Source organism: Tumebacillus sp. BK434 (assembly GCF_004340785.1).
Lineage (GTDB): Bacteria > Bacillota > Bacilli > Tumebacillales > Tumebacillaceae > Tumebacillus_A.
On sequence record NZ_SLXS01000005.1, the window covers coordinates 56,557 to 114,227 of the forward strand.

Here is a 57,671-nt window from a genome sequence, read left to right on the forward strand (position 1 = left end):
TTATTCTTTAAACACCAATTGCCAAAGGATAAAATAATATGATAAATTGGGCTTGTTTCTACCGTTGTAGAACAGCCCAATTTTCATTTACGGATCCTGAGAGGAGTCACTCTAATGTCGCGATTCTTTCACGTGACGGCAGCCCTGCTGCTCGCGGCAGGCACCGTGCCGCTGCAAGCCCTGCCCGCTGCCGCCGCCGCCGAGCAGCCCGGCGCGCTCTCCGAAGCGGCAGCCGTCGCCAAAGCGCGGGCGCTGCTCAACCTGCCCGCTGCCGAGTATGAGCTGGACACGGCCGAACGGATGCCCTACGCCTATTACGCCGGACTCCCCGAACGAAGCGCGTGGTGGCTGACTTTTATTCATGATGAGCAAGAGACCGCCGTTTCGATCGATGCCGAGACCGGCAGACTGATGCACTTTTTACAGGAGGTCGAGGAGCCGTCCGACGCGGACGAATTTATCTCGCCGCAAGAGGCGCGTGCGATCGGTCTCGCTTTTTTGCAGAAGGTCGCCCCTGAAGAGCTGAAACAATCGACGCTGTCCAAAGAACCGGCCGGATGGGGCTATTCTTACGATCTCGTGTACACCCGTTCGGTGAACGGCATACCCGTCGATGATCAGAGCCTGATCGTCACCGTCGCCTGGGACGGTTCGATCAGCATGTTCGCCAATATATGGGACGAGCGCCTGACGTTCCCCGCCGCCGACAAGATCATCACGCAAGACCAGGCGCGAAGCATCCTGGCAGATCAGATCACGATGCAGCTCGGATACGTGACAAGCTATGAAGGCGCGCCGGAACTGATGTACCGCCCATACTTCACCGCCGGTTATACGGTCAATGCGACCAGCGGCAAGATCGACCCGGCCGTCGACTTCTACTACGAGCCGCAACAGCCCGCTTCCACCACCCCGCTCGTGCAAAACGGCCCGCTGGCACCGCCTGTGCTCGCGAAAGAACTGACCAAAGCAGAAGCCCGAAAAGCGGCGGAGTCGCTCGGCTTGCTGCCGGCCGATGCGGTCTATCAGGATACTTCCGAGCAGGAATACGAAGACGGCGAATGGTACCTGCAGTACGAAGCGCCCGGTGCCACCGATCAGCCGACCGACGACGTCACCTATGTGATCCGCATCAACGCTGCCAACGGTGAACTGGTCGAGTTTTACGGCTATCTGGCCCATCTTGAATTTGATGAAGAGTTCACCCCTGAAGACGAGTTGTGGACAGACGAAGAGCCGGCAGATCTGCTGGCAGCTGACGAACTGCTCAGCCGCGCGAATGAACACGTCAAAACGCTCTTCCCGCACCGCACCGGGGCGCTCACACAAGCAACGACGTCTCCGGACGGCTACTTCTGGTTCCATCAGCTCGTCAACGGACTGCCAAGCGACACCTATGTGGAACTGTCGCTCAATCCGTCGACGGGCAGCGTCCTCGAAGTGAGCCAGAATCTGATCGAAGCGGACTACTTCCCGCAGGCGACACCAGCGGTCTCCGCAGCCAGTGCGAAGCAGATCTTCACCAGCCTGCCGCTCGAACTGTATTACGGCTTTGCAAACACGGAAGACATGTCGGCCGCACTCCCGCCGTTCTTGGGTTACCGGTTTGAACAGCGCCTCCCGCAATATGCGATGATTGATGCACAGAGCGGCCAGTTGACCGGGCTGATCAGCAAAAACGGCACCTTCCTGCCCCGGGACATCTACGGGCATTGGGCGGAAAAAGCGTTGACCGCGTTTGCCGATGCCGACCTGCTGCGCTTCGACATGATGAACGTGTCTCCCGACGAACCGATCACCCGCGGCTATCTGATCGAGCTGATGATCGGACACTTGAACCGCAATGCGCCAAGCGAGCAGACCGTCTTTTACAAAGACGTCACCGCAGACCACCCGTCCTACTACGCGATCAACGCAGCCGCCAACCTCGGCTGGATCGCGAAAGACAAAAACTTCCGACCGGATGACCCCATCACCCGCGAAGAGATGGCGATCCTGATGGCCAAGGCGGCCGGGTTCGACCCGCAGAAGCATCAAGCGGACGCGCTGCCCTACGCCGATGTCAATCAGATCTCCTGGTGGTCGTACGGCGCGGTGGCGATCAACTACAAGCAGGGCTGGATGCAAGGCGCCGACGACAACAAGTTCCACCCGCAAGGCGATCTGACCCTCGCCGAAGCGGTCAGCATGCTCTTCCGCTTTAAAGAATAGTGCAGATGACAACGTGCCGCCCCGGATCGGGACGGCACGTTGTTTTACTCTTGCAGTTGATGCAGCGCTTTGTTCGACAGCTCCTTATACCGCCGCCCGTAGCGCACCACCTCTTGCACAAACGTCGCATGCGACCAGGTCAAGGGAGCGACCGACAGCGGAGTGCCGTGATAAGGGTGCAACTGCTCCGGCAACACGCCGCTGTCCATGCGGTGGCGAAGCACCCAGTCGAACAGCTCTTTCGCCTGCTGCAGATCTTCCACCGACTCCGCCCGCTCGATCTCCCACGCCGCCTGCCACAGCGTGCAGATGATCCACGGGTTGCCCGGCACTCTTTCGATCTCGTCAGACTTTTTAAAATAGTAGTCATCCGTATAGCGTGCGATCCCGCCGATCTCCGTCTTTACGCGTAGCCCTTCCCAGACCCGCTCCATCGTCGCCTGCAGACGCGGGTCGTCCGGCGAGAGGATGTCGAACTGAAACAGGCCGTACAGACTGGACTCCAGCGTCTTGTCTTTGGCGATCTCCCCGTTCTCGCCGAGATACACCCCGCGCAGGAAACGGCCGACCGATGGGTCGTACAGGTATTTGTCCATGCCTTCGAGCAGTTTCTCCGCGCTGCTCTGCATCTTTTGCGCCCGCTTGGCATCCCCGAACACCTGCGCAAAATTGCGCACCGCCCGCAGCCCCGCGATCACCGTCGCCACGGTGAACGTAAAGATCCCGCGCCGCTCCTCCCACAAATCGTAGCTTTCGATCGGCAACCCCAAATGCTCATACACATATTCTGCCATGAATTCGCCGGCCGGCGCGATCAGCGTCGTGTAAAGCGACTGGGCGAACTCCACGTCGCCATAGCGCTGGTAATGCTCCCACAAGGCCCAGATCACCAGCCCCGTCTCGTCTTCCTGGATCGGCAGCGACGGGTCTTTACCCTGCAGATAGGGATGCCACGACGAGCCGACCGAGCCGTCCGGATTGTATTTGTGCAGCAAAAAGCCACCCGCTGTCAGCGAGTCTTCACAGAAACGAAAGAAACGGTTGGCGATGCGCTCATACCCCGCCTCGCTCATCGCATGAGCGATCAGCGCCCCGTCGCGCGGCCACATGTACGAATAGTGGTCGCGGTTGTACTGCAGAATGTCAGTATCGTTGGCGGCGATGATCGCGCCGTTCGCATCGGTCAGCGTCTGCACGAGCATCAAAGACAGCAAGTACTCGTCGATCACCTCCTGCCCCAGATCGCCAAACTCCTGCTCCGACTGCCGCAGCCATTCCCGCCAATAGGCATCGATCTCCGCAAACAGCTGCTCCGGCGTCCGCGCCAAGACCCAGCGGTTCATCTCTTTGACCTCAGGGAAGGTGCGCCCGACACAGACCCAATAGTACAGCGTCTCCTCCTCGCCGCCCGGCACAAACATTTTGAACGACACTGTGCTGTCGACCGACCCTTGCGCGATCGGGTTTCCTTCCAGCGTTCCGTCCTCGGCATCTTTCCACGTTCCTTGCAGCGAGTGGAAACGCTTGATGCCGGTCGAGTACTCGAACAGGCCGCCGAGGTGCGTGAAGCCGTTGATCAGCAGGTAGCGGCTGCGCTTGTAGTGATAGACCATGTTTTGCACCGGATCATACACCGCCGTGTCGCCGATCTCCGTCTCATCGATACAGAAGTCATGCGTGAAAAACAAACGAATCTCGCGCTCCAAAGCCCTGGTGTTGCGCACGCTGACTTTTTTCAGATAGGCGTTCTCCCGAAAATGCACCGCATCTTCGATCTGCAGCTCCAGTCCGAGCCGCTCGTTGCGGGCCAGAACGGAGGTCACCAGCGTCCCTGTGCGGTAGGAATTCTCGACGACCCAGTCCGACTCGTCACACCACGAGAACTCGCCATCCACATAGACGCCCAGCGAATTGCGGTTGCCTCCGATGTGGTTGAGCTGCCCGACGTATGGGTAATACAAGTCCCGCATGTTGGTCTTAGCATCGAAGCCGATACAGAGATGCCCGTTGCCGATCACCAGCGAGCGCGGCATGATCCCTACCCCCTTACGCTTGTCTTTTGGTAGTCGCGAATCTTCTGGGCGTACATCCCGGCCAGCTCTTCCGCGAGCTGTTCGGTCACGCCTTGGGCAAACACTTGGAACATCGGCTCATCCGAATCGGGCAGGATCAGCGTCCAGCCCCCGTCCTTGAACACTTTGATCCCGTCGACCAGCTCCACCGTCTCATCCCTCAGCTCCTCGATCAACAGCCGCATCACCCGCCCTTTGTCTTCCCACGGGCAGGGTACATCGCGGCGCAGCAGGTGGAAATGCGGAATCGACTCGACCAGCTCAGACAGAGCCAGCCTGCTCAGCGCCAGCGTGTCGAGCACTTTGACCAGCATGTACATCGCGTCGTACAGCATCGGGAAGGGCTGGTGCCGGAGCGGCTCCATCAACGAACGCGGATTGGCTTTGGTCCGGACGGCCAGCGCCCCGAACTTGGCGGCCAATGTCTCGATGATGCTCGGCGCCGTGACCGGCACCGCCACTTTGTCGCTGCCGGAGATGAGCTGGATCAGGGTCTGCAAAGCCAGCAGGCGGTCCCGTTCGATCATCTGGCTGCGGTCGGTGATCAACGCGATCTCTTCGCCGTTGTCATCGAAGCGCACGCCGAGGTGGAAGATGCCGGTCGAGACGAGATTCTGCAGCTCTCCTTGCGACGCTTCCCTGGCGTCGAGCACCGACACTTTGCAGCCGAGCCGCTCCATCAGCTCCGGAACGAAGCGGCCCCACAGCATCGGGTCGTATTGCATCGCCACGCGGAACCGCTCGCGTTTGACGGCGTCCACGCTGACCTGTTGGAGCAGTTCGGCGGCATACGACTCCTGCAGCCCGGTGAACACCCGATTGCGCCCGATCTGCGCGAGGTTGGCCCGGCGAAAGTCTTCCTGCCAGTAGGCGTTTTCGATCTTGCGCTCCAGCGCTTTGTCGATGTTGATCCCGCTCTGATCGAGGCATTCGATCAGCACGCGGTCATCGCCCGCCGGGCCGAGTCTCCTGACTTGAATGCCCGCTTCCGCTTCCACGCATCGCACGGCATAGCGCAGCATCGGCGTCGTCGCCGCCCCGCAGTCGATCGTGTTCACGCCGGCCGAATGGAGCCCAGCCGCCAGCGCCCGCTTGATCAGGCTGGAGAACGGATCATGGTCGCAGGCGACAGCGACGCTCGCGCCAAAAGGAAGTGCCGCACCAAACGCCGCAGCCAGTCGCCCCGCAAAGTCGGGCGTCATGTCAACATTGCCGATGCCTTGCACGCCGTACAGCCCAAACAGACTTTTCTCCAGCTTCTCGCCCCAGATCAGCGACGAGTGCGCGACTGTGCCTTCCTGCACGCGCTTGCCCGGCCACAATTTGACCTGCGGCTTGACGACCGACTTGGCGCCAAGCGAACAGGCGTCGCCGATCACCGAACCTTCGAAACAGGCGACGTGCGACTGCAGGTTGAGCTGCGAGCAGAGCGTGGCGCCGCGCAGCTCCACCCCGTCGCCCAGGTAGCTGCGGTTCCAGACGACAGTGCGCTTGAGCGATGCGCCCGCCTTGATCACATTGCCCACGCCAAGCACCGTGTACGGCCCGATGTGTGCCCCCGCTTCGATCACCGTGTCCCGCCCGATGTAGCAGGGCGGCTCCAAGGTCACGCCTTCTGCGACCTGTGCCCCTTGCCCCATCCAGATCTTCGGCGCGACGCGGAAGCCTTGGATCGCACAGTTCACCTTCCCCTCCAGCATGTCAAACTGGGTCTGGCGATACTGCGCCAGATTCCCGATGTCCGACCAGTACCCTTCCGCCACATAGCCATACAGGTCATGCCCGTTCTGCATGAGCTTCGGGAACAGATCTTTGGAGAAATCAAACTCCTGATCTTCCGGAATGAATTCCAGAACTTCTTTTTCAAAAATATAGATGCCGGTGTTCACCGTGTCGGAAAACACCTCGCCCCACGACGGCTTCTCCAGAAAGCGGGTGATCCGCCCGTCCGCCTCTGTGATCGCCACGCCGAACTCCAGCGGCGTCTCGACGCGGGTCAAGATGATCGTAGCCAAGGCGCCTTTTTCCCGGTGGGCGCGCACGGCGGCGAGCAGGTTGAAATCGGTCAGCGCATCGCCGGAGATGACGATAAACGTCTCATCGAGAAACTCCTGCGCGTTTTTCACCGATCCGGCCGTGCCAAGCGGCGTCGTCTCTTCGAAATAGGCGATCTGCACACCGTGCTCCGACCCGTCGCCAAAATAGCCGCGGATCACATCCGGCATGTATTGCAGCGTCACCGCGATGTCCCCTGCGCCGCTTCTCTGCAAGAGGTCGATCGTGTAGGCCATGCAAGGCTGACCGAGCAGCGGCACCATCGGTTTCGGCTTGTTGCAGGTCAATGGCCGCAGCCTGCTGCCTTTACCGCCGGCAAGAATCACAGCTTTCATCTCTGTTCACCCGCTTCCTGCACCTTCTTTTGCAGCGCCTGCTCATAGACGAGGAGCGTGCCTCGCGCGATGGCAGGCCAGCTGTACGCGTCGATCGCTTTTTGCCTGCCCCGCTCGGCCGTCGCTCTCGTGCCGTCCGGATCGGCGAACAGCTGCAGGAGCGTGTCGCACAGATTCCCCGGATCGCCCGGCTCGACCAGCCAGCCGTCCCGACCGTGGTCGAGGATCTCCGCCAAGCCGCCCGTACGCGCCGCGACGGTCGGTGTGCCTGCGCCCATCGCTTCCAACGCCACGATGCCAAACGGCTCATACAGGCTGGGAAACACGGCAGCATCGGCCGCCAACATCAGGCGGTTGCGCTCCTCATCCGACACAAAGCCGAGAAAGTCCACCTGTTCGGCGATGCCTAAAAACGCGGCCTGCTCCTTCAGCTGAGCCAGCATCGGCCCTTTGCCGGCGATGACAAACCGCGTGTCGGGGTGGTGCTGCAGCAGGGCTGGCGCGCTCGCCAACAGCACCTGCACCCCTTTTTCCGGGACGAGCCGGCCGACGTAAAACACCGTTTTGGCTGTGCTGTTTTTCACTTGCCCGGACGACCGGAGCCCGCGCGACAGTTCGGTCAGGTCAACGCCGTTGGGCAGCACATGCAGGCGGTCGCGAGCGATGCCGTAGATCTCGCCAAGCTCCTGTTGCATGTACTTCGAGCAGACGATCACTTCGGCCGACTCCCGGGCCAGTTGTTGCTCGATCGCAAAGATCCGGTGTTGCAAGTCGTTGTGAACCCCATGGTTGCGCCCATGCTCCGTCGCGTGAATCGTCGTCACCAGCGGCAGGCCGGACATTTCCGATAGCAGCAGGGCACATTCGGCGGCCAGCCAGTCGTGCGCGTGTATCAGGTCGAACGGCCCGCAGGCGGCTAGCACTCGGCTGCCCATCGCGCCGAGCCGAATGTTCAGCAAGGCCGCCCACTGCACAAAATCGTCATGCTCATAGTCGGGCGCCTGCACCCGGTGCACATGCACGCCATCGACCACCTCGTACTCCGGCGTGCCTTCACCATGGCAGGTGACGACATGCACTTCAATCCCCGCTTCTGCCATCGCCCGCGACAGGTCATAGACATGACGAGCCAGCCCGCCGATGGTGCGCGGCGGGAATTCCCAGGACAGCATCAGGACGCGCCGCTCCGGACTCTGTGTCAGTTCCGCCGGCTCCTCCTCGAGGAAATGGCCAAGGTGCAGCTCCGGGAAAATCGGGGTCGCCGCTTCCCATTCGGCCAGCAAGTCTTCCCTGATGCCGTTTGCTTCGATCTGAGCGGCGAGCCGTTCAGCGCGCGCCAAATGCTCGGTCGTGCGCCGCACGCCATAGTCGACCGTCGTGCCCATCGTGATCATAAACGGCCAGTCGCTCGCTTCGGCGAGCAACGTTTCCCGGGCCAGTTGCCGCAGCGCCCGCCCGGTCAGCGGATCGGCGATGCTCCCGCTGCGCTGCGCCCTTCGCACCAAGTCGACCAGCCGCTCTTCGAGGCGGTGCAGGTGCGGGTAGATCCAGTCGTTCGTCTCGTTCAGCCAGACGTCCGCATACCCGCCGCGCCCCCAAGAGGACAGAACGAGCTCCGCCCGCGTTGCTTCAGGGAACTGCTGCAGATATGCGCCGGGGGTGGTCATCCCAAGCTCGGTGCCGGCCAGTTTCAGCGCGACTTGCTCCAGCCACTGCGGACCTTCATACCACCAGTGGCCAAACAGCTCCGCGTCATACGGGGCGGTGATCAGCGGCGGGCGTCCGTCCGATATCGTCCAATCGAGGGAGTGAAGCCGCTGCAGCCGGGACGTCACAAAATGCTCCGCATGCTCGCTGCACGTGGCGGCCGCTCGGACCGGGTTGTACAGTTCCTTCTCGTTGCCCCGTCCCGTGACGCGGTGGTATTTGATCCCCGTGTTCACGCGGATGCCTTCCGGATGGATGTGGTCGCGAATGTACGAAAGCTCCAGGTCGAAACCGATGTCGCGGTAATATTCGCGATAATTGGGGTGGCCCGGATAACCGCTGAAGGAGCTCCACACTTGCCCCGCCGATTCCGGGTCGCGGCCCAGCGCGTACACGTCCGCTTCGGCCGTCATGAGCGGCCGATAGACGCTGTTTTCGCCAAAAGCGTGCGAATCGACCAGAAAATAGGCGAGCCCCTCGTCGGCCAGCACCCGTTCGATGCCGGGCAGGTAGCCGCACTCCGGCAGCCAGATCCCGCGCGGTCGGCGTCCGATGATGCGCTCATGCGTTTCACAGGCGAGCGCGACCTGCGCCCGGCGCAACTCCTCCCGCCCGATCACCGGCAGAAAGCCATGCGTAGCGCCGCAGGTCATCAGCTCCAGATGCCCGCTCGCTTCCAGATCGGCCAGCCTGGCCGTCACGTCGCGCCCGCAGCCTTCGAACTGGTCGAGCAGCCCGCGATAGCGGGCGTAATACATCCGCGCCAAGTTCTGCAACTCCGATTCATGCACGGTGCGCACGAGCTCCTTTTCGGTCAGCTCGATCGTTTTCTTCATATGTTTGACATACCGCGCGCCCATCGCCTCATCGGTGAGCAGCGTCAGCAATGTCGGCGACACCGTCAGCGCATAGGCGAATGGAACGCACGTTTCGCGCAGCCGCTCAAAAACGGCAAGCAGCGGCAGATAGGTTTCGGACAACGCTTCAAACAGCCATCGTTCCTCCAGCGCATGCGCCCCCTCCGCATGGCGCACGTATGGCAGATGGGCATGCAAGATCATCGCCAAATAGCCTTTTTTCATCCCCATCCTCCTCACGTCACACGATAGATCGAATAGGAGCTGATGCTGTCAGGGCGCTCCCGCCTTCGGGAGACAGCAGCATGGGGCCCCGGCATTCTCACACTCGTTTCATAAAGAGGCCAAAACTCGCCCTTCATCTCCAAGCCATACTCCACTCGAACTTCTGCACTTGATCGCAGCCCATCTACAAAAGCAGCGCCGTATTCTGCCGGGCAGGGCAACAAGCGCACAGTTCCCGTCCCGCTCTCGATCCGAAGCAGCCGCGGCGCCCGCTCCCACCCGTCCGGAAACTGGCGGTCCGCGATCTTTTGCAGGGCCGTTCCTTCCGCCCAATGCACCCAGATGCGCTTCTTGTCGAGCGCCAGCGCGTACAGCCGATCATCCCGGTAACGCGACGGCAGGTGATCCCAACCCTGCTGCAAACAACATTCACCCCTTTGACTTGGTGATGGGACAATGAATCTCTATTTTTTTATGAAAAGGCCTCTCGAAAAAGAACGGCATATTGCCGCGAACGGCTCATAAGGTGAAGTAAGCGCAACAACGATTGCGCAATTCATCTCGCAAGGAGGACGATCAAGAATGGCGAAGGTGTATGCTCGTGCAGCCGGTTGGATTTTCCTGCTCATCGGGATCCTCGGGTTCTTCATTACTGACCTCCTCGGACTCATCCAGTTTGATACGACCCACAACATTGTCCACTTAGTCCTCGGGGTGCTCGGGATCGCGGCCGGTCAAAATGCCAACTGGTCGCGGCTGTATGCGCAAGTGTTCGGTGTGATCTACCTGCTGCTGGGGATCGTCGGCTTCTTCCTCTCCGACTTCCTTGGGATGCATCTGGAAGTGACCGAAAACCTGATTCACATCATCCTCGGTGCCTGGGGTCTGTACGCGGTGCTCGGCGAGAAGGAAACGGCCGGCGAATAGCGGCAGGCAGGCAACGCATACTAAGACTGTCGGGTGTTCCCGGCAGTCTTTTTGCGTTGCCACACCCGTTTTTCCACACCACGTACCAAGGAGGCGGTTGCATGAAGGTCCGTGATCTCATGACCCAAGAAGTGATCACCCTGAAGGCGAAGCACACGCTGCAAGATGCGGCGAAGCTGATGCTTGACCTCAATGTCGGCGTGATTCCGGTCGCCGAAGAAGGGGACAAACTGCGCGGCATCATCACCGACCGCGACATTGTCGTGCGCGCCGTCAGCAAAGGTGCGAATATCCGAACTGCGAAGATCAACGACTACATGAGCCCGAAACTCGTTTCGATCAATCCGTCCGAATCGGCCGAAGAAGCGGCCAAGCTGATGGCGGAACATCAGATTCGCCGTCTGCCGGTCGTCGAAGAAGGTCACATGGTCGGCATCATCTCCCTCGGCGACTTGTCGGTGGTCAACATCCACGAAAACGAAGCCGCTTTTGCCCTGCACGAGATCTCCAATCCGGCTCGTCCGCAGCTGTAACCGCATAGCCCCTGCGCTTTTTGGCATACTAAGCTTGGTTGCACTACCATTCCACTCATGAGGAGGGCGATTCCATGCAAATCCGTGAACTCATGACTTCTGACGTTGAATCCTGCTCATCGCAGGACTCCCTGCAGCAAGTGGCACAGATCATGGCCGACCTCGATGTCGGCATCGTGCCGATCGTACGTGACGGCGGCTATCTCGAAGGCTGCATCACCGACCGCGACATCGTCATCCGCGCGGTGGCCAAGGGCATGGATGTCAACGCGACCCGCGTTGACGAGTGCATGACCGAAAACATCGTTTCCTGTACCCCGGATCAATCGGCACAAGAAGCGGCACAGCTGATGGCCGACAACCAGGTCCGCCGTCTGCCGGTGGTCGAAGACGGCCGTCTGGTCGGGATCGTGGCGATCGGCGACCTCGCTGTGGAACGCAAAGCGGACGAATCGGCCGGCTACGCGCTGAGCGAAATCTCCGAACCGGCTCATCCGGAACTGCACTAATCTCTCGTCTCTTTTTCAGCCAAATGGACAAGACCCTGCGCGGGTCTTGTCCATTTGCTGTTCCAAAGGTACACTGTACGAAAAGGAGGGACGGCCTGATGATCGCAGAACGCAGACGATTTGGGATCTGGCTCTTGCTCAGCCTCGCCTGGATGCTGCTCATCTTTTACAAATCGGGACAGTCCTACGGCGAACAGGACCTGCGCCCCCTGCTCCGGCAATGGATCGAAGAGCCGACGCTTCTGCTCGTGCTGCCGAACATCGAATTTTTGTATGACGGCGGGCTGGTCTCCTACCAAGATCCCTATTCGATGCTCGAGTTTTTCATCCGCAAAGCGGCGCATGTGACCGAATATTTCATTCTCGCCTTCCTGCTCTGGCGCACCTTTGCGGCCACGACGGTGCGGCAGGTCAGCGCGCTCATCTTGACGGCGCTGCTGTCCATTTTGTATGCGGCGTCCGACGAGTGGCACCAGTCGTTTGTACCCGGTCGCACTGGGCATGCGATCGACGTGTATGTGGACAGCATCGGCGTGTTTCTGGTCGTGTTGCTTGCGCTTTTCTTCCGGTCCGGACGATCCAAGCGTCAAAAAACTCTCTCAAGATGATCTGAGAGAGTTTTTCTGTTTAGCGCTTTAGCGCTCCTCGCCGGTGATCAGTCGAGCCGGCTCTGGCGCGCTGCCGGGCGCAGCAGACATCAGCGAAGCGCTCGCCGGCGCTGCAGCGCCGCGGCGATCCTCAAGCCACGCCGATTCGATCACCGCGCGCATGTCTTTCATCGGCACGTCTTGCATGCCGCATGTCCCGCATTTGTCCATCAGGTATTTGATCGCTTCGTTCATCTTGGCCGGACCGTCTTCCATCGTATATACAGTCTCCGCATAGGAGAAAGCTTCCCGCCCGAGTTGTGCCAACAGTTGTCGATTCTGCAAGGTGGTCTGGGCATCATAGTAGTTCTGCATGCGTTGTTTGAGATTTCGAAGCAGGAGCAGACCGGCAAGGACAGCAAGTTGCAGCACGATCGACACGCCGTCTTGCAACATCCCGAGGATCTGTTCCGTCATGGTGGCCACCTACCTCCCGCTTCGGATAAAGTTGTAAAAGCGCACGAGCACAGATGCCATCTCCGCTCGTGTCACCGCTTGTTCAGGACGCCACGTCCCGTCCTCGTAACCGGTCATCACGCCCCACTCGATCACTTGGCGGATCGATTCTTCCGCCCAGGCCGGCAGAACTTCCGGCTGCTTCGGCGGGGTGACGGGTGTCGGTGTGGACGGCGTTCCCGGCTGCGGGGTCGGGCGGGCCGGTGCGTTATATGGCAGATCAAAAATCGCGCACACCCCCCTTGCCGCACCTTCTGCGGCAGCAATTTGATAGTCACGGGTCGCCATGCGGCGCGCTTCGGCCGCATTGGTGATAAAACCCGCTTCGACCAGCACCGCATCCATCACCGTGTCGCGCAGGACCTGAAAATCCCCAAAATACACACCCCGGTTGGTCTGACCTGTCGACGAAGCGATCGCAGCGGCGATCCGCTCCGCCCATTGGTTGGTACGGCCGCCGCGGGTGGACGGATGAATCCAGACCGCAGAGCCGTTTACGGCAGCCGAACTCGCCGCATCGGTGTGCCAGGAGATATACAGGTCGGCCTTGGCGTTGTTGGCGATGCTGGCGCGGTAGGCCAGATCCTGCCCGATCGTCCCATCAGGGTCAGGCAGCGTGTCGGTCGTTCGCGTCATGATGACACGAAAGCCGCAGCGCTGCAGCGCATCGCGAAGCAAGAGCGAAGTCTGCAACACGAGGTTCTTCTCCTGATATCCGTTCCCTGCCGCTCCCGGATCTCTGCCTCCATGCCCCGGATCAATCACAACTAACGGCACTGCCCTCACTCCTTTCAGGACATTTCGTGATCAGCATATGAATCCTTCCGGCCAAACGTGAAAAAAGCGTCCACATCCCGTTCGGATGTGGACGCTGAAAAGCTTGCATCCCCTATCGAGTTACATGGAACACGCGCACGCCGACTTGGCGCAGGTCTTCTGTGATCGCATCGACATCGGCATCAGGCGCGACCTTGAAAGATACGCGGCGATACCCAAAGTCTGCATCGTCATCGAGCACGAGCAGCCCGAAGATGTTCGAGTACTTGCGCACAACATCGGCAAACTTGAGCAGGGAACCTTGCATCTCCGGCATGGAGACGGTCATGCGGATGCCCGGCTTGTGCATGCCCAGCGCATCGCGCAGCATTTCGAAGTTGGCGCTGTGCGTCACGATGCCCGTGAACGTGCCTTCCTCGGACAGCACCGCAATAAACGGCACGCGGTCGATCGCTAACAGAATGTCTTCGATGCTGCCTTCCTCGTGAATCGTTGCATTCTTGTTGACCGTGATCGCATCGACCTTCGTCTCAGTCAGGAACTGCTCTTTATCGGCAGAACCGCTTTCAAAATAAGCCTTGTGAACATCCGCATAGCCGACCATACCGAAAAACGCTCCGTCCGCTACGACCGGAATATGTTGGAACCCGCAGGAATCGAGCGCCGTGAGCAGCTCGTTCAGATTCGCTGTAGGTTCGATTGTTACGACCTTATGAGCTTCTACTTTCAGCTGTTGTACAATCACCCATGACATCCCCTTTCTTCTCTCTTCTTTATCTATTCGGCGGTCCTGCAAACTTTCCTCTTACAGTTGAAAAATAATTAAAGCCCCTGCCAGCACCGCCAGCGCTGCCAAATAGATCAGCAGTCCGCGCACGTATTCTTTGCCTTGCATCCCGTAGAAAATGCGCGAGATGATCGCCATCAGCACCATTGCGATAAAGGACACGGAGAACAGAGTCATGCCGAGCGCTTCGCCCGCGCTGCGCACCGCGTACTCCCCGTTTTGATCAACCATCATCAAGCCGATCATCAGGTTGGACAGATACGCCTGTCCGATCAGAAAGACGGGAACGGCAAACATCCAGCGCTGCATCGAGACTTTCTTGCGGAAGAACAGGACGATCAGGATCTGTGCCAACAGGGGCAACAGCGTATAGTAGCCGAGAAAAAACAATGCAAAGTCAGGATCGGTCTGCAATTTCTCAAAAATGTTGGTCATGGTGAATTCTGCCTTTCTGCTTGGGAATGGAGTCATAAAAAAGGCTCCCCGCATCGCGAGGAGCCTGATCGGCGGCCGTTTATTTACGCTCTTCGATCGGAACGAACGATTGATCCACCGGACCTACGTAGTCGGCAACCGGACGGATGATGCGGTTGTTCGCATACTGTTCGAGAATGTGTGCCGTCCACCCGGAAACGCGGGAGATGACGAACAGCGGGGTGAACAGTTCAACCGGAATGCCCATCGCGTTGTACAGGGAGCCGGAGTACAGGTCGACGTTGTACTTCAGGTCTTTGCCCTTCTTCGCGAAGTGTTCGAGCACGACGCCTTCGGTGATCTCAGTCATTTCATACCACTTGGTTTCGCCAACCTTTTCGGTCAGCTGTTTCGCGTAACGCTTCAGCACGAGACCGCGCGGGTCGTAGGAGCGGTAGACACGATGGCCGAAGCCCGGAACTTTTACGCCGTTGTCCAGCTTGTTTTGCACTTCCGAAGCTGCGTTTTCCACCGAGTTGATCTCCATCAGCATGCGGAGCACGTCTTCGTTTGCGCCGCCGTGCAGCGGGCCTTTCAGCGCGCCGATCGCCGAAGTGACGCCGGAGTACATGTCGGACAGAGTCGCCACCGTGCAGCGTGCGGTAAAGGTCGAAGCGTTAAACTCGTGGTCAGCGTGCAGGATGAGCGCGACATCAAACGCTTCCACCGACAGCTCATCCGCATCTTTCCCGGTCAACATATACAGGAAGTTCGCCGCATGGCCGAGATCATGGCGCGGAGCCACATAATCTTTGCCTTGCTTAAAGCGTCCGATCGCTGCGGTGATCGAGGCGAGCATCGACACGAGCTTGGTCGCCTGCTTGATGTGCGTCTCATGATCCATCGACTTATCCGGGTCCACCGTGCCGAGGTAAGATGCTGCCGTGCGCAGAATTTCCATGCCGGTCGGGTTCGCCTGAGAGTTGCTGAGCGCCTTCACCAGTTCCAGCACATCGGACGGGATCTCGCGGTTTTTCTTCAGCTCTGCGTCGAGAGCTGCCAGTTCGCTCACATTCGGGAGCTTGCCGTACCAGAGCAGGTACACCACTTCTTCAAAAGAAGTTTTCCCGACCAGATCGTTAATATCATATCCTTGATAGACGAGACGGCCTTGTTTCCCGTCTACGAGGCAGATGGAAGAATCACCTGCAACAACGTCTTGCAAACCCGCTTTCGCTTTTGCTTCAGACATTGACGAACACCTCCTGAAAAATACGATGTTTCCATATAGTCAACTTATACCCAGAATAATCCGATGTTACTTATTATACAGGACTTGGTCTCGTTGGTCGAACTTTGTGAATGGGCTTTCATTCATTTCTCGGACTGCGAAAGCCCGTAGCCTTGCGAAAGCGTTTACTTGCTTGGATTTAGCCATCTTTAGCGTACCCTGCACAACGTGGGTTATTTGTCGAAAAAAAATTTTTTTGGTACCTGTTGGCTGTTCACTGGAAATTGTGGATAAGTTTGTACACAGTTTTCCACACACTCGTCTATGGCAAATATGTCCTTTTCCACAGTGAATCCACAACTTACCCACAAACTGTACACAGGGTCTTGTGGATAATCGGAACGCTTGTTCGCTCCTATATTCCATGATATAGTCATACCACAACCAACTCGCGCGCGGGATTTGGTAGAGTACGAGACCAGAACTGTGAGGTGAACCACCATGCATTTACTGAGTGATGAGTACCTTGTTGAAGCTTACACGAACGCAGTGAAGCAGAAGTTGGACAGACAGTTTATCGACCTGTTATACAAGGAAGTCCAAGCACGGGGTCTTACAGTCTCTGTCAGCATCGCTTCGTAACCTACCGTTCCCAAGAATGTTCGACAGAGCATTTGCATGATCGAGAAAGGCCTGTTCTACCGGGGAACGGGCCTTTCTCGCATGGCGACCGCGAGCACATTCGCTTACAGCTCTTCTTCTTTCATTAAATATAATGTCAGTTCTTCACGGTTGTGGAACAGCTGCTTCGCTTTGAGCAGCACCAGTTGCGGCTCCAGGTTCTCCAGCGCATCCCTGACCGTTTGAAACGGCTTTTTGTGCATCAGCTTGACGGTGATGATCGCCACGCCGCCCGTCTCCACGGCGGGCAAGAGTTCGGCCACCAGCTTGCTCATCTGCTTCGGGCTCCAGCTCATATCGCATACGAGCAGATCGAACGCCCCTTCTGGAAAAGTGACGTCCCCCGCGTTCTTTTGCAGGAAGGTGAGGTTGGCGTGTCCCGACACGGACGGGTGCAAGGCGCCCGGGTCGATGGCGGTCACCTGCAGGTTCCGCTCGAGCAAAAGCGACGTCCAGCCGCCGGGTGCGGCCCCGATGTCGAGCGCGCTGCGGAACTGGGAGAGGTCGAGATGGAACCGTTCTTCCGCTTCCAAGAGCTTGAACTTGGCGCGCGATACCTGCTCCTCTTCTTTGCGGTAGCGCACCATCCCCCCGTTCCAATCGGATAGATTTTCATACGGCGTGGAGATTCCGAAATAGCACGTGCCGTCCGTCAAGTACACGGAGATGATCTTGTCGGCGCCGCGGACGACCGGCTCCACGCTTTGCTCTTGTTCCAAGATCGGGTCGAGCGCGTCTTTCACGCCATACGGCGTATAGGCGAACTTGACCTCTTTGACTTTGCGGGCTTGCACCGCCACTTTTTCGCCTGCCTGAAAGGGGCGCAACTGCTGAATAAACTCGATCAGACGCATCAGGTCCTCTGCCGACTTGTCGAGCGGCAGTTCGTGCTGTACCGGCTGGATGTGGCGCAGGAAGATCGGCTCCTGTTCGAGCAGAGCGGCTGTCACCACTTCGGCCGGAGCGGGCACATCGATCAAAAACACTTCTCCCGCATCGAGATAGCGGAATTTCACGCCCGGGAACAGGCGGCGGATCTCTTCTTGCGCGTACTGGGCAAATCCGAAATTGGATGAGCCGATAAAACGAGATGAAGTCATAAGTTCCTCCAAACCAATCATTTTACTATGTATTCTTCTCAGTATAGCAAACAACATGTGACTTTTTCCTTATAAAAATGGTTGCGCACAAGGTCTTCGTCCGATATGCTTTTTTTAATAAAGGAGTTGGGGTTACGATGCAGCGTTTTGTAGTGGAACCAATCTTGTTTGCAATGTTTGGCGAACTGTTATTTCCAACGGAGCCAATCGAATATATCATCCCCTACTCGACCGTCATGGAACTGTATGATTTGCGGGAGAGCGAGGAAGTCATTTCCGATCCGCAAGAAAACGAGCGCGTCAAAGCTAATTTGGAGAAGATCATCCAATTCTTTGAGCAGCCGTTCGTATCCAAGAAGCTCGACAAATCACTTCGCGTGCCGTGGCAGAAGAGCCGTCCGATCCTGTTCAACGAAAACGTGACGTTCACCGTCGTCAACGCGCTGGACAACGCCGAATACGGCGAAGAGTTCGACCCGGTGGAGACGGAGCTCATTTTGCTGGCGCGGCGCGAGCAGATCCCTTTGATCACCGACCAGTTGCAGTTTCAGCAACGCATCGTGGAAGCGCGGATCAACATCACGGTGATCGACGTGGCCGATTTTGGCTTCCAAGTCGATGATGGGATGTTTGAGGAGCTGGAGATGTACGAAGAGGACCCGGTGCTGGCTCAGGCGCCTGTCAACTCGTTTGAAGCGCAGGAAGGCGCGCTCAGCGCCGCCGAAGAACGCACCATCCGCTCCAAGTCGAACAAGATGCTGCCCTGGGTGGTCAGCATTTTCGGCCTGATTTTGGTGTTGTTCGTCATCACCTTGATCCAGTGAAAAAGCTCTGCACACTTTTTCGTGTGACAGAGCTTTTTTTGTGGAATGCTGTAGAGGTGTTGCCACAAAGATATCACTACGGTACAATTAGCCAAAATACAGTAACCTTCGTGAAACAGGAGGCCAAACCCCATGGCAAAGACTCGTGACCGCATCCTCTTCAGCCGTGAAGCGATCCAGAAAAGGGTCGCCGAACTCGGCGTGCAATTGTCCCAAGATTATAAGGACGGCGAAGTTGTCGTCATTTCCCTTCTGCGCGGCAGCTTTGTGTTTACTGCTGACTTGGTGCGGGAGATTACCGTTCCGGTCAACGTGGACTTCATGACCACGTCCAGTTACGGACACGGTGAGCACAGCGCCGGTCGGGTGGAGATCGTCACCGATATTCGCACCGACATCGCGGGCAAAGATGTGCTGGTCTGCGATGACATTCTCGACACCGGCATCACCATGCGCGGCGTGCTCGATCATCTGGCAGCCAAGAACCCGAAGAGTTTGAAGACTTGCACCTTCCTCGACAAGCCGTCCCGCCGTCTGGTGGACGTGCCGCTCGACTACACCGGCATCACGATCGAAGACCTGTTTGTCGCAGGCTATGGCCTGAACTTGGGCGACTACGCCCGCAACCTGCCGTACATCTTCGTCCGCGAGACGGTGGAAGAATAAGCGCTTGCGATACCAAAAGCCCGATCCCTCCTGCGAGGGGTCGGGCTTTTTGGCTAGATCTTGTGTTTTTTCGTCGGAAGGGGTTCGACCAGATCGCGGTATTCATGTCCTGCCGGCATGCGGTCGAGCTCAAAATCCTCCTGCTCACCGCGGGTGGTGTCATCGATCGCATCCCCGGACAGGAAGTCGTTCTTCATGTTTTCGTGCGTCAAGTGCTTGTGCAGGTTGCCAAGACGATCCCGATAGGTCTCGCGCTCTGTCATCAGCCATGCCCCCTTTCGCGTATAGTGTCCGTCTCTGCAAAGGGGGTGATACGATCAAAAATCTGGGTAGAGCTGCTGATATTTTGTGTACGAAAAGCTGACCCGCTGTATGTAATGCCGCGTCTCACCGACCGGGATCTTCTCCGAGGCGGCGAGCGTTCCATCCCAGACGCCTTCTTTCATCCAGCGCGAGACACGCCCTTGTCCGGCGTTGTAAGCAGCGATAGCAGCCGCCTGGTTGCCGTCAAACTGCTTGAGCAGGTAGGCCATGTACCAGGAGCCCATGCGGATGTTCGTCTCCGGATCGGACAGGTCTTCGATGCCGCGGTAGGGAATCTCGCTTTCCTTGGCGATCCATTCGGCCGTCTCCGGCATCAACTGCATCAGGCCGACCGCGCCGACCTTGGAGACGTTTTCCGTGCGAAACTTGCTTTCCACGCGGATGATCGCAGCGACGAGCAGCGGGTCGATCTGATGGGTCTCGGCCGCTTGGCGAATCTCCGCCTCATGATAAATCGGGTAGATAAAGCGCCAGAACCAGTCGCTGCCCACGGCGAGCACGATCAGGAAGATCAGGCCGAGGATGATGGCGACTTTGCGTTTGGCTTGGGGCGTGAGTACCCACGAGATGCGAGGCCAGATCAACGGGACCTTTCCCTCTGGAGACGGGTCAGTTCGACCCAGACCTCCTGCACCTGCCGCTGTGTTTCCTCGATCGTGCCCCGGTTGTCGATCAGGAAGTCGGCATAGCGCTTTTTCTCCTCGATGGGCATCTGGGCGGAGATGCGTTGTTCCGCCGCTTCTGCCGACAGCTCGTCCCGTTTCAGGAGACGCTCATATTGCGTCTCCCGATCCACATAGACAACGACCGTCTTTTCCACCTCTTGATAAATTCCCGTTTCGATCAACAGCGGAATGTCCCAGATGATGATCGCCCGGCTGTCGCGGGCTAGGGCTGCCGCTGTCTGTTGATCGCGCTCCTCACGGACGCGCGGATGGACGATGCTGTTGAGCTTCAGCCTGTTTTCCTCCTTGCCGAAAACCAGCGACCCGAGCTTGGCACGGTCCAGTTCGCCGTTTGGCAACAGCACTTCTTTGCCAAAATGATCGACAATCTCCAGGAATGCCTGCTTGCCGGGCTGCTGCACCTCGCGCACGATCTTATCTGCATCGACGATGACCGCTCCTGCTTCTGCGAACATCTTCGAAACGGTGCTTTTTCCTGTTGCTATCGAGCCGGTCAGACCTACGATCATAGTGAGCCTCCTGTCACCGCTTTAAAAAAATTTCGAAATGCCGATCAGGATCAGCATCACGCCTGGTATATAGACCATTTTGCGCAAAAGGCGCGCATCTGCAAAGCGCATGCCGACCCGAAGACCTGTATAGATGAACACAAGGTTCATCACAGCGATCGTCAACGCTGTCGGAATGGAATGAAAACCGATCAAGCTCGCCCCGACGCCCGCTCCAAAACCGTCCATCGACAAAGCAAAGCCGAGGATCAGGCCTTCTTTGACCGAAATGTCACCAGAGCGGTCGACGTCTGCGGAGGACGGAGTACGCAGAATCTGAATGACCAGTCCGATCTTCTTCAGTTCCACGTGCAAGACCGTCTTCTGTCCCTCTTCTGCCGGCTGGTCGAGGACAGGCATCGGCTGTTCCTCGGCCACCAGATCTTTTTCCTTCTGGGTCAAAATGTTATAGATCGCAAAACTGCCGACGCCTATCAGAATGACCGCACCAAACGTTTTGGCGAAGGAGTCGGTCAGGAACTGGGAAAGCACGTCGCCCAGCTGCATCGCAACCAAGATCATCGTCGCCGAACAGAGCGTAACGACAAGCAGGGACCACAGAGGAAAGCGGATTTTACGGAGTCCGTAAGTCAAGCCTACGCCAAAACCGTCGAGTGAGACGGCAAAGGCAAGCACCAGCAGGGAGAAATAGTGAAGCACGCTGACTCCTCCTTCCCTCAATCTGCCACCATGATATGCGCAGGAGGGAAAAAGGGTGTTCCGTTACTTGTCCAGCGGCTGACACGACGGGCAGAAGTGCGTGCCCCGCCCGCCGACGCGGGTCTTAGCGATCTCCGTGCCGCACGCGGGACACGGGGTGTTTTCATGGCCGTAGACTTTGAGCTGATGCTGCATACCGCCCTCTTGCCCGTAGCCGTTGACGTACGACTTCACCGAGGAGCCGCCGAGCTCCACCGACTGGGTGAGCACCGCGACGATCGCCGCATGCAGACGCTCAATCTGCTCGCTGTTCAGGTCGGGGCCGCTCGCTTCCGGGTGAACGCCCGACTGAAAGAGCACCTCATCTACATAGATATTGCCAAGCCCGGCGACAAATGTCTGGTCGAGCAGCAAAACTTTGATTTTGCCGCTGCGGCGTTTATTCAGCGCCTGTGCGAGGACGTCGGCCGTAAACGTTTCGGCCAGCGGTTCCGGACCGAGCATGGCCAGTCCCGGCAGCAACGCGTATTCGCCGCGCGGGAGCAGGTCCATCGTGCCGAACTGACGCACGTCTTTGTAGCGCAGTTCGGTGCCGTCGGTGAAATGGAAGATGACGTGCGTATGCTTCTCAACCGGTTCGTCCGCATGGTACACGCCATAACGGCCTTCCATGCGCAGGTGCGAAACCAGCGTGTACGGTCCGATGGAGAGCAGCAGGTATTTGCCGCGGCGTTCCACCGCATCGATGGTGTGGCCTTGCAACATGAGGGCAAACTGCTGCACATCATCGGGCATCCGAATGATGCGCGGCAGGCTCACCGTCACATGATCGATCGTTTTGCCGAGGACCAGCGCTTCCAGCCCCCGGCGGACAGTCTCAACCTCCGGCAATTCCGGCATGAGGCCTCCTCCTTTCGTTAGCTGTCTATTCACCTGCAATCCGACACGCTTGCAGTCTTTTTGCAGACCTGTAATCTTCTTGCCGAGCTGTAGTCTTCTTGCAGTCTGCTTGATTTTTACATCCAGCGTTTTATTTAGCTTCGTACCAAGTGTCGCCGATGTTGATGTCCGCTTTGAGCGGCACGGAGAGCACAGTTACCTGCTCCATCTCATGGCGCACCAAGTCGGTGAGCTGCTCGATCTCCTCCGGCGGGCACTCGAAGATCAGTTCGTCGTGCACTTGCAGGAGCATTCTGGCGCGCAGCTTTTGGTCTTTCATCGCTTCGTGGATGTTGACCATCGCTTTTTTGATGATGTCAGCAGCCGTGCCTTGGATCGGCGTGTTCATCGCCGTGCGCTCGGCGAAGCTGCGGATGTTGAAGTTCGATGCTTTGATATCGGGCAGATGGCGCTTGCGGCCAAGCAGCGTAGTAACATATTCGTCCCGGCGCGCCTGCTCCACAACTTCTTCCATATACCGTTTCACGCCGGGGAACTTCGCAAAATAACTCTCAATAAACGCCCCCGCCTGCTTGCGCGGAATGTTCAAGTTTTGCGACAAGCCAAAATCGGAAATGCCATATACGATCCCGAAGTTGACCGCTTTTGCCGCTCGGCGCATGTTCGCATCCACCTCTTCCGGCGCCACTTCAAACACCTGCGTCGCCGTGCGGGTGTGGATGTCCTCGTCATGCACGAACGCGTCGATCATGCTCTCATCGCCCGAGATGTGCGCGAGAATCCGCAGTTCGATCTGCGAGTAGTCTGCTGCGAGGATCTTCCACTCCGGATCGGTCGGCACAAACACATGGCGCAGACGGCGCCCTTCTTCCGTGCGGATCGGGATGTTCTGCAGGTTCGGCTCGGTCGACGACAGACGGCCCGTCGCCGTCAGCGCCTGGTTGAACTGCGTGTGCACGCGGAAGTTGTCCCCCGACTGGCGCGCCGCATTCAACAGCCCTTCCACATAGGTGGACTGCAGTTTGCCCAAATGGCGATAATCGAGGATCTTCTGCACGACCGGCGAGTGCTCAGCCAATTTTTCTAATACATCGGCCGATGTGGAATAACCGGTCTTGGTCTTCTTCGACGCCGGCAGTCCCAGCTTGTCAAACAAGACTTCGCCGAGCTGTTTCGGCGAGTTGAGGTTGAACTCCAGCCCGGACAACTCGTAGATTTCTGCCTGCAGCGCTTCGATGCGCGTTTTGAGGTTCTCGCCGATCTCTTTGAGCTCCTCTGTGTCGATGCGCACGCCGGATGCTTCCATGTCGGCCAGCACAAAGGAGAGCGGCAATTCGAGGTCGCGGTACAGCGGCATCAGGTCGCTCGTCTCCAACGCCACTTCCAGCAGCTCTTTCAAATGCGCATTGGCTGCCGCGACCGAACCGGCCAACATCGCCCGCTCCTCCATCGAGACCTCAACCTTTTTCTTCGCCGTGCCTTTCGGGAGTGGATCGACCTTCCAGCCGATGTGGCGCTCGATCACGTCAAACAGATCGGGCGTGCCGTCAGACGGCGACAGCAAATACGAACCGAGCAGCGTGCAGAACACGTTGCAGTCCAGTTCGATCAGTTGCGTCTTCAGCGCGGCGCTGACCGCCTTCACATCGTAATAGACCTTCGTCTTGCCCGCATCTTGGAGCAGCGCCACCACTTCATTTGGCAACATGCCATCGAACGGCAGATACCAGGCGGCGTCTTTGGTCGCCATCGCCAGCCCGTGAATCTCACCGAGCTGATAGTTGCCTTCTACATCCAGATAGAGCCCCACTGTCTCCGGCAAGGTGTCGATGATCGCCCCCAGCTCGTCCGCACGGATGATCTGAGGGCTCACCACCGCATTTGCAGCTGCAGCCGGCTCTTCGGCCGCTTCCGACTCGGTGCCGCCTTGGGGCAGACGATCAAGCAGAGACTTAAATTCCAGCGCTTTGAAAATCTCGCGCACTTTCCCCGCATCATAAGATTCGAAACGATAGGACTCAAAATCGATGTCGAGCGGAACTTCGCGGTTGATCGTCGCCAAACGTTTAGACAGAAGTGCCGATTCGGCATGTTCGCGCAGCTTCTCCTGCAGCTTCTTGCCCGGCGCTTCGTCCGCATGTTCGAGCACTTCTTCCACCGTCGGGAATTGCGCCAGCAGCTTCAGCGCAGTCTTCTCCCCAACGCCCGGGATTCCCGGAATGTTATCTGACGTATCGCCCATCAGGCCTTTCAGGTCGATGATCTGCAGCGGGGTCAGCCCGTAGCGCTCCTGAATCTCTTTCTCGGTGTATTTTTCTGTCTCCGAGATGCCTTTGCGGGTCAGCATCGTCGTCACGTGATCGGAAACGAGCTGCAGCAAGTCTTTGTCCCCGGTGACCACCAGCGACTCAAAGCCCTGCGTTTCTGCTGCTTGAGTGATCGTGCCGATGATGTCGTCCGCTTCGTGGCCCTCGACTTCGAGATAAGGAATGTCGAAGCTGTCCAAGATCGAGCGCACGATCGGGAACTGCTCGCGCAGCTCGCCCGGTGTCTTCTCGCGCGTCCCTTTGTATTCCGGATAGATCTCCTGACGCACGGTCGCCTTGCCTTTGTCAAAGGCCACCATCAAATGGGTCGGCTGCTCGTCCTGCAGCAGCCGCAAAAGCATCGTTGTAAAGCCGTATGCGGCGTTCGTATACTGCCCTTTGCTGTTCGACAGCGGCGGCAGTGCAAAAAAAGCCCGGTATGTAATGGAGTTCCCGTCAATGAGAACCAATTTCTTTTTATCGGTCATGTCTCCACCTCTTCGCAAGGTATGTGCTTCGTTTATTGTAGCATAATGAAAAGTAAAAAAGCACACCCGAAGGTGTGCTTCTTAGAACGGATCTTAGTTGTAGAGCAGGCAAGCCACGTGATGGCCCGGCTCAACTTCTTTGAGCTCCGGAGTGATCTGTGCGCATTCCGGCATTGCTTTCGGGCAACGGGTACGGAAGCGGCAACCGGACGGCGGGTTAACCGGGGACGGAACGTCGCCTTCCAGAATGATGCGCTCACGGGTACGCTCGATTTCCGGGTCCGGAATCGGAATTGCAGACAAGAGTGCTTCCGTATACGGATGCAGCGGCTTGCGGTACAGTTCGGTCGATTCGGTAACCTCGACGAGTGCACCGAGGTACATAACGCCGATACGGTCGGAAATGTGCTTAACCATTGCCAAGTCGTGCGCGATGAAGAGGTAGGTCAGACCGCGCTCTTCCTGCAGGTTCTTCATCAGGTTGACAACCTGCGCCTGGATGGAAACGTCCAGTGCGGAGATCGGTTCGTCCGCGATGATGAACTGCGGCTCGATCGCCAGAGAGCGAGCGATACCGATACGCTGACGCTGACCGCCGGAGAACTCGTGCGGGAAGCGGGAAGCGTGCTCTTCGTTCAGACCAACGGTACGGAGCAGTTCATAGATGCGATCCAAGCGTTGACGGCCGGACATCAGTTTATGGATGTCGATGCCTTCGCCGATGATGTCACCGACGGTCATACGCGGATTGAGCGATGCGTACGGGTCTTGGAAGATCATCTGCATGTCGCGGTTGAATTGCTTCAAGTCGCGGCCTTGCACTTTATGAACGTCTTTGCCGTTGAACTTCACAGTACCGGCAGTAGCATCGTACAGACGGATGATCGTACGGCCGGTGGTGGACTTACCGCAGCCGGACTCGCCAACCAGACCGAACGTTTCACCGCGTTTGATTGAGAAGGAGACGTTGTCAACCGCCTTCAGGATCGTGCCGCGGCCCAAGTCAAAGTGCTTGGAGAGGTTCGTCACCTCAAGAATGTTATCAGTACCCGTCTTCGACGAGTTTGCAACAGTCGACGTAGCATTAGCCATTGTGGTTACCTCCCCCTACTTCTACTGGACGTTCAACTTTCGGAGCGTTCGGGTGGAGAAGCCAGCAAGCAGCTGCGTGGTTCTGGTCGATCTTGGTCATTTCCGGATCCTGCTCCATGCAGATCTCCATCGCGTACGGGCAGCGCGCAGCGAATGCGCAGCCTTTCGGCGGTGCGATCAGGTCCGGCGGGGTGCCGTCGATCGGGATGAGATCTTCATCTTTGGAGGAGTCCAGACGCGGAACGGAACGCAGGAGACCCCAGGTGTACGGATGTTGCGGGTTGTAGAAGACTTCGTCGATCGTGCCGTTTTCTACAACTTTGCCCGCGTACATGACGACAACCTTTTGTGCAACGTCAGCAACAACGCCCAAGTCGTGGGTGATGATGATGATCGAAGCGCCGGTCTTCTCTTGCAGGTCGCGCATCAGGTCGAGGATCTGCGCCTGGATCGTCACGTCGAGCGCGGTGGTCGGCTCGTCGGCGATCAAGAGCTTCGGATTACAAGCAAGCGCGATTGCGATCATAACACGCTGACGCATACCGCCGGAGAATTGGTGCGGGTATTGCTCTACGCGAGCTTCCGGGTTCGGAATGCCTACGAGGCGCAGCATTTCGATCGCACGCTCACGAGCTGCTTGACGGGACAGGCCTTGATGCTTGATCAGGCCTTCCGCGATCTGAGCTCCCACCTTCATGGTCGGGTTGAGAGAAGTCATCGGGTCCTGGAAGATCATGCCCATCTCGGAACCGCGAACGTTTTCCATTTCTTTATCGGTCAGCTTTACGATGTCGGTCTTGCCGTCGAACACGATCTGCGAACCTGCTTTGATCTCACCCGGCGGGGTTTGAATGAGGCGCATGATCGCTTGGGAGGTCACGGATTTACCGCAACCGGACTCGCCAACGATCGCAAGGCATTCGCCTTTTTTCAGATTGAAGGTAACGCCGCGTACGGCTTGAACTTCACCGGCATAGGTGTGGAACGATACCTTCAAGTCTTTGACTTCTAAGATGTTGTTCATGGGCATTACCCTCCTTATTTACGAAGTCTCGGGTCGAGTGCGTCACGCAGACCGTCGCCCAACAGGTTGAAGGACAGCATGATGCAAGCGAATACGACCGACGGGCAGATCAGGCGGAACGGGAAGTTACGCATCGATTGCACGCCGTCGTTTACCAGAGAACCGAGGGATGCGAGCGGAACCTTGATACCCAGACCGATAAAGGACAGGAATGCTTCCGCGAAGATCGCGCCCGGAACGGTAAACGTGATTTGTACGATAATGATCCCCAGTGCGTTCGGGATCAGGTGGCGCAGGATGATACGCCACGGGCTTGCGCCCAGGGTGCGGGCTGCGAGCACGTACTCTTGCTCTTTCAAGGACAGGATCTGACCGCGAACGAGACGCGCCATACCGACCCAGCCGACTGAAGCCATCGCTAGGATGATGGTGAAGATACCCGGACCCATGACCATGATCAGCAAGATGATCAGGATGAGGTACGGAATACCGTAAACGATCTCAACGAAACGCTGCATGATATCATCGATTCGGCCGCCAAAGTAAGCGGAGATACCGCCATACAGGACACCGATGACAAAGTCAAGGAATGCAGCGACAATACCGATAAACAGCGAGATACGAACGCCCCACCAAACGCGAACCCATTGGTCACGGCCGAAGTCGTCGGTACCGAACCAGTGGTCAGCGGTCGGAGCTTGGTTACGAACTTGCAGGTCTTGCGTCTGGTAGTCGTACGGGCGGATTTCCGGACCGGAGATCGCCAGTACCGCCAGCATGACAAGGAGAATCAAGCCGAGCATTGCTGCTTTGTTTTTCTTCAGGCGGCGCCACGCGTCAGCCCAGTAGGAAACGGAAGGGCGAACGACGCGCTCTGCATCGGATTGCTTTTGCGCCAGTTTAAACTTATCTTGAGTAACAGGTTGCATCGCTTACTTCCCACCTTTCGCCAGACGGATACGCGGGTCGACAACCCCGTACAGGATATCTGTCACGATGATCGCAAGGATGAGCAGACCAGAGTAGAAAATCGTCATCCCCATGATCATTGTGTAGTCATTCGTCGTGATAGAGTTAACGAAGTGCTTACCCATGCCCGGAACTGCGAAGATCTGTTCAACGACGAGGGTACCGGTCATGATGTTGACGGTGAGCGGGCCCAAGATCGTGATGATCGGCAGAATCGCGTTTCGAACGGTGTGTTTTACAACGATCGAGATGCGGGAAAGACCTTTGGAACGAGCGGTCTTAATGTAGTCTTGGTTGACTACGTCCAGCATGGAAGTACGCATCATACGTGCCATGGTAGCCAGTGTACCAAACGCCAGGGTGATGGTCGGAAGGATTACGTATTCCGGACCTTTCCACAGCGCCGGCGGCAGCCAGCCAAGTTGAACCCCGATGTAGTACGAAAGCAACGGCCCGATTACGAACGCCGGAACGGATACGCCGACGATTGCGGTGAGCATTGCAAAGTAGTCGAGGCCTTTGTTGTGGTTCAGCGCTGCGACGATACCAAGGGTCAGACCGATGACAACGGCAACAACGATCGAGTAGAGACCAAGTTCAGCAGACGTCGGGAACGTCTGGCCGATGATGTCATTAACAGAACGCGTTGGATAGAAGAAGGATACGCCAAGGTCACCAGTGACGATGTTCGTAAGGTAGCGACCGTATTGCACCCAGATCGGGTCATCAAGACCGTAGTGTTGCATCAGGATAGCTTTTGTGGCGTCATTCAAACGCTCAGACGCGGCGAACGGGTCGCCCGGAAGGTTATGCATGAGGATAAAGGTCAAGGAAACGATTACCCAAAGAGTGATCAAACCGTATACTACACGACGGAGGATAAAACGAAGCACAACCACACCTCCCAAAGAATTTTTTTTGTTATTTGTGGTTTTGGTTGAGATACAGCTTTTAGTCTACTTGCATCTCTGTCTTTTCGCTAGTGGCTTTTTGCTGGCAATTGCGAGCCGAGGCACCCCCAGTGCCGCGGTCTCAGCTTTCCGAGAACCTTGTTACTTTCTCCCAGTCCATTCATAGAAGCTGTTTCATGGAAGCGGTTTCGCACATGCTGCATTCAGCATCCAGATCCGGGACTCACTCACTCCTCTTCCCCGTTCCCCCCCTTTTCCTAAAATCTCATGTAAGTGTTTCGTAATATTATGGTAAGGCTCCAGCCTAATACCCGATAGAAAGAATAAAGAGTTTTAAAAGACAGATTATTCATAAAAAATTATAGTCTAATCTGCCTTTCTCGTCCACTAGTAAAATTACGAGTGCTACGAGCCAATTATGCGATCATTTTACGGCTCATTTGCAAATAAGTTCTAGATTCTGAATCTTTGGTCCAAATCTACGAATCAGCCACAAGTTATACAATATCATAAAGATCTTACACATGCGAGTCATTTGTGGCTAAAATTCGTCAGGATTCTAGAATATTTCTTGATAGATTCGACATTTTTCTACAGGATTCAATCGTTTTTAGGTGTTGGATAAGGCTCACGCTAAGATTTTGGCTTAATTTCATTGTACTACAGACACGAAAAAAATTCCCCAGAATTTTCTAATTCCGGGGAATTTTTGGCGAATTGTAATCTACCTGTAATCCTTTTGTTACGAAACTATCTTCCTTCGACGACTGCAATCACTTTGCGAACCGAGTCGGCCGACTTGTCGAGCGCGTTCTTTTCGTCTGCCGTCAGTTCCAGTTCGAAGACTTTCTCGATACCGTTCTTGCCGAGCAGGGTCGGAACGCCCATGAACAGGCCCTCATAGCCGTATTCGCCTTCGAGCAGTGCGATCGACGGCAGGATGCGCTTCTTGTCCTTGAGGATCGCTTCGGTCATCTGTGCGAGCGATGCTGCCGGTGCATAGTAGGCAGAGCCGTTGCCGAGCAGCTGCACGATCTCGCCGCCGCCTACGCGGGCGCGCTGCACGATCTCTTCCAGACGGTCTGCCGGGATCAGCTTCTCCAGCGGAATGCCGCCTGCGTAGGAATAACGGACGAGCGGTACCATGTCATCGCCATGGCCGCCCAGCACGAAGCCTTGGATGTCTTCGACAGACACGCCGAGCTCCATCGCAATAAAGGAACGGAAACGGGCGGTGTCGAGGACGCCAGATTGGCCGATGACGCGGCTTTTCGGAAAGCCGGACGTCTTGTAGGCCACATAGGTCATCGCGTCTACCGGGTTGGACAGGATGATCAGGATCGAGTTCGGAGAGTATTTTACCACTTGTTCGGTAACGGATTTCACAATGCCCGCGTTGGTCGCCACAAGGTCATCGCGGCTCATGCCCGGCTTGCGGGCAATGCCTGCGGTGATGATCACAACATCAGAATCTGCGGTGTCTTCGTAGTTCGAAGTGCCGGTGATGTTGGTGTCGACACCTAAGACCGGAGTTGCCTCAAACATGTCTAGCGCCTTGCCTTTGGTCGGGTTCTCCAACTGCGGGATGTCGAGCAGAACGATATCACCCAGTTCTTTTTGTGCCAGGAACAGTGCGGTGGTCGCGCCGGTAAAGCCTGCGCCGACGATGGTGATCTTGTTACGCTTCATGGTCATCATGATCTCCTCCACTCACAGATAGTCAAATCCGGTGTGAAACGAACTTACAGGTTCTTGATCAGCGCGTCCGCAAATTCGGAGCACTTCACTTCGTTTGCGCCTTCCATCAGACGTGCGAAGTCATAGGTGACGGTCTTCTGATCGATCGCTTTTTCCAGCGCGGAGACGATCATGTCAGCCGCTTCCTGCCAGCCGAGGAATTCGAGCATCATCACGCCGGAGAGGATGACAGAACCCGGGTTAACCTTGTCGAGACCTGCATACTTCGGTGCGGTGCCGTGCGTTGCTTCAAACACAGCATGGCCGGTAACGTAGTTAATGTTTGCACCCGGAGCGATGCCGATACCGCCAACTTGCGCAGCCAGCGCGTCGGAGATGTAGTCGCCGTTCAGGTTGAGCGTCGCGATGACATCGTACTCCGCCGGACGGGTGAGGATCTGTTGCAGGAATGCGTCGGCGATCACGTCTTTCACGATGATCTTGCCGGCAGCTTCAGCAGCAGATTGCGCCTTGTTCGCAGCTTCGGTGCCTTCTGCGTCCTTGATGCGGTCGTACTGCGCCCAGGTGAACACTTTATCAGCATATTCACGTTCAGCAACTTCATAGCCCCAGTTTTTGAACGCGCCTTCGGTGAACTTCATGATGTTGCCTTTATGCACGAGGGTCAGCGACTTGCGGTTCTGCTGGATCGTGTAGTCAAGCGCAGCGCGCACGAGGCGCTCGGTGCCCTCTTTGGAGACCGGCTTGATGCCGATGCCGGAAGTTTCCGGGAAGCGGATCTTCTTCGCGCCCATCTCTTCGCGCAGGAACTTGATCACTTTTTTCACTTCTTCAGTGCCTTCTGCATACTCGATGCCGGCATAGATGTCTTCGGAGTTCTCACGGAAGATGACCATGTCGACGTGCTCCGGGTGTTTGACCGGGGACGGAACGCCGTTGAAATAGCGGACCGGGCGCACGCATGCGAACAGGTCGAGCTCTTGGCGCAGCGCAACGTTCAGGGAACGGATGCCGCCGCCGACCGGAGTGGTCAGCGGGCCTTTGATGCCGACGAGAAACTCACGGAATGCGGTCAGGGTGTCGTTCGGGAGCCATTCGCCAGTTTCGTTGAAAGCCTTTTCACCTGCGAGCACTTCGAACCATTCCAGCTTCTTCTCACCGTTGTACGCTTTCTCAACTGCTGCATCGAACACGCGAACAGATGCGTTCCAGATGTCCGGACCGGTGCCGTCCCCTTCGATAAACGGAACGATCGGGTTGTTCGGAACGTTCAGCTTGCCATTCTCGATGGTGATCTTTTGACCTTTTGTCGGAGCCGTGTACTTTTCAAACATGATTTCGACCTCCTGGTTATGTATAGATATAGGATTGGGTAAGGCGACGCTTTGTCACCTTACCCGCTGTTGAACATGTGAGTGAAATATCCAAGCATGTAAATCATACCATATCATTCAGGACCTGAACAAGGGTATCTTTCGTACTCCGAACCGTCGTTTCACCCTGTGAAACTTTCTTGCCCGTTCGGTGCCGCGGCCCCCTTTTTCTGGGTCGAGAGGAACAGCCAGATCCCGCTCATGATGATCGCGCCGCCGACCCATTGCGCCCAGGTGACCGCTTCGCTGAGCAGGAGATAGGCCAGAATGGTCGCAAAGATCGGCTCGCCGAGAATCGCCATCGAAATCGTCGCGGCGTTTACGTACTTCAGCAGCCAGTTGAACAGCGTATGTCCAAAGACGGTCGGGATGAAGGCGAGCAGGACGAACAGCATCCATTCCCGTCCGCTGTAATCCACCAAAGAATAGCCTTCCCCAATGCAATAGAAAAACATCACGATCATCGCAAAGACATAGACGAGCAGCGAGTAGACCATTGAGGTCATCACCCCGCGCAGGTATTGCCCGATCACCAGATAGCCGCTGACGACCAAGGTGCCGAGCAGGGACAACAGATCGCCCCAAAGCGCAGTCCCGCTGATCTGCAGGTCGCCCCAGCCGATGAACAGGCTTCCGGCGATGGCGATGCCTGCGCCGGCCCATGCCTGCCACGTCGTGCGCTCTTTCAGCGTGAAGTAGGCGAGCACCATGACGAAGATCGGCTGCAAGGTGATCAGAATGGTCGAGGAAGCGACCGTCGTGTATTTCAGCGAACCGATCCAGAAGATGAAATGGAAGGCCAGAAACACGCCGGACAGCGCGACGAGCACCCACGTGCGCAGACTTATCCCTCTCAGCTCCGCCCGCGCCCCTTTGGTCAGCAAAAACGGGCCGAGCAGCAAAAACGTAAACACGAGCCTGTACAGCCCGAGGATCGCCGCGGGGGCGGTCGACCATTTGATAATGATGGCCGAAAACGAGACGGCCAGCACGCCGATCAGCAGGAACACCAGCGGTGAAACGGGCAGTTTTTTGTTCTCTTCCATAGATGTAAAAGCCTCTTTCTAGAATCTGCGATAGAACACATAGTTGCCTTTTTGCATCATCTTCATCAAATACAGTTTGATCAGGCTCTTCGGCAGCTCCCGTACGCCGGGCAGTAGCAGCAGCATCCCGATGAGATCACTCAATAAACCTGGAATGAGCAACAGCGTTCCGCCGACCAAAAGACAAGCCCCGTTGAGCAGCGAATCGCCGGGGAGCTGTCCCATCTGCATCTCGCGTCTGATCTGCTGCATGATATATCGGCCCTGCACCGTCAACAGATAGACGCCAAGCCCCGACATGCCGATGACGAGGAAAAACGTCAGCCAGCCGCCGATGATATGTCCAACTTGGATCAAAGTGAATATCTCCAGCGCCGGCACGGCGATGATCAAGAGAAGGAACAGACGCTTCATGTGTTGCTCACCGCTTTTTGGGTCATCAATTCGTAGAGCTCCGGCAAAATGCGGTTGATTCGCTGGACCTGGCCTTCGCGGTTGATGAAGACATGCTCCGTCTTGCCGCTGACCAGCTTTTCGCCATCGGTGGCACGGGTGACTTCATAGCCGAAGGTCATGCGCAGTTTGGACATCGTGTCGATCCAGATCTTGATCCGCACCAGATCGTCATATTTGGCCGATGCGTGGTATTTGCACCACACTTCAGTCACCGGGAGCAGCCAGCCTTGTTCTTCGAGGATGCGGTAGGACATGCCGTACTCGCGCAGCCACTCGGTGCGGCCGACTTCGAACCAGTTCAAATAGTTGGCGTGATAGACGACGCCCATCTGGTCGGTTTCCTGATAGCGCACACGCAGTTCCACTTCATAAAATTCAGCCATGAAAATCCCCTCCTCTGCACGATGTTCTTATTATAGCAAAAAAGCTCCTTTGCCAGCTTTGCAAAGGAGCTTTTTCTTGATAGATTCAACAGTTCAATCAAATGACGTGTGCAACGCCTTCGTAGATCAATCCGGACTTCGAATCGACGGTGACGACCATGCCGGTCTTCAGCTTCTCGGTAGCGTCTTCCACGCCGACGATGACCGGTTTGCCGAGGTGAAGGGCCACGACCGCCGCGTGCGAAGTCAAGCCGCCTTCGACGGTGATCACAGCAGCCGCCTTTTCCATCGCCGGCACGACATCGCGGTCGGTGGAGTGCGTGACGAGGATGTCGCCTTCCCGCAGGTTCAACAGCTCTTCCGATCTGTTCGATGCCAGCACGCGCCCACTGACCGCCTTTTGGCCGATGCCTTGGCCTTTGGCGAGAATCTCGCCGATCGTATGGACTTTCAGCAGGTTGGTCGTGCCCGGTTGTCCGACCGGAACGCCGGCCGTGATCACGATCAGGTCGCCGTGTTTGACGTGGCCGGAATCGAGCGCGCCTTGAATGGAGATGGCGAGAATTTCGTCGGTCGTCTTCGCGGTGCGCGAGATGATCGGGTACACGCCCCACGACAGCATCAGGCGGCGCGCCACCTCTTCGCTGTCGGTGACGGCGATGATCGGAGTGGACGGGCGATGCTTGGAAACTTTTTTCGCCGTGTGTCCGCTCGAGGTCGCCGTGACGATCGCGCGTGCGTTCAGGTCATCGGCGATGGTAGAGACGGCCAGCGACATCGCGTCGGTCACGTTCGCTTCCGCTTCCGCCACATTGCGGCGGGACGGGACGAGGTTGTTGAACAATGCTTCTTCCGCCCGTTTGGCGATCTGCGCCATCGTCGCGACCGCTTCGGCCGGATATTTGCCGGCCGCTGTCTCGCCGGACAGCATGATCGCATCGGTGCCGTCAAAGATGGCGTTGGCGACGTCGCTCGCCTCCGCGCGGGTCGGGCGCGGGTTGCGCTCCATCGAGTCGAGCATCTGCGTTGCGGTGATCACCGGCTTGCCGAGCTCGTTGCATTTTTGGATCAGCATCTTCTGGACGAGCGGAACTTCTTCGGTCGGGATCTCCACACCGAGGTCGCCGCGCGCCACCATCACGCCGTCGGTGACGGCGAGGATCTCATCGATCATGTCGAGCGCTTCTTCCGCTTCGATCTTCGAGATGATGTCTTTATGTACGTTCGCTTCTTCGAGGATGCGTCGCACGTCCAGCACGTCGGACGCCTTGCGCACAAACGATGCGGCGATGATGTCGACGCCTTGTTCGATGCCGAATTTGATGTCGGCGATGTCTTTCTCGGTGACGCTCGGGATGCGCAGTTTGACACCTGGCGCGTTGATGCCTTTGCGGTTCTTCAGCATGCCGCCGTTGGTGACGCGGCAGTGGATCTCAGTGCCTGCGACCTGTTCGACGACCAGCCCGATCAGGCCGTCGTCGATGCGCAGGATCGAGCCCGGCTGCACGTCTTCCGGCAACCCGTCATAAGAGATCGAGATGCGGTGTTCATCGCCTTCTGCGAGCTGTTCGGTGGTCAGGATGATCGCTGCATCGTTATGTAATTCGACCGCGCCGTTTTTGACCAGACCGGTGCGGATTTTGGGTCCTTTGATGTCGAGCATGATCGCGACATTTTTGCCCGTTTCTTTCGCTGCCTGGCGAATGTTTAGAATGCGGGCAGCATGCTCCTCGTACGTGCCGTGCGAGAAATTGAGCCGGGCAACATCGAGACCGTTTTGCATCAGCGTTTTCAGCATGTCAACCGATTCGCTGGCCGGTCCAATCGTACAAACGATTTTCGTTCTTCGCATGGGTGATCCCCCTTGATTTCCAACGTTTATGTCTAACTTTACCACATCTTAAATCGAAAGCACATCCGCCAAGTCGTATAAGCTGAGATCGGGAAGGCGCGGCGTGTTTAACGCCTCGGTGATGTCGGTCGCTTTCAGCTGTCCGCCGACCGTGCCGATCATCTTCGCCTTCTCACCCGAAAGGAGCAGATCGACCGCATGGGCGCCCATCTTGCTGGCCAACATCCGGTCAAACGCCGTCGGCGATCCGCCGCGCTGAATGTGGCCGAGCACGGTGACCCGCGTCTCCCAGCCGGTCAGCTCGCGAATGACTTCGCCGATGGCAAATCCTTTGCCGGCGCCTTCGGAGACGAGGATGATCGAATGCTTTTTGCCCCGTGCCGCCCCGCGCTTCAGCTTCTCCACCACTTTGATGATGTCGTGCTTTTCTTCCGGGATCAAAATCGTTTCCGCGCCGACCGATACGCCGGCCACCAGCGCGATGTCCCCGGCACCGCGTCCCATCACTTCGATCACATACGTGCGCTCATGCGATGTGGCGGTGTCGCGGATCTTGTCCACCAGCTGGATGACCGTGTTGATCGCGGTATCAAAACCGATCGTGAATTCGGTGCATGGGATGTCATTGTCGATCGTCCCGGGGATCCCGATCGTTGGCACGCCCATGTCGGAGAGCAGTTTGGCACCGCGAAACGAACCGTCGCCGCCGATGACGATCAGCCCGTCAATGCCGTGATCCTGGATCTGCTGGAACGCTTTGTTCCGCCCCTCTTCCGTCTTAAACTCCTCCGAGCGGGCGGTGAACAGCATCGTCCCGCCGCGATGGATGATGTCGCCGACCGATCCGAGATCCATGTTGATGATCTCTCCTTGGATCAGCCCCTGATACCCGCGTTTGATCCCTGCCACTTGCAGACCGTGATAGATCGCTTTGCGCACGACCGCACGAATGGCTGCATTCATGCCCGGCGCATCGCCGCCGCTTGTCAGCACCCCGATTTTCCGCACCTGCTCCACGCTCCCCTGCTCCTCTATTTTTCGACTTGACCATATTTGTCCCACGGGACAAAACGAGTCCCATATGTACATAAAAGGATGTGCCCGTCCGGGAACGAGCACACCTGTTGCGCATGAACACCGTTCCAACTACCGTTCAGTGTTCACTGTTATTTCCTGCACTATGCAGCTATTCAGCGAAGTGCCCCATCTGCTTGAACTTCTGGTAGCGCTGTTCGACCAGCACGTCTTTCGGCAGCTTGATCAGCTCGTGCAGGGCGGTCGAGATCTGCTCGCGAACGGCTGCGATCATCGCCGCGTGGTCTTTGTGCGCGCCGCCTTGCGGTTCTGAAATCACGCCGTCGATGATGCCGAACTCGTGGATGTAGCCGGCGGTGATCTTAAAGGTCTCCGCCGCGCGCTGCGCTTGTCCTGAATCTTTCCAGAGCAGAGCCGCACCGCCTTCTGGCGAGATGACCGAGTAGATCGAGTTCTCCAGCATGTAGACGCGGTCGCCCACGCCCAGCGCCAGCGCGCCGCCCGAACCGCCTTCGCCGGTGACGACGCAGATGATCGGGGTGCGCAGGCCTGCCATCTCGATCAGGTTGCGGGCCACCGCTTCGGAGATGCCGCGCTCTTCCGACTCGATGCCGGGATACGCGCCCGACGTGTCGATGAAGCAGATGACCGGGCGGTTGAACTTCTCCGCCTGTTTCATCAGGCGCAGCGCCTTGCGATAGCCTTCCGGAAGTGGCATGCCCCAACGGCGAAGGATGTTTTCCTTGGTATCCTTGCCTTTCTGGTGGCCGATCACCGTGACCGGAATGCCGTCGAACTTCGCCACGCCGCCGACGATGGCCGGGTCATCCCCGTAAGTCCGGTCACCGTGCATCTCCAGAAAATGCGTGCACATGCCGTTGATATAGTCGAGCGTGGTCGGGCGTTCCGCATGGCGGGCGATCTGCGTGCGCTGCCACGGGGTGAGTTCGGTGTAGATGTTGCCGGCCAACTGGGCGGCTTTCGCTTCCAGCTTGGCGATCTCGTCCGAAAAATCCAAGCCGCTCTGCTCCGAGAAGGTGCGCAGTTCCTTGATCTTCTTTTGCAGTTCTAAGAGCGGCTTTTCAAACATGAGCTCATTCGCCACCTGGTACACCTCCATGCAGTTCTAACAGGGTCGAAAGAGTCTGACGCATCTCTTTGCGCGGCACGACCATGTCGAGCATGCCGTGCTTCAGCAGAAATTCTGCCGTTTGGAAATCGTCAGGCAGTTTCTGCCGGATCGTCTGTTCGATGATGCGGCGTCCGGCAAAGCCGATCAGTGCGCCGGGCTCGGCGAGGTTGATGTCGCCAAGCATCGCAAACGATGCGGTGACGCCGCCTGTCGTCGGGTAGGTGTTGATGGCGATGTACAGACCGCCCGCTTCGGACAGCTTGTGCAGGGCGGCCGACGTCTTGGCCATCTGCATCAGCGAAAAGATCCCTTCCTGCATCCGGGCGCCGCCCGATGCGGTGAAGATGATCAACGGGTAGCGCTTGGCCCGTGCCGCTTCGATCGCGCGGGTCAGCTTTTCGCCGACGACCGAGCCCATCGAGCCCATGAAGTAGGTCGAGTCCATCACGGCGAGGACCACCGGATAACCGCCGATGGTGCCTTCCCCGGTCAGGACCGCTTCCTTCATACCGGTCTTCTTCTGCTCCCGCTCGACTTTCGACGGATAATCCGGGAAGTTCAACGGGTCGACGGCGGTCATTCCGGCGTCGTACTCAAAGAAACGGCCTTCGTCGAGCGTCGCCTTGATCCGCTCTTCGGCGTTCATCGTATAGTGATATTCGCACTTGGGGCAGGTCTTGAGATTCTTCTCCAATTCCTTGGTGAACGTCATCTCGCCACAACGCTTGCACTTTGACATGAGACCTTCCGGAACGGATACTTCAGGTTGCTTGGTCCGGCCCAGCCGCTCCGCCACGTCGGCGGATGTCAAGGTCGCATACCGTTGCTTTTTTATATGAAAAATGTCCTTCAGCGCCACATTTTCACCTCATTTTATGATTCGCGATGTGAAGAGTGGAGAATGTCTTTTAAGACTTCCTGCACTTCGTCCAATTCTGTCTCGGGCACCAAAATTTCAAACTGTTGCTTGGCTGCATTCGTCTGGCGGAGTTTGACCAGGAATCCTTCTTCCGTAAGCTTGTCCTTGATCCGCTCGGCCGTCTTCGTGTTAGGCGCAATATAGATGACAGTCCACATACGAGAGAACCTCCCCCGGGCTACGTCCGCAATTTTGGACTAATCATATCATACGGGCAGGGAACACAGCAACAGAGCGATATTGATGGAATTACTCGCTTTTTGTCAGGCGGGCAGTCCGTTCCGCCACTTCATCCGGGTTGACAAATAGCTGCGCGACCCCTGTGTCCATCGCCGCTTTCGCCACCGCTTTGGCAACGTTCGGCGCCACGCGCGGATCGAACGGCTTGGGAATGACATAGTCGGAAGACAGCTCATGCGGCTGGATCAGCTCCGCGATCGCATAGGCGGCGGCGATCTTCATCTCTTCGTTGATCGAGGTCGCCCGCACGTCGAGCGCGCCGCGGAAGATGCCCGGGAAGGCGAGGACGTTGTTGACTTGGTTCGGATAGTCAGAACGGCCTGTCCCCACCACCTTCGCGCCCGCTTCCATCGCATCGTCAGGGCGGATCTCCGGATCGGGGTTGGCCATGGCGAAGATGATCGGGTCGCGGTTCATCGAGCGCACCATGTCCTGGGTAACCGCGTCGGCAACCGATACGCCGATGAAGACGTCCGCTCCTTCGATCACTTCTTCCAGAGAGCCGGTGACGCGCTCGCGGTTGGTATTTTTCGCGATCAGCTCTTTGACCGGGTTCATCCCTTCGACGCGTCCTTCGTAGATCGCGCCTTTGGTGTCGCACATGATCACGTGCTTGACCCCCATCGAGAGCAGCAGCTTGATGATCGCAATACCAGCCGCACCCGCGCCGTTGGCTACCACCTTGATGTCCTGCATCCGCTTGCCGACCACTTTCAGCGCGTTGATCAGACCGGCCAGCGTGACGATCGCCGTACCGTGCTGGTCATCGTGGAAGACCGGGATGTTCAGCTCTTCCTTGAGCCGCTGTTCGATCACAAAGCACGCCGGAGCTGCGATGTCTTCGAGGTTGATGCCGCCAAACGTGGGTTCGAGCAGTTTGACGGTGCGGATGATCTCCTCCGCGTCGGTCGTGTTCAAGCAGACCGGCACCGCATCGACGCCGGCGAACGCCTTAAAGAGCACCGCTTTCCCTTCCATGACGGGCAGGGCAGCATGCGGGCCGATGTTGCCGAGACCGAGCACGGCGGTGCCGTCGCTGACGACGGCGACAAAATTACCTTTGGCTGTATAATCATAAACGCGCTCAGGCGTCTTGTGAATCTCTTTGCACGGCTCGGCGACCCCCGGGCTGTAGGCCAGGCTGAGATCGCGGGCGTTGCTTACGGGCACCTTGGAGGTGACGGCAAGCTTGCCTTGGTGAGCGCGGTGCAGCTCAAGTGCATCTTCACGCAACGACACGTACTTTCACTCCTTTTCCGGTCCCTGCCCAAACGAGGAAAAAACGGGCAGGATCAAGCGTCAAATTTTATTATATCATGCCGCTGCAGTTCCTTTCTACCAACCAGTCATTTACGTCTTTAGGGGCCGTTAAGGCTTGGCACAGCGGTGGGCGATGCGAGCGGAAGCGGCGGCGGCCACGCCTGCGACCAAGTCATCGAGGAACACGTGCACACCGTTTTGTTTGTTATTCAATTTCGCGATGATGCCGATCTTTTCCTTGTCCAAAAAGCCGAACGAAGTCAGGCCGATCGAGCCGTAGACGTTGGTGATCGACAGGGCGAGGATTTCGTCAACGCCGTACAGCGGCTCATCCGTTTCGAGGATGCGCTGCAGAGGCTCGGGCAGGGCTTTCCGCTCGGCGAGTTCGTCGAGCGCGACGCCGGTGTGCAAGGCGTATTGCACTTCGCGCTTGGCGAGCACGCGCATGACGCTGGTCACGCAGGGGTCGCGCTCGAGATCGGGATGATAGGGTTTTTGAAGTGTATACACGATATCCACGATGTCGTCGACGGTGACCCCGCGACGTTCCAACAGTTCGATAATCTCACGGGCCATAGGGTACAACCTCCCTGCAGATAAGAGAAGATAGTTACATCCTATGTGGAGGAGCCCAGAAGGTTGCTTAGTTTTTCCGCATTTTTTTGACAACCGCGCCCTGTCCCAGCAGGCCCTCCACCGCCGCCACAAACTGCGGTGTCATCGCCACGGCATACCGCTCCGACAGCTCCCGCGCCTTGCGCGTCGCCGTGTAGAACAAGAGCACCGGCAGCGTTCCATGGAACCTCGTGATCACCTGCTGAAGCTCCGCGAGACGAGATTCATCCTCCGGCCGGATGCGCAGATAGACGACCGCCTGCTCTTGGACTGCACCAGTTCCCTTTGCCTGCACGTTCACAGATCTCGCATCATTCACAAGACTTGCATCATTCACAAGCCTTGCATCATTCACAAGCCTTGCATCATTCACAGCTCTTGCATCATTCACAGCTCTTGTCTCATACTCGACATTCGTCTCCGGTTCGATCGCTTTGATCTGGTCCGCGATGATCTTCACTTCATCCCCGCGCTGCTGCAGGCGTCCGCGGACGGCGATCACTTCGGTGTCCAGCAGGGGCTCGGCGCGTTTGAACACTTCCGGGAAGAGGACGACTTCGGCGAGACCTGTGGTGTCCTCGACTTCCAGGAACGCCATGCGGGCGCCTTTTTTGGTCTGGATCTTCTTGGCCTGGCGCAGCAACCCGCAGACGGTGACGCTCGCTCCGTCCGGGGTGTCGGCGAGCTCGATGATCCGCTTGTCGGCGATCTGCTCCATCCGGCGGCGGTACGGTGTCAGCGGCGACCCGGTCACATACAGCCCGAGCAGTTCCTTCTCCATCTCCAGCCGCTCGCGCACGGTGAAATCGCCCGTCTCCGGCAAAATGAACTTCCGCTGTTTCTGCTCCCCTTGCCCTTCGATCAGCCCGAACAGGCTCATCTGGCTGTCATCATGCTCCTTTTGCTTCACCCGCCCCTGCTCCACCGCTTCTTCCAGCGCCAGCAGCATCGCCCGGCGGTTGCCGTGCAGTTCGTCAAAACAGCCGGCGCGAATCAGCGACTCGATCGCCTTCTTGTTGCACGACCGCGCATCGACCCGCTCGCAAAAATCGACCAGATCGGCAAACGCCTGCTTGCGCCGCGTCTGCACCAGCGACTGAATCGCCGCCACGCCGACATTTTTGATCGCCAGCAGGCCAAAACGTATTTTTCCATTCTCCACCGTAAACCGGTACGTGCTCTTGTTCACATCGGGCGGCAAGACCCCGATGTTCATCCGCCGCGCATCGTCCACATACTGCGCCACCTTGTGCGACGACATCATCACGCTCGTCAGCAGCGCCGCCATGTAGGCAGCCGGATGGTTCGCCTTCAAATAACAGGTCTGGTAGGCCAGTACCGCATACGCCGCCGCATGCGCCCGGTTGAATCCGTAATCGGCAAAGCGCACGATCAAATCATACACCTCATGGGCCAGCCGTTCCTCGTAGCCCTTTTGCAGACAGCCGTCCACAAAGATCGCCCGCTGCTCGTCGAGCACGTCGCGCTTCTTCTTGCCGACCGCACGCCGCAGAAGGTCTGCCTGCCCCAGCGAAAAGCCGGCCATCGTCGAGGCGATCTGCATGATCTGCTCCTGATAGACGATCACCCCGTACGTATCTTCCAAGATCCCTTGCAGATCGGGATGCGGATAGCGGACCGCCACCTCGCCGTGCTTCGCTTTGATAAAGGTCGGGATGTTCTCCATCGGACCCGGGCGGTACAGCGAAATCACGGCGATGATATCTTCAAACGAAGACGGGCGCAGCTCCCGCAGCACATGTTTCACCCCGGACGACTCCAACTGGAAACACCCGTCCGTATCGCCGCGGCAGAGCAGCTCAAACGTCCGCGGATCGTCCATCTCCATCTCCGCAAAACGAATCTCCCGGCCCTCCGTCTGCTTGACGATCTCGATCGTCTGGTCGATCAGGCTCAGATAGCGCAAGCCCAGAAAATCCATCTTGAGCAGCCCGACATCCTCCAGCACTTCCATCGAGTACTGCGTCACGACGCCGCCTTCCGCCCCGCGCTGCAATGGCACATACTCGGTCAAGGGAGCTTTCGAGATCACCACGCCTGCCGCATGCAGTGACGTGTGCCGGGGCAGCCCTTCGATCTGGCGGGCAGTATCGACCAGCTTGCGCACCTGCGCATCGGTCTGGTAGTACTTTTGAAACTCATCGTCTTCCAGCGCCTTCCCGATGGTGATGCCGAGGAAGTGCGGCACCCGTTTCGTCGTTGTGTCAACCACGCTCTGCGGCAGGTCGAGCACCCGGCCGACATCGCGAATCGCAGCGCGGGCGGCCATCGTTCCGAACGTGACGATCTGCGCCACGCGGTCCGCGCCGTATTTGGCGGTCACGTAGTCGATCACTTCCCCCCGCCGCTCAAATTCAAAGTCGATGTCGATATCCGGCCAGGAGATCCGCTCCGGGTTCAAAAAGCGCTGAAACAGCAGATTGAACTTGATCGGATCGACGTCGGTGATCCGCAGCACGTACGACACCAGACTGCCGGCTGCCGACCCGCGCCCCGGCCCGGTCGAGATGCCGTTCTCATGAGCAAACCGCATGAAGTCCCACACGATCAAAAAGTAGCCCGAGAAGCCCATCGACCCGATCACGTCCAGCTCATAGCGCAGCCGCTCCCACACCTCCGGTCCGGGGTTCCCGTAACGCATCCTCGCTCCCTGTTCGCACAAGTGCGCGAGATACGTCTGTTCCGTATACCCCGGCGGCAGGTCAAACGCGGGCAGATGCGTTTCATTCAGATTGAGCTCGACGTTGCAGCGGTCGGCGATCACCCGCGCATTGTGCAGCGCCTCTGGAAAATGCGAAAACAGCGCCGTCATCTCCGCGTCTGACTTCATATAATATTGGTCGGTCAGCAGGCGCGGCCGGTTCTCTTCTCCGATCGTCCGCCCTTCGCGAATGCAGGCCAACACGTCCTGCACCGGCGCTTCTTCCGGCAGCAGGTAGTGGACGGCGTTGGTCACGACGAGCGGCAGATTGACCTTGTAGGACAGCTGCACCAGATTCTGCACGACCTGCTTTTCCTCCAAAATCCCATGGTCCTGCAGTTCGAGATAGAAATTGCCTTTGCCAAAGATCGCCGCGTATTCATTTGCCGCATGTTCCGCAGCCAGCAAGTCGCCTTGTTGAATCTTCTGCGCCACTTCGCCTTCCATCCCGGAGGACAACGCGATCAAGCCTTCGCGATGGCGTTTCAGCGCCTGCTTGTCGGTGCAAGGCAGCATCCCGGCGCTTTCCAGTTGCGCCTCCGAGACGATCTTCAGCAGATTGCGGTACCCGGCCAGATTCTCCGCGAGCAGCACCAGCCGGTACGGTTCCTCCCCGCGCATCATACGATCGCGCAAGCTCCCCCGCGCCACCAGCACCTCACAGCCCAGAATCGGCTTGATCCCCGCCCTCTTCGCCTGCTTATAAAACTCCACCGCCCCGTACATCACCCCGAGATCGGTCATCGCCACCGCATCCATGCCCAGATCGGATGCCCGCTCCACCAGCTCGTCGATCCGGCACAAGCCGCGCAGCAAACTATATTCTGTATGTACATTCAGGTGGACGAACCCGTTCATCGTCCAGCCCCCTTTCGTATGCGAACAAACATTCTCCTCTCATTATACAAAAAAATCCCCCCTGGCATCCACACGGAGCAGGGAGGATTCGGCGATTATTTGGGTTCTAAGACATACGAATACGGATTGCCGAACAAATCGAGCAGATTCTGCTTGGCCTCCGACTCCGGCAGGCGGGCGAGCGAAACAAAGACGCGCTCCTGCAAGCCGGACCGTGCACAGGCTGCCGTGTCGTTCGTTTCCAGGCTGATGATGTTTTTCGCGGCGAGGCGCGCCGTGTCGTGCAGCTCTTCGGCCACCCCGTCGTCCCCCTCAGGAAGTACCAGTTCCAGATACCCGATCGCTTCGGCCAGTCTGAAAAACAGTTCCCGCTGCTTCCAGCGCTCCAAGTTCCGCTCGCGAAGCGCAGCGTCCAGCTCCGGCAATCGCTCACAAGATAGGATGCTGGCAGGCGTCGGCCACGCATCCGGGTCGAACGACTCCGCCATCTTAGCCAGGCAATACGGGTCGGGCGGAAGCAGTTCGACCGTGCGGCGATATCCCGGCAGCCGATTGCGCTTCGCCGCCGCGATCCCCCATTTGCTGTGGATCTTCATACCTTCGGCGTACGTCTGGTAGTGCGTCCCGCGGATCAGCTCCTGTTCCGCTTCCGACACCGCAAAGTTCTGCAGGATCTTCGCTTTGACCGGGTTGTCAGCAATGCTGCGATCCCCCGTTCCCTGCTGCATCATCCACGTCGTGTACAGCGACAGGGAGCGCCCGGTCAAGCCCGCAATCTCGCCTTTGTTGATTCGAATGCAGTCATATCCAGGATCGAGCGTCCACGGCAGCAGCGAAGCGAATCCGTTCTCATACGCATACAGATCTTGGTTGATCTCCATCCCTTCGACCAGCAAGCGGTCATTGATGTAGCAGCAGACCGCTTCGACATGTACAAAAGAGCTGATGTCTTCCGCCTCGTTCTCGCTTAACACGCGGGGATACAGGTCATAGAACAGTAAGAGATGTGCCAGCTCATGCGAGAAGTTGACCGCCTTCAGATTGTTCGAATGGCGTTGGGAAGGCTTGCAATTTTCATACACACGCCCGTGCTCGGGACGAAACACGGCCGCTTCCTCATCTCGGTATTCAAAATGCAGTGTAAGGCCGGCATTGTAGCCGTGCGCAAACAAAGTCAAATAAGTCGGACTGAGCAACAGCCAAAGCGAATGGTCGGTGATCTCGATCGGCAGGTTGAAAAACGAGTTCTTCTGCTTCAGATCGAGAGAGAGCCATGTCATCCCCACCGAAAACGCCTTGTAGAGTTCGTACTCGCTTTTCATCCCTTCGCGGCGGCAAAATGTCTGCAGCCGCTCCAGCGTTTCGATGTAGGAAGAGGACGCGCCGTACTCCTCTAAAAAGAGATCAAGAGTCTCTTCGAACTCAGCCAATTCAATATTGGTATATACGTTTAAACCGTCCACCCAAAGGTCGATGCCGATCGGGTTCGACAGCCATTGAGCATGGTCGGATGTAAGCTGTTGGATCTCGAGAAATCGGGATCGCATCTGTGCCGTGTCCATCTACAATCAACCTCTCCGAAAAAATTGGAAAAGGGCACCTCCTAAGAGATGCCCATAACCGCTCTTAGAAGCAAGCGGAACCGTTAAAGATCACTAGGATCTTGGTTTCTGCAACCACCTGGTTTGCGGACAGGTCAGATTTAACCATTTTTTTCATTTTTTGTCACCTCCTTCATAACCATAGTATAAATTACCATTTTTGGAATGTCAATACTATTGTTCATTTCTTTATTATATTGCGTTATTTTTAGTATATTTGGAATTTTATCCGAGTGCCATAATCCGGTTTCAACACCCTGATCCACCACGAAACACCGCAGGAAGCGGTCGGGCGCGTATTTGGCATCACGCAGTCGCTGAGCAGTCTGATCCTGCTCGCCGCCCCGATCAGTGGCGGCCTGCTGGTGGAAGCGATCGGCGTGCACCTCGCGATGCAGATGTCCGGTACCGTGCTTGGACTGATCGGAGTCACCGGCCTCTTGCTGCGCGGACGCCTTGGGAAGAGCTCATCTCTCGACATCAAAAAAACCGGCGAACAGCTCTAAGCTGCTCGCCGGTTTGCTATTTGTCCAGATTCTTCAGCTTCACCTCATACAGATCCAGCCTGCGATCCCGCAGTTGCGTCACGCTGCCCGACTTTCTTGTGCGACGCAGCAGTTCCAAGTCGATATCCCCGACCACCACCGTCTCGATGTTTTCGCTGCACATGCCGACGATGCCGTCGCGGGGGAAGGAGTAGTCGGACGGAGTGAAGATGCCCGACTGGGCGTATTGGATGTCCATGTTCTCGACATGTGACAGGTTGCCGACGGTGCCGGAAATGACGGTGTAAACTTGGTTTTCGATGGCGCGGGCCTGCGAGCAGGTGCGCACGCGAAGGTAGCCTTGGCGGTCTTCGGTGTTGAACGGGGTGAAGATGATGTTTGCCCCTTTTTGGGTGACGATGCGGGCGAGCTCAGGGAACTCGATATCGTAGCAGACGAGGATTGCGATCTTCCCGCAGTCGGTGTCAAAGACGCGGATGTCGTCGCCCGGCTGCACGCCCCACCATTTGGTTTCGTTCGGGGTGATGTGGATCTTGTACTGCCGCTCGATCGTCCCGTCGCGGCGGAACAGATAGGCGATGTTGTAAATGTGGTGGTCTTCTTCTACGAAATGCGAGCCGCCGACGATGTTGACGTTGTATTTGACGGCGAGCGAGGTCATCAGGTGCAGATAGTCCTCCGTGTATGCGGTCAGCTTGCGCACGGCGACGCTCGGCGTTTTTTCGTCCAAAAAGGACAGGAGCTGCATCGTGAAGATCTCCGGGAACACGGCGAAGTCGGAACCGTAGTTGGACGCAACATCAACGTAGTACTCGCACTGCTGGGCGAAATCGTCGAAGCTCTCGATCTTTTTCATCATGTATTGGATCACGCAGATGCGCACCGGGAACGACGTTTTGAACTGCTTGCGCGTCTGGGGCAGGTAGTCGACGTTGTTCCACTCCATCAGGGTGGCGTACTGCAGCGACTGTTTGTCATCATCGAGGTAATGCGTGTTGATGCGTTTCACCATAAAGCCGTTCATCAGTTGAAACGTCAGCACCGGGTCGTAGATGTTGTGCGCCATCACCTCTTCGACATACTGGCGCGGCGACATCTTGTCGGCGTAGAGGTGGTAGTTGGGGATGCGCCCGCCGATGATGATGCTCTTCAGGTTCAGTTCCTGCGCGAGCTTCTTGCGCGCTTCGTACAGGCGGCGCCCGATCTTCATCCGGCGGTAATCGGGGTGCACCATGACTTCCATGCCATACAGGTTGAAGCCTTCCGGGTCGTGGTTGCGGATGTAGCCGTGATCGGTGATCTCGTTCCAGGTGTGTTGGGCGTTATATTCGTTAAAATCGACGATCAGACTGGAGCAGGAGCCGATGATTTTGTTTTCGTATTCCACACAGAACTGCCCTTCCGGAAAATGGCGCAGATGGCTTTGGAGCTGCTCGATCTTCCACAGATCCATATTGGGAAAACAGATCTTTTGCAACGCGATCAGCTCTTCGAAGTCTTCACGCTCGATGTTGCGCAGGATCATCTTTTTCTCAAATTTTGAAAGGTCAATGTCTGACATGCTGTGTCAATCCTCCCGTTCTTCCCAAACGTAATGAAAGTGTACCGTTTGGATGTCGTTATTATGCCTCCAAATTAGGAAACAAAAAGCCTCCTGTTCACCGGGAACGGGAGGCTTTTTTGGATTTATTGAATCGGGAAGGTGTTCCAGCCTTGCTCAGAGATCACCCTGTCCACTTCGGCGCTGTTGGTTACGTACAGCGCGTAGAGGTTCCATTTGGAGTCGATCGGGATGCGCACCATCTTGGCATCTTGCGGAAGCATCTCCTTGTTCCACACGCGGTACCGGTAGAGGTCGCCGACGGTGAAAGCGTTGCGTTTGGCAGGGCCTTCTTCCATCCACGGGTGGCCAATTACGAGGTTGACCTTTTGCTCTTTGAGGTAGGCGAACGTCGTGATGCGGTAATGGCCCGGTTTGTTGCTGTGGTGGTCGCCGTGGCGGGCGATCCAAGCGTCGTTTAAGCCGAGCATGTCGATTGTGCGCAGCTTGGCGTAGTACGGCGTGGCACCGGCGGCGGTGACGGCGATGGTGACGTCACGGTTGCCATCGAACGCTTTGCCGAGGACGCGGCCGATCTCGTCCCAGTTTTCATTTTCGTTGGTGATGTGAGCGGCGAGTGTGGTGCGCGTTTCGATGTTCTTGCGGTAGCTTGCCGTGTCGAAATTGACGGCGTGGCTGTAGGAACCGGCGACGACGACGAGGGCGAGCAGAACTTGCAGCCAGCGCCATTTCACGCATTTGACGATCAAGAAGGCGAGCAGCATGAACGCAAACGGCAGGATCGGCACGAGGAAGCGAAACTCCATGAAATCGCCGCCGACTTTGACGATGTAACCGAGCCAGAGCAGCACGGTCACCGACAGGATGGCGGTGTAGACATTGGTGAAAATCCGTTTGGCAAACGCCAGCGCCAAGAGCGGGAACGGGAGCAGCCAATAGGAGATGAAAAACATGCCGAGGAAGCGGATGCCGTTTTTCTCAAGGGCGACGGTGCCGACCTTGGCATAAAAGGTGTTCGGGAGGATGTTGCCGTAGTAGGACAGCTTCCACAGGAACCAGCCGCCGACGAGCAGTAGAAACGGCAGGGCGAGGGCGGCGAAATGGATCGCCTTCTGCTTGCCGGACACCTGGTCGCGCAGCAGGAAAAACAGGGCGAGCGGCCCAATGAAGATCAAAAAAATGGCCGAGTCGAGCCGAGTCATGGCGGCGAGGCTGGCGAGCACGGAGATCTCCAAAAACGGGACGATGCCCCACTGGCGGCGTTTGATGCCCATGAACAGGACGTAGAGGATCATCGAGAACAGGCTGGCTTGAAGCTGTGTTTCCAAGCCGCCCGTCGCATACATGCTAAAGGTGTAGTTGGTGCCGAGCAAAAGGATCGTGAGCAGACCAACCGCTTTCGATTCAAAAACATGGACGGCGGCGTGGTACGTGAAGTGCAGCGTCACCAGAAACAAGAGCAGCCCGGCCGCGTACGAAAACGAGACCACATCGATGCCGAGCTTAATCGGCATGACCATCAAAAGTGTCCATAAAAAGTTCGTGTAGCCTTCAATTCGCTCCCCCTCGTTCCAAACAAGCCCGAGGCCGGATGCTAAGTGATCCGCATAACGAAATGAAATAAATGCGTCATCCTGAATAAAACGATTCAGAAAAGCCAGTCCCAGCAACAATATGACCAACAGGAACAAGCCGACTTGATAAGGTGATTTCTCTAATTTAAATGATTCCCGCATTCCATCATCTCCTAGAATCTAAACAACTTACACGACTAAGGCTATCGCCTATTTTGTGGTGTGTCAACGCATCCTATAGAATGCGGGAGTGTATCCTCGCCAGCAATATGTTTCGACTTGCAAGACGCTATCTTCACCTGCAACATGCTTCTACTTGCAAGACGCTATCTTCGCCTGCAACATGCTCCTACTTACAAAGCGCTATCTTCGCCTGCATCATGCTTCTACTTACAAGGCACTATCATCACGAAAAGCAGAACTCATCTCTCCAATACCTGCGCCGTATAAAGGGCTTTGCCCATCAGGTCGCCGTGGCTGGAGATTTCGACGTCGACTTTGCCGAACTTGCGGCCGAAGTCGACGACGGTGGCACGGACGGAGACGGGAGAATCGATCTGGATCGGCTTGAGGAAATAGACCGAGACGTTTTCGACGACCATGTCCGAATTTTTCAAGCGGCGGATCGCAAGCGTCCCCGCTTCGTTGATCAGGGTCATCAGCACGCCCGGGCCCATCGTGCCCATCTGGTTGGTCATCTGCGGGGTGACGACGCCGGAGAGCCCGACGCTTTTGCCGTCGCATGATTCTTCCTTGAAATGGCTCAGGATGATGTCTTGGATCGTCTGCGCCACTTGCGGCTGGTTCTGGATGTGCTGCATGGCGCGGATCACGTCCTGGCGCGAGATCACACCGACCAGCCGCTTGTGATCGACGACCGGGAGCAGCTCAAATCCTTCCCAGACCATCATGTGCGCCGCATAAGCTACTGTCGTCCGCCCCGAGGCGCTGATCGGGCTTCGCGTCATCACCCGCTCGATCGGCTCGTCGAGGTCATGCCCGGTCACATCTTTTGACGTCACGATCCCGATCAGCCGCTCCCCGCCGTCCAGCACGGGAAACCGCGTATGGCCTGTCGCTTCCACCATCCTGTACCATGACTGCACGGTGTCCCCCACATACATCACATCGGGAATCACATTCGCCGGCAGGATGTCCTCCACCAGCAAGATCTCCTTCTTGATCAAGCGGTCATAGATCGCCCGGTTGATCAGCGTCGCAATCGTAAACGAATCGTACGCCGACGAGATGATCGGCAGCTGCAGTTGATCGGCCAGCACCTTCACATCGTCGGTCGTGTCAAAACCGCCTGTGATCAGCACCGCCGCCCCATGCTCCAGCGAGATCTTATGCACCTGCTCGCGGTTGCCGACGATCATCAGCGAGTCGCGGTCGATGTAGCGGAGCATCGCGTCCACTTCCATCGCGCCGATCACGAACTTGCTCAGCGTCTTGTGCAGCCCTTCCTTGCCGCCAAGCACCGTGCCTTCGACGATGTTGACGACCTCGGCGAACGTGAGTCGCTCAATGTTCTTCTTCTGTTTCTTCTCGATCCGCACCGTCCCGACCCGCTCGATCGTCGAGACGATGCCCCGCGTCTCCGCTTCCTTGATCGCGCGGTAGGCGGTGCCTTCGCTGACCTCCATCACTTTGGCGATCTGACGGACGGAAATCTTATTGCCGACATCCAAATCTTCAATATATTTTAGTATCTGCTCATGTTTGGTCGTACTCATCGTTTGGCAGCCTCCGAACGTCCCGATCTATCCTGTCTCTTCTCTGTACCCTCTCCTATTATAGTACAGCTTGCATAAAAAAACGCACCCTTTTCAGGTGCGTTTGCCAGCAAGTGGTTTACGACATAAAACGCCGCTGTTTCTTTTGTCTCATCTCGCGCTTTGCTTCGCTGAAATAGCCGCGCTTAAATTCCCGCAAGCCGCGCTCCAGCCATTCGTTGCGCTGCTTTTTGCGATCCTGTTTCTCCTTGTCCACCCCGATCAGGTAATACAGGTTGGAACTGATGATCAGCATCGCAAACGCCAGCCAAGTCACAGTAAAAGCACCGTCGAGCGACCACGTTACCTGCGGCACGCGCGGCAGTGCGAAGAACAGCAAGGCGAGACCGATCGTCATGTAGACAAAGCTTCGCGTCGTCTGTTTGCGCTTCAAAGCCAACTGCCCCCTTCTTCTCGTACAAGTCCCTTGTCTCCTACACGATATGCGTAAAGCACGGGTGCTATGTCCGTAAAAAGGCAAAAAAATAGGTGACCTCAAACCTCGGGGTCACTTCTGAAAAGGGGGTAATGTCGATGTAGTTATATCTTACGCCAGATATATTACGGCATTATTACAAGAACCTTACAGGAGAATGTTTTTTTAATACACCCGTCTCCTGCATAGCCACGCTCCCGCCGTGGGATAGTAACACGTGTAATCAGTTTCCCTGAAATCTGAAAAGGAGGGATCACGATGTCCGTTCTGAGCAACTTCGATCAATGGAAAGAGTTCCTGGGCGACCGCGTCTCCCAAGCGGTCGATGCCGGCATGTCCAACGAGAAGATTTCCAACGTCGCGTATCGCGTTGGCGAGTACCTCGCTGATAAAGTGGACCCGAAAAATGAACAAGAGCGTCTGCTGCAAGAGATGTGGAATGTCAGCGGCGAAGAAGAGCGCCACGCGCTGGCTCGCGTGATGGTCAATCTGGTCGCCAAACACTAAGCAGGCAGTAGTACAAAAAAGGAGGTGTCCTTGGACACCTCCTTTTGAGTTACACTTCGACCGACTCGTTCGAAGCGAGCACAACGCCTTTCAGATCATACTCGCGCAGGCGCTCCACCCATGCGTGCGCGTCTTGCTTGATCGGCGGGAAGGTGTTGTAGTGGATCGGATAGGTCACGCCCGCCTTGATCCACGAAGCGGCCAGCAGCGCGTCGTCCGGGCCCATCGTGTAGTTATCCCCGATCGGGAGTGCCGCGACGTCGATCTTGTTCAGCTCGCCGATCAGCTTCATGTCCCCAAACAGGCCGGTGTCGCCGGCGTGGTAAAACGTCTTGCCGCCCATCGTCAGCAAAATGCCGGCCGGCATGCCTCCGTAGACCAGATCGCCGTTCGGCAGCTCAAACGCAGAGCCATGAAACGCCTGCGTCAGCTTGACGCGTCCAAAATCAAATTGAAACGCGCCGCCGATGTGCATGCCGTGCGCTTTCACGCCATGCTTCGCTTCGAGATAGGACGCGATCTCGTGGTTGGCGATGATCGGGCAGTCGTTGTTTTTCGCGATCTCCACCGCATCGCCGACATGGTCGCCATGCGCGTGTGTGATCAGCACGGCGTTGACCTTCACGTCGGCCGGCTTCACGGTCGCTTGGGGATTGTAGTTCAAAAACGGATCGATGATCACTTTGTAGTCCCCAGCTTCAACCAAGGTGCATGCATGTCCCAAATTCGTAACTTTCATGTCCAGACCTCTTTTCTCGTCTTCCAGATTATGAATCTCCTGTTACATCGTCTCCGGCTGTGCGATCACGTCACGCACCGCTTCGCCGAGAATTTTGTGCACATCAGAATAGATCATGCCAAACCGGTACTCCGCCTCCAGATAACGGCGGGCCGTCTCATTCACGGAAAGCGCTTCCTGCAGGCGGGTCATCTGTTCGAGATCGCTTTCGATGATCTCTTCCCCCATCAGCCTGCGCGTTTCCAGATCCCACTGGCGGCGGCGAAAATCATCCAGCATCTTTTTGACGGCCGGATCTTGATCCACGCACTTTTTCAAGTCATGCAAAAGCTGAAACTCCTGCGAGCTCTGCAGCGCGCGAGCCAGTTCGTGTGCTTTGTCATATGGATTCATGCACGAGATGACCTCCTGAAAAAAATGGGTTCCATTCAATGGTAACAAAGGTGACGTTCATAAATCAATCTATGCTTTGTTAATTCTGTGCATGAGTGTAAATACGACCTGAATCGCCCAGCTTCTACAACACGAGCAGCGCCTGCACCAGACCGATGATCCCGCCGAGCACCCCGCCGAGGATCGTGATCATGCGCAGCTCTTTGTTGACGACGGTCAGGATCAGCTTTTCCAGCGTCGGGATCGGATAAGAGGCGATCTGATCGCGCACCACTTGGCGCAAGGCCAGCGCATCGAGCAGTGCAGGCATCGCTTCGATCAGCTCGCCGCGCAGCCAGCGCCATCCTTTCATGAACACGCGGTCGAACTCCTCCGTATGCGTGATGTACAGCTCGCGCACGTTGTATGCGGCCAGTCCTTCGACCAGACGGTGCACAAGGTCGCCGACCGTCTGGTGATTTGCGCCAGCCAGCAGACCGTTTACGACCATGCTTTTGAACAGGTCCTTTGCGGCAGCTTCCTCCGACAAGGCCCGCTCCAGCACCACACCGAGCACTTTTTCCAACAGCACGGCCACATCATCGGCCGACATGCGGGAGATGTAGCTGCCGATCGGCTTGCTCCAGAACTTGCCGATCCCGTCCTGCAGGCGGGCTTGGACCAGTTCGCGCACGCTGGAGGAGACGAGCACCGCCTGCAGGCGCGGCACGATGTCACCCGCCACCCGCTCCGGCGTCAAAAAGCCGACCGCCATCGGGCCGAGCAACGGAATGTTCTTCACTTTGTCCTGCAGCATCTCTGAGATCGCCTGCACCACCTGCGGTTCCTGCATCCAGCGCGCCGCCCCTTCGAGCAGCGGTTCGACCTGCGCCCGCAGGCGGTCTTCCAGAATCGCACGCGTCCCTTCCGGCAACGCTTCCTCCCACGTCACCTGCCCGCTGGAAAGGTTGGCGTGAAGCGGCACCGCAAATCCACGCGCCAGTTCCCGGCGCACTTCTTCCTTCGCGAGCGTGCCGCGCAGATGATCGAACAGTCCGTCGGCCAGCCCTTCCAGCCGTTGTCTGCCCGCATCGCTTTGCAAAAAGCTGACCGCCCGCCCGACCATCCAGCCGGACGCTTTCTCGAGCACATCCGGTCCAAACAGATGCCCGGCGAGCTGCCCGGCCGTCGGCGTCTCGTTGAGGCGTTTGGCCAGTGCGTTGATGCCCGCCCGCTTGACCGCATATTCCAGATCGGGCCGGGAGAGCGACTTGGCGAGCCCTTCCGGCGTCAGCAGATCCTGCTCGACGATCTCGCCCAGCTTTTCGGCCAGTTCGTTCTGGCGGCGCGGGATCAACCCCGGCGTCAGCGGCAGCCGCATGCCGAACAGCCGCCGTTCGGTCCACGGGCGAAACAGCATGACGATCGCTAGCCAATTCGTAAACAGCCCGATCAAGGCACCCACACTCACGGTGATGAACAACACTTTCATTGTAGAAGTAGACCTCCAATGTAGAAATTAGACCAGCAATCAAAAAGGCCGACATCTGCATGCCGGGCCCTTTCGCCTTGCTTACCAGTATACCCAATTTTTACACACCGAGATCCCATCCTTCAAGCTTGTGACCGAAAGGAAGTTTTAACTCACCCCTGCCGAGCTGCTTCGGATCGGAGAAATAAGGACGCTCCCAGATCTCAAACTGATACACCTCATAGACCGGCAGCACGCGCACCTCATAAGGATGATCGAACGGCATGCTGACCGTAAACGTGTCGTTGTTCAACACCGGCTGCGTGATGTCGAGGCTAAAATAAGCCGAGATCACATCGGCGGGAAGTTCCGGGTCGGCCGTAAACAGCGGCCGAAAATTGCCTCCGTCCGATGTGGTGACGGTCGTCGGGCCGTGAAAAGACGCCAGACTCAGCGGTTCCGTGCCATACTCCTTGCCCTGTCGCGTTACGTTTCGCAGCTCGTAGCGAGTAAAATGCCAGTCGGCTTTCAGATCAACTTGTCTGTCGAACGGCAATACTTCTGATTCCACCAGCGGAATGCGGTGCGGATACGTCTCCCCCGGCTTCAAGTCATACGGCGGAACCACCACCGACGAATTGGTGCTGCCCGTACTGCCGGTACGTCCCGTGCCCGTTTTATCGCTGCCCGTCGTGACGATGTTGATCAGGATCGAGACCAAAAACAGCACGCCGATCAGGGTTAGCCCCCACGCGACCATTTTCTTTATCATCCACCTGCTCCTCTGCCCCTTTTTCCATATTATAGCATAAGAATTTAGCAAATTCTGCGTTCAGCTTCTGGCATTGCCCTTTTTGCTCCCGCTCCAAGATGTTGCGGCCAGGGCGGGCGTTGACATCGAGCAGCCAGATCTTGCCGTCCCGGTCGATGCCGAGATCGAGCCCCAGCGAGGCAAGATGGGGATGTTTGACAGCATAAGCAGCACAGATCTCCTTTGACAGCTCGATCACGGCCCGGCGGCGCGGCAGGCCGACACCTTGATTCTCCGCCCATTTTTTCAGCCATTCCCAAGAGTGGACCGAGCCGCCCGCATGGTAATTGGAGACGATCGAGCCCGGGCTGCCCCGCTTGACGATCAGCCCGACCAGTTCCCATTCGCCTTGCAGATTGCGCTGCAGATGGGTGCGCAGGTCGATCTTGCCATCGGAGACCCAGAGCAGTTCACACCCGGCCTGTACAATATAGCGCAGGCGCTTTCGCTCCCTTTTCACAAACTCCAGTACCTTGGCGTTCGTCAGCTCCTTGGTGAAAAAGCGTTTGTCTTTGCCATATTTGACAGCGCTGACCCGGTAGCGGCCTGTGCCTGTTTGTCGAATTTCGATGATGCCTTGTCCTGCGCTGCCGAGCACCGGTTTGAGATAGACGGACGGATAGCGCTGCAGCAGGCCGGACACCTCTTTCGGGGAGGTCAACAGCACCGTTTCCGGATGGTGTTTCCACAGCTCGGGGTAGTGTCGCAGCCAATCGGCCAGCTCCGCCTTGTCGCCGAGGCGGGGGTTGAACACCGGAATCTGTCGTTGCTGAAAATAGTTTCGCACTTGTTTGACGACACGCGTTTTGCTGAGATGCACAAAGACATTTTCATAGACCACATCGGGCAACGGGCAGTTGACGCGCCGCCAGACTTTCGACCCCTGATCCCCGGAGCCTTGTGTGCGGGAACAGACCCATCCGTGCACGCGCGCTCGTTTCATATCGAGATCTTCCGGCCGGAAGAGACAGGTTGTCAAACCAAGTTCATCGGCGCGCTGTTCTAGATCCTGCCAAGTCGCGCCTGGTTGATACGCTACCCGACTTCGTGTTGAGCGGTGACGGTGGGCGACGGTCGTCGTGATGACGCCGAACAGCGGGCGCTGTTTGTTCATGCGCTTCTCCCCCTTTGTCCACCTTTTTACTACTATATGAAAAAACCGGCAGGAGTGTTCTCCCTGCCGGTGCGTGTTGCTGATCTCGCAATTTTGTTAGTTGCCGATGATTGGATCGGTCGACGTGGTGGAGACGGCGCCAAACAGCGGTGCGGTGCTGAAGTAGCCGACCTGGTCGATCGAGTAGCCCCAGCCTGTGACCGAGTAGTCGGTGGTCAGGGTCGAGGAAATCTTGTCGCCGTCGACGATCGCCCAGAAGGCGGCTTTGGTGCCGCTGTACGTGAAGATGACGGTGCCGTTTTTGTCCTTGATCGTCACTTTGTCATAGCCCGATTCCGTTTCAAAACGAGAGAAGTGCAAAGCGACTTGCTGCGCGCCGGTCTTGGTGTAGGTGTGTGCCGCATACGTGGTGGAGTTGCTGTACGGGTGCGGCGTGTTGAACGCCATCGTCTCGTAGTACCACTGGCCGGTCGTCGGCGTGCCGTTCGGATAGGTCGCTTTCAGCGCGTAGGCAACCGAGGTGCTCATCGCGCCGCTGTAGCCGACCACTTTCACGTAATAGTCGCCGCTTGCCGTCGAGTTGTAAGAGATCGACTCGTTCGAGGTGCCGCTGTTCCAGGACTTCGCCACTTCGGTGCCGGCGGAGTTGTACAAGTACAGGTCGTAGTCGCCCGGCAAGTTGGTCAAGGTCAC

55 protein-coding genes (2 of these 55 only partly in view) are annotated in these 57,671 nt (G+C 57.2%); 11 read left to right on the top strand and 44 right to left on the bottom strand.

Going from position 1 to position 57,671, the window contains the following annotated elements:
* Together EV586_RS13965 and EV586_RS13970 are read left to right on the top strand one after the other, a co-directional pair.
* Positions 1 to 11, top strand: partial view of a helix-turn-helix transcriptional regulator gene (locus EV586_RS13965; protein WP_132945733.1) — the 3' end only. It extends 1,276 nt beyond the left edge of the window; the window shows 11 of its 1,287 coding nt (coding positions 1,277-1,287); the start codon falls outside the window, past its left edge; the stop codon is at positions 9 to 11.
* Positions 12 to 114: 103 nt separating this feature from the next.
* Positions 115 to 2,211, top strand: coding sequence for a YcdB/YcdC domain-containing protein (locus EV586_RS13970; protein ID WP_132945734.1), 2,097 nt, complete (start codon positions 115 to 117; stop codon positions 2,209 to 2,211).
* Positions 2,212 to 2,255: 44 nt separating this feature from the next.
* Here the strand turns inward: EV586_RS13970 and EV586_RS13975 are convergent, their stop codons facing one another.
* The 4 genes from EV586_RS13975 to EV586_RS13990 are packed head-to-tail and all read right to left on the bottom strand — an operon-like array spanning position 2,256 to position 9,884.
* Positions 2,256 to 4,244 carry a glycoside hydrolase family 15 protein gene (locus EV586_RS13975; protein WP_132945735.1) on the bottom strand — a complete coding sequence of 663 codons (1,989 nt, stop codon included), beginning with the start codon at positions 4,242 to 4,244 and terminating at the stop codon, positions 2,256 to 2,258.
* A 5-nt stretch (positions 4,245 to 4,249) separates the two neighbouring features.
* A complete protein-coding gene (locus tag EV586_RS13980; RefSeq protein WP_132945736.1) occupies positions 4,250 to 6,673 on the bottom strand; it encodes a sugar phosphate nucleotidyltransferase in 2,424 nt (807 codons plus the stop codon).
* Positions 6,670 to 9,462: a 1,4-alpha-glucan branching protein domain-containing protein gene (locus tag EV586_RS13985; RefSeq protein ID WP_165898603.1), complete on the bottom strand. Its 2,793-nt coding sequence runs from the start codon at positions 9,460 to 9,462 to the stop codon at positions 6,670 to 6,672. The genes EV586_RS13980 and EV586_RS13985 overlap by 4 nt, the downstream gene beginning before the upstream one ends.
* 11 nt (positions 9,463 to 9,473) lie before the next feature.
* Positions 9,474 to 9,884 (bottom strand): hypothetical protein, encoded by a 411-nt coding sequence (locus EV586_RS13990; protein WP_132945738.1) that lies wholly within the window; start codon positions 9,882 to 9,884, stop codon positions 9,474 to 9,476.
* 160 nt (positions 9,885 to 10,044) lie between these two features.
* Here EV586_RS13990 and EV586_RS13995 point away from each other — a divergent pair, with 160 nt between their 5' ends.
* The 4 genes from EV586_RS13995 to EV586_RS14010 all read left to right on the top strand — a co-directional run bounded on the left by EV586_RS13995 (position 10,045) and on the right by EV586_RS14010 (position 12,039).
* Entirely contained in the window at positions 10,045 to 10,389 is a 345-nt protein-coding gene (locus EV586_RS13995) for a DUF4383 domain-containing protein (protein WP_132945739.1), read from the top strand.
* 101 nt (positions 10,390 to 10,490) lie between these two features.
* Entirely contained in the window at positions 10,491 to 10,922 is a 432-nt protein-coding gene (locus tag EV586_RS14000; RefSeq protein ID WP_132945740.1) for a CBS domain-containing protein, read from the top strand.
* Positions 10,923 to 10,996: 74 nt separating this feature from the next.
* Positions 10,997 to 11,431: a CBS domain-containing protein gene (locus tag EV586_RS14005; protein ID WP_132945741.1), complete on the top strand. Its 435-nt coding sequence runs from the start codon at positions 10,997 to 10,999 to the stop codon at positions 11,429 to 11,431.
* A gap of 98 nt (positions 11,432 to 11,529) precedes the next feature.
* Entirely contained in the window at positions 11,530 to 12,039 is a 510-nt protein-coding gene (locus EV586_RS14010; protein WP_132945742.1) for a VanZ family protein, read from the top strand.
* 27 nt (positions 12,040 to 12,066) lie between these two features.
* Here EV586_RS14010 and EV586_RS14015 read toward each other — a convergent pair whose 3' ends face one another.
* The 5 genes from EV586_RS14015 to EV586_RS14035 form a co-directional block, all read right to left on the bottom strand.
* Complete coding sequence (locus EV586_RS14015) at positions 12,067 to 12,495, bottom strand: hypothetical protein (RefSeq protein ID WP_132945743.1); 429 nt, start codon at positions 12,493 to 12,495, stop codon at positions 12,067 to 12,069.
* A gap of 9 nt (positions 12,496 to 12,504) precedes the next feature.
* A complete protein-coding gene (locus tag EV586_RS14020; protein WP_132945744.1) occupies positions 12,505 to 13,311 on the bottom strand; it encodes an N-acetylmuramoyl-L-alanine amidase in 807 nt (268 codons plus the stop codon).
* Between the two features lie 112 nt (positions 13,312 to 13,423).
* Positions 13,424 to 14,056, bottom strand: coding sequence for a CBS domain-containing protein (locus EV586_RS14025; RefSeq protein ID WP_165898604.1), 633 nt, complete (start codon positions 14,054 to 14,056; stop codon positions 13,424 to 13,426).
* A 60-nt stretch (positions 14,057 to 14,116) separates the two neighbouring features.
* Positions 14,117 to 14,533: a hypothetical protein gene (locus tag EV586_RS14030; protein WP_132945746.1), complete on the bottom strand. Its 417-nt coding sequence runs from the start codon at positions 14,531 to 14,533 to the stop codon at positions 14,117 to 14,119.
* Positions 14,534 to 14,612: 79 nt separating this feature from the next.
* The gene (locus tag EV586_RS14035; protein WP_132945747.1) at positions 14,613 to 15,764 is read right to left on the bottom strand and encodes a citrate/2-methylcitrate synthase; all 1,152 of its coding nucleotides are present in this window, start codon (positions 15,762 to 15,764) and stop codon (positions 14,613 to 14,615) included.
* 480 nt (positions 15,765 to 16,244) lie between these two features.
* Between EV586_RS14035 and sda the strand changes: the two genes are divergently transcribed.
* The gene (gene sda / locus EV586_RS14040) at positions 16,245 to 16,385 is read left to right on the top strand and encodes a sporulation histidine kinase inhibitor Sda (protein ID WP_087455095.1); all 141 of its coding nucleotides are present in this window, start codon (positions 16,245 to 16,247) and stop codon (positions 16,383 to 16,385) included.
* A 104-nt stretch (positions 16,386 to 16,489) separates the two neighbouring features.
* Here the strand turns inward: sda and EV586_RS14045 are convergent, their stop codons facing one another.
* Entirely contained in the window at positions 16,490 to 17,524 is a 1,035-nt protein-coding gene (locus EV586_RS14045; protein WP_243653045.1) for a 23S rRNA (cytidine(2498)-2'-O)-methyltransferase RlmM, read from the bottom strand.
* Between the two features lie 137 nt (positions 17,525 to 17,661).
* Between EV586_RS14045 and EV586_RS14050 the strand changes: the two genes are divergently transcribed.
* The gene (locus EV586_RS14050; RefSeq protein WP_207893912.1) at positions 17,662 to 18,348 is read left to right on the top strand and encodes an ADP-heptose synthase; all 687 of its coding nucleotides are present in this window, start codon (positions 17,662 to 17,664) and stop codon (positions 18,346 to 18,348) included.
* Positions 18,349 to 18,480: 132 nt separating this feature from the next.
* Positions 18,481 to 19,014, top strand: coding sequence for a hypoxanthine phosphoribosyltransferase (gene hpt, locus EV586_RS14055; RefSeq protein WP_132945749.1), 534 nt, complete (start codon positions 18,481 to 18,483; stop codon positions 19,012 to 19,014).
* Positions 19,015 to 19,067: 53 nt separating this feature from the next.
* Here the strand turns inward: hpt and EV586_RS14060 are convergent, their stop codons facing one another.
* From EV586_RS14060 to EV586_RS14175, 24 genes are all read right to left on the bottom strand, one after another.
* Positions 19,068 to 19,277, bottom strand: coding sequence for a hypothetical protein (locus EV586_RS14060; RefSeq protein ID WP_132945750.1), 210 nt, complete (start codon positions 19,275 to 19,277; stop codon positions 19,068 to 19,070).
* A 54-nt stretch (positions 19,278 to 19,331) separates the two neighbouring features.
* A complete protein-coding gene (locus EV586_RS14065; RefSeq protein WP_132945751.1) occupies positions 19,332 to 19,922 on the bottom strand; it encodes a lytic transglycosylase domain-containing protein in 591 nt (196 codons plus the stop codon).
* The gene (gene coaE, locus EV586_RS14070; RefSeq protein ID WP_132945752.1) at positions 19,919 to 20,533 is read right to left on the bottom strand and encodes a dephospho-CoA kinase; all 615 of its coding nucleotides are present in this window, start codon (positions 20,531 to 20,533) and stop codon (positions 19,919 to 19,921) included. The genes EV586_RS14065 and coaE overlap by 4 nt, the downstream gene beginning before the upstream one ends.
* A gap of 21 nt (positions 20,534 to 20,554) precedes the next feature.
* On the bottom strand, positions 20,555 to 21,232 hold the full coding sequence (ytaF, locus tag EV586_RS14075; protein ID WP_132945753.1) for a sporulation membrane protein YtaF: 678 nt from the start codon (positions 21,230 to 21,232) through the stop codon (positions 20,555 to 20,557).
* Between the two features lie 63 nt (positions 21,233 to 21,295).
* Positions 21,296 to 22,132, bottom strand: a complete 837-nt coding sequence (mutM, locus tag EV586_RS14080; RefSeq protein WP_132945754.1) for a DNA-formamidopyrimidine glycosylase — start codon at positions 22,130 to 22,132, stop codon at positions 21,296 to 21,298.
* A gap of 130 nt (positions 22,133 to 22,262) precedes the next feature.
* Positions 22,263 to 24,926, bottom strand: coding sequence for a DNA polymerase I (gene polA, locus EV586_RS14085; protein ID WP_132945755.1), 2,664 nt, complete (start codon positions 24,924 to 24,926; stop codon positions 22,263 to 22,265).
* A 93-nt stretch (positions 24,927 to 25,019) separates the two neighbouring features.
* Positions 25,020 to 26,018 carry an ABC transporter ATP-binding protein gene (locus tag EV586_RS14090; protein ID WP_132945756.1) on the bottom strand — a complete coding sequence of 333 codons (999 nt, stop codon included), beginning with the start codon at positions 26,016 to 26,018 and terminating at the stop codon, positions 25,020 to 25,022.
* Positions 26,011 to 27,042 carry an ABC transporter ATP-binding protein gene (locus tag EV586_RS14095; protein WP_132945757.1) on the bottom strand — a complete coding sequence of 344 codons (1,032 nt, stop codon included), beginning with the start codon at positions 27,040 to 27,042 and terminating at the stop codon, positions 26,011 to 26,013. Before EV586_RS14095 ends, EV586_RS14090 begins: the two co-directional genes overlap by 8 nt.
* Before the next feature lie 14 nt (positions 27,043 to 27,056).
* Positions 27,057 to 27,971, bottom strand: a complete 915-nt coding sequence (locus EV586_RS14100) for an ABC transporter permease (protein WP_132945758.1) — start codon at positions 27,969 to 27,971, stop codon at positions 27,057 to 27,059.
* A gap of 3 nt (positions 27,972 to 27,974) precedes the next feature.
* Entirely contained in the window at positions 27,975 to 28,904 is a 930-nt protein-coding gene (locus EV586_RS14105) for an ABC transporter permease (protein ID WP_132945759.1), read from the bottom strand.
* Between the two features lie 768 nt (positions 28,905 to 29,672).
* Entirely contained in the window at positions 29,673 to 30,617 is a 945-nt protein-coding gene (gene mdh, locus EV586_RS14110) for a malate dehydrogenase (protein ID WP_132945760.1), read from the bottom strand.
* 47 nt (positions 30,618 to 30,664) lie between these two features.
* Positions 30,665 to 31,954: an NADP-dependent isocitrate dehydrogenase gene (icd, locus tag EV586_RS14115; protein ID WP_132945761.1), complete on the bottom strand. Its 1,290-nt coding sequence runs from the start codon at positions 31,952 to 31,954 to the stop codon at positions 30,665 to 30,667.
* A 161-nt stretch (positions 31,955 to 32,115) separates the two neighbouring features.
* Positions 32,116 to 33,039 carry a DMT family transporter gene (locus EV586_RS14120; protein WP_132945762.1) on the bottom strand — a complete coding sequence of 308 codons (924 nt, stop codon included), beginning with the start codon at positions 33,037 to 33,039 and terminating at the stop codon, positions 32,116 to 32,118.
* Positions 33,040 to 33,057: 18 nt separating this feature from the next.
* Positions 33,058 to 33,453: an FxsA family protein gene (locus EV586_RS14125; RefSeq protein ID WP_132945763.1), complete on the bottom strand. Its 396-nt coding sequence runs from the start codon at positions 33,451 to 33,453 to the stop codon at positions 33,058 to 33,060.
* A complete protein-coding gene (locus tag EV586_RS14130; protein WP_132945764.1) occupies positions 33,450 to 33,878 on the bottom strand; it encodes an acyl-CoA thioesterase in 429 nt (142 codons plus the stop codon). Before EV586_RS14130 ends, EV586_RS14125 begins: the two co-directional genes overlap by 4 nt.
* 97 nt (positions 33,879 to 33,975) lie before the next feature.
* Positions 33,976 to 35,730: a pyruvate kinase gene (gene pyk, locus EV586_RS14135; protein WP_132945765.1), complete on the bottom strand. Its 1,755-nt coding sequence runs from the start codon at positions 35,728 to 35,730 to the stop codon at positions 33,976 to 33,978.
* Between the two features lie 48 nt (positions 35,731 to 35,778).
* The gene (pfkA, locus tag EV586_RS14140; RefSeq protein ID WP_132945952.1) at positions 35,779 to 36,738 is read right to left on the bottom strand and encodes a 6-phosphofructokinase; all 960 of its coding nucleotides are present in this window, start codon (positions 36,736 to 36,738) and stop codon (positions 35,779 to 35,781) included.
* Positions 36,739 to 36,916: 178 nt separating this feature from the next.
* The gene (locus EV586_RS14145; RefSeq protein WP_132945766.1) at positions 36,917 to 37,870 is read right to left on the bottom strand and encodes an acetyl-CoA carboxylase carboxyltransferase subunit alpha; all 954 of its coding nucleotides are present in this window, start codon (positions 37,868 to 37,870) and stop codon (positions 36,917 to 36,919) included.
* Positions 37,860 to 38,756, bottom strand: coding sequence for an acetyl-CoA carboxylase, carboxyltransferase subunit beta (gene accD, locus EV586_RS14150; RefSeq protein WP_132945767.1), 897 nt, complete (start codon positions 38,754 to 38,756; stop codon positions 37,860 to 37,862). Before accD ends, EV586_RS14145 begins: the two co-directional genes overlap by 11 nt.
* Positions 38,757 to 38,770: 14 nt before the next feature.
* Positions 38,771 to 38,974: a glutamate decarboxylase gene (locus tag EV586_RS14155; RefSeq protein ID WP_087455115.1), complete on the bottom strand. Its 204-nt coding sequence runs from the start codon at positions 38,972 to 38,974 to the stop codon at positions 38,771 to 38,773.
* Between the two features lie 91 nt (positions 38,975 to 39,065).
* On the bottom strand, positions 39,066 to 40,295 hold the full coding sequence (gene ystJ / locus EV586_RS14160) for an NADP-dependent malic enzyme (RefSeq protein ID WP_132945768.1): 1,230 nt from the start codon (positions 40,293 to 40,295) through the stop codon (positions 39,066 to 39,068).
* A 129-nt stretch (positions 40,296 to 40,424) separates the two neighbouring features.
* Positions 40,425 to 40,892: a phosphatidylglycerophosphatase A family protein gene (locus EV586_RS14165; protein WP_132945769.1), complete on the bottom strand. Its 468-nt coding sequence runs from the start codon at positions 40,890 to 40,892 to the stop codon at positions 40,425 to 40,427.
* 67 nt (positions 40,893 to 40,959) lie between these two features.
* A complete protein-coding gene (locus EV586_RS14170) occupies positions 40,960 to 44,511 on the bottom strand; it encodes a DNA polymerase III subunit alpha (protein ID WP_132945770.1) in 3,552 nt (1,183 codons plus the stop codon).
* Between the two features lie 95 nt (positions 44,512 to 44,606).
* Positions 44,607 to 46,073 carry a hypothetical protein gene (locus tag EV586_RS14175; RefSeq protein ID WP_132945771.1) on the bottom strand — a complete coding sequence of 489 codons (1,467 nt, stop codon included), beginning with the start codon at positions 46,071 to 46,073 and terminating at the stop codon, positions 44,607 to 44,609.
* A gap of 404 nt (positions 46,074 to 46,477) precedes the next feature.
* Between EV586_RS14175 and EV586_RS21185 the strand changes: the two genes are divergently transcribed.
* Positions 46,478 to 46,618 carry a hypothetical protein gene (locus EV586_RS21185; protein WP_165898605.1) on the top strand — a complete coding sequence of 47 codons (141 nt, stop codon included), beginning with the start codon at positions 46,478 to 46,480 and terminating at the stop codon, positions 46,616 to 46,618.
* A gap of 16 nt (positions 46,619 to 46,634) precedes the next feature.
* On the opposite strand, the gene EV586_RS14180 is transcribed toward EV586_RS21185, so the two are convergent.
* The 4 genes from EV586_RS14180 to EV586_RS14195 all read right to left on the bottom strand — a co-directional run bounded on the left by EV586_RS14180 (position 46,635) and on the right by EV586_RS14195 (position 51,922).
* Positions 46,635 to 48,179, bottom strand: a complete 1,545-nt coding sequence (locus EV586_RS14180; protein WP_132945772.1) for a bifunctional GNAT family N-acetyltransferase/carbon-nitrogen hydrolase family protein — start codon at positions 48,177 to 48,179, stop codon at positions 46,635 to 46,637.
* Between the two features lie 125 nt (positions 48,180 to 48,304).
* A complete protein-coding gene (locus EV586_RS14185; RefSeq protein WP_132945773.1) occupies positions 48,305 to 49,699 on the bottom strand; it encodes a hypothetical protein in 1,395 nt (464 codons plus the stop codon).
* Positions 49,700 to 50,175: 476 nt separating this feature from the next.
* Positions 50,176 to 51,489, bottom strand: a complete 1,314-nt coding sequence (locus EV586_RS14190) for a DRTGG domain-containing protein (protein ID WP_132945774.1) — start codon at positions 51,487 to 51,489, stop codon at positions 50,176 to 50,178.
* Between the two features lie 118 nt (positions 51,490 to 51,607).
* Positions 51,608 to 51,922 carry a hypothetical protein gene (locus EV586_RS14195; RefSeq protein WP_132945775.1) on the bottom strand — a complete coding sequence of 105 codons (315 nt, stop codon included), beginning with the start codon at positions 51,920 to 51,922 and terminating at the stop codon, positions 51,608 to 51,610.
* A gap of 300 nt (positions 51,923 to 52,222) precedes the next feature.
* Here EV586_RS14195 and EV586_RS14200 point away from each other — a divergent pair, with 300 nt between their 5' ends.
* A complete protein-coding gene (locus EV586_RS14200; RefSeq protein ID WP_132945776.1) occupies positions 52,223 to 52,471 on the top strand; it encodes a DUF3243 domain-containing protein in 249 nt (82 codons plus the stop codon).
* Positions 52,472 to 52,520: 49 nt separating this feature from the next.
* On the opposite strand, the gene EV586_RS14205 is transcribed toward EV586_RS14200, so the two are convergent.
* The 6 genes from EV586_RS14205 to EV586_RS14230 all read right to left on the bottom strand — a co-directional run.
* On the bottom strand, positions 52,521 to 53,210 hold the full coding sequence (locus tag EV586_RS14205; protein WP_132945777.1) for a metal-dependent hydrolase: 690 nt from the start codon (positions 53,208 to 53,210) through the stop codon (positions 52,521 to 52,523).
* Between the two features lie 42 nt (positions 53,211 to 53,252).
* Positions 53,253 to 53,603, bottom strand: a complete 351-nt coding sequence (locus tag EV586_RS14210; RefSeq protein ID WP_132945778.1) for a YlbF/YmcA family competence regulator — start codon at positions 53,601 to 53,603, stop codon at positions 53,253 to 53,255.
* Positions 53,604 to 53,727: 124 nt separating this feature from the next.
* On the bottom strand, positions 53,728 to 55,074 hold the full coding sequence (locus EV586_RS14215; RefSeq protein ID WP_132945779.1) for a DUF445 family protein: 1,347 nt from the start codon (positions 55,072 to 55,074) through the stop codon (positions 53,728 to 53,730).
* 100 nt (positions 55,075 to 55,174) lie between these two features.
* A complete protein-coding gene (locus EV586_RS14220) occupies positions 55,175 to 55,825 on the bottom strand; it encodes a hypothetical protein (protein ID WP_132945780.1) in 651 nt (216 codons plus the stop codon).
* Positions 55,731 to 56,978: a YheC/YheD family endospore coat-associated protein gene (locus EV586_RS14225; protein ID WP_132945781.1), complete on the bottom strand. Its 1,248-nt coding sequence runs from the start codon at positions 56,976 to 56,978 to the stop codon at positions 55,731 to 55,733. Before EV586_RS14225 ends, EV586_RS14220 begins: the two co-directional genes overlap by 95 nt.
* 96 nt (positions 56,979 to 57,074) lie before the next feature.
* Positions 57,075 to 57,671, bottom strand: the final stretch of a protein-coding gene (locus EV586_RS14230; RefSeq protein WP_132945782.1) for a M4 family metallopeptidase. 1,794 nt of this gene lie beyond the right edge of the window; 597 of the gene's 2,391 nt are visible here — the last part of the coding sequence; the start codon falls outside the window, past its right edge — the gene reads right to left on this strand; it ends in the stop codon at positions 57,075 to 57,077.

What these genes read in the sequence shown, in the direction of transcription:
- EV586_RS13970 (WP_132945734.1), top strand. Translation starts at nt 115, where the DNA reads ATGTCGCGATTCTTTCACGTGACGGCAGCCCTGCTGCTCGCGGCAGGC.
- EV586_RS13975 (WP_132945735.1), bottom strand. Translation starts at nt 4,244, where the DNA reads ATGCCGCGCTCGCTGGTGATCGGCAACGGGCATCTCTGTATCGGCTTC.
- EV586_RS13980 (WP_132945736.1), bottom strand. Translation starts at nt 6,673, where the DNA reads ATGAAAGCTGTGATTCTTGCCGGCGGTAAAGGCAGCAGGCTGCGGCCA.
- EV586_RS13985 (WP_165898603.1), bottom strand. Translation starts at nt 9,462, where the DNA reads ATGAAAAAAGGCTATTTGGCGATGATCTTGCATGCCCATCTGCCATAC.
- EV586_RS13995 (WP_132945739.1), top strand. Translation starts at nt 10,045, where the DNA reads ATGGCGAAGGTGTATGCTCGTGCAGCCGGTTGGATTTTCCTGCTCATC.
- EV586_RS14000 (WP_132945740.1), top strand. Translation starts at nt 10,491, where the DNA reads ATGAAGGTCCGTGATCTCATGACCCAAGAAGTGATCACCCTGAAGGCG.
- EV586_RS14005 (WP_132945741.1), top strand. Translation starts at nt 10,997, where the DNA reads ATGCAAATCCGTGAACTCATGACTTCTGACGTTGAATCCTGCTCATCG.
- EV586_RS14010 (WP_132945742.1), top strand. Translation starts at nt 11,530, where the DNA reads ATGATCGCAGAACGCAGACGATTTGGGATCTGGCTCTTGCTCAGCCTC.
- EV586_RS14015 (WP_132945743.1), bottom strand. Translation starts at nt 12,495, where the DNA reads ATGACGGAACAGATCCTCGGGATGTTGCAAGACGGCGTGTCGATCGTG.
- EV586_RS14030 (WP_132945746.1), bottom strand. Translation starts at nt 14,533, where the DNA reads ATGACCAACATTTTTGAGAAATTGCAGACCGATCCTGACTTTGCATTG.
- EV586_RS14035 (WP_132945747.1), bottom strand. Translation starts at nt 15,764, where the DNA reads ATGTCTGAAGCAAAAGCGAAAGCGGGTTTGCAAGACGTTGTTGCAGGT.
- sda (WP_087455095.1), top strand. Translation starts at nt 16,245, where the DNA reads ATGCATTTACTGAGTGATGAGTACCTTGTTGAAGCTTACACGAACGCA.
- EV586_RS14045 (WP_243653045.1), bottom strand. Translation starts at nt 17,524, where the DNA reads ATGACTTCATCTCGTTTTATCGGCTCATCCAATTTCGGATTTGCCCAG.
- EV586_RS14050 (WP_207893912.1), top strand. Translation starts at nt 17,662, where the DNA reads ATGCAGCGTTTTGTAGTGGAACCAATCTTGTTTGCAATGTTTGGCGAA.
- hpt (WP_132945749.1), top strand. Translation starts at nt 18,481, where the DNA reads ATGGCAAAGACTCGTGACCGCATCCTCTTCAGCCGTGAAGCGATCCAG.
- EV586_RS14060 (WP_132945750.1), bottom strand. Translation starts at nt 19,277, where the DNA reads ATGACAGAGCGCGAGACCTATCGGGATCGTCTTGGCAACCTGCACAAG.
- coaE (WP_132945752.1), bottom strand. Translation starts at nt 20,533, where the DNA reads ATGATCGTAGGTCTGACCGGCTCGATAGCAACAGGAAAAAGCACCGTT.
- mutM (WP_132945754.1), bottom strand. Translation starts at nt 22,132, where the DNA reads ATGCCGGAATTGCCGGAGGTTGAGACTGTCCGCCGGGGGCTGGAAGCG.
- polA (WP_132945755.1), bottom strand. Translation starts at nt 24,926, where the DNA reads ATGACCGATAAAAAGAAATTGGTTCTCATTGACGGGAACTCCATTACA.
- EV586_RS14090 (WP_132945756.1), bottom strand. Translation starts at nt 26,018, where the DNA reads ATGGCTAATGCTACGTCGACTGTTGCAAACTCGTCGAAGACGGGTACT.
- EV586_RS14095 (WP_132945757.1), bottom strand. Translation starts at nt 27,042, where the DNA reads ATGAACAACATCTTAGAAGTCAAAGACTTGAAGGTATCGTTCCACACC.
- EV586_RS14100 (WP_132945758.1), bottom strand. Translation starts at nt 27,971, where the DNA reads ATGCAACCTGTTACTCAAGATAAGTTTAAACTGGCGCAAAAGCAATCC.
- mdh (WP_132945760.1), bottom strand. Translation starts at nt 30,617, where the DNA reads ATGACCATGAAGCGTAACAAGATCACCATCGTCGGCGCAGGCTTTACC.
- icd (WP_132945761.1), bottom strand. Translation starts at nt 31,954, where the DNA reads ATGTTTGAAAAGTACACGGCTCCGACAAAAGGTCAAAAGATCACCATC.
- EV586_RS14120 (WP_132945762.1), bottom strand. Translation starts at nt 33,039, where the DNA reads ATGGAAGAGAACAAAAAACTGCCCGTTTCACCGCTGGTGTTCCTGCTG.
- EV586_RS14125 (WP_132945763.1), bottom strand. Translation starts at nt 33,453, where the DNA reads ATGAAGCGTCTGTTCCTTCTCTTGATCATCGCCGTGCCGGCGCTGGAG.
- EV586_RS14130 (WP_132945764.1), bottom strand. Translation starts at nt 33,878, where the DNA reads ATGGCTGAATTTTATGAAGTGGAACTGCGTGTGCGCTATCAGGAAACC.
- pyk (WP_132945765.1), bottom strand. Translation starts at nt 35,730, where the DNA reads ATGCGAAGAACGAAAATCGTTTGTACGATTGGACCGGCCAGCGAATCG.
- EV586_RS14155 (WP_087455115.1), bottom strand. Translation starts at nt 38,974, where the DNA reads ATGTGGACTGTCATCTATATTGCGCCTAACACGAAGACGGCCGAGCGG.
- EV586_RS14165 (WP_132945769.1), bottom strand. Translation starts at nt 40,892, where the DNA reads ATGGCCCGTGAGATTATCGAACTGTTGGAACGTCGCGGGGTCACCGTC.
- EV586_RS14170 (WP_132945770.1), bottom strand. Translation starts at nt 44,511, where the DNA reads ATGAACGGGTTCGTCCACCTGAATGTACATACAGAATATAGTTTGCTG.
- EV586_RS14175 (WP_132945771.1), bottom strand. Translation starts at nt 46,073, where the DNA reads ATGGACACGGCACAGATGCGATCCCGATTTCTCGAGATCCAACAGCTT.
- EV586_RS14180 (WP_132945772.1), bottom strand. Translation starts at nt 48,179, where the DNA reads ATGTCAGACATTGACCTTTCAAAATTTGAGAAAAAGATGATCCTGCGC.
- EV586_RS14185 (WP_132945773.1), bottom strand. Translation starts at nt 49,699, where the DNA reads ATGGTCATGCCGATTAAGCTCGGCATCGATGTGGTCTCGTTTTCGTAC.
- EV586_RS14190 (WP_132945774.1), bottom strand. Translation starts at nt 51,489, where the DNA reads ATGAGTACGACCAAACATGAGCAGATACTAAAATATATTGAAGATTTG.
- EV586_RS14200 (WP_132945776.1), top strand. Translation starts at nt 52,223, where the DNA reads ATGTCCGTTCTGAGCAACTTCGATCAATGGAAAGAGTTCCTGGGCGAC.
- EV586_RS14205 (WP_132945777.1), bottom strand. Translation starts at nt 53,210, where the DNA reads ATGAAAGTTACGAATTTGGGACATGCATGCACCTTGGTTGAAGCTGGG.
- EV586_RS14210 (WP_132945778.1), bottom strand. Translation starts at nt 53,603, where the DNA reads ATGAATCCATATGACAAAGCACACGAACTGGCTCGCGCGCTGCAGAGC.
- EV586_RS14215 (WP_132945779.1), bottom strand. Translation starts at nt 55,074, where the DNA reads ATGAAAGTGTTGTTCATCACCGTGAGTGTGGGTGCCTTGATCGGGCTG.
- EV586_RS14220 (WP_132945780.1), bottom strand. Translation starts at nt 55,825, where the DNA reads ATGATAAAGAAAATGGTCGCGTGGGGGCTAACCCTGATCGGCGTGCTG.
- EV586_RS14225 (WP_132945781.1), bottom strand. Translation starts at nt 56,978, where the DNA reads ATGAACAAACAGCGCCCGCTGTTCGGCGTCATCACGACGACCGTCGCC.